Consider the following 56,107-nt stretch of genomic DNA (forward strand, 5'->3'; position numbering starts at 1 on the left):
GTCAGCGGCGCCCCGGCCGGCGTCACCGCCACCGTCACCCCCGGCAGCGTCACCGCCGGCACCGGCGCCACCCTCAACATCGCCACCACCTCGGCGGTGGCGCCCGGGATTTACCAGCTGACGGTCACCGGCAGCGCGGCCTCCGGCAGTCACACCGGCGTCTTCACCCTGAACGTCACGGGCACCCAGCCCGGCAACGACTTCTCGGTCGCGGTGAACCCGAACTCCGGTACCGTGGCCGCCGGTTCGTCCACGTCCGCGGCCATCGCCACGGCGGTGACGGCGGGCTCGGCGCAGAACCTCAACCTGTCGGTCAGCGGCGCCCCGGCCGGCGTCACCGCCACCGTCACCCCCGGCAGCGTCACCGCCGGCACCGGCGCCACCCTCAACATCGCCACCACCTCGGCCGCCACGGCGGGCAGCTACCCGCTCACCGTGACCGCCACCGGGCCGTCCGGCACCCACACCGCCACGTACGCACTGACCGTCACCGGGACGACCCCGCCGCCCACCGGCCTGGTCAACGGCGGCCTGGAGACCGGCAGCCTCGCCCCGTGGACCTGCCAGAGCGGCGGCGCCGTGGTCTCCACCCCGGTCCACTCCGGGTCCTACGCGCTCCAGGCGGCGGCGACCGCCGGCCAGACCGGCGAGTGCTCGCAGACCGTCACGCTGAAGGCCAACACCAGCTACACGCTGAGTGGTTGGGTGCAGGGCAACTACGCGTACCTCGGCGTCAGCGGTGACGCCACCGCCAGCTCCTGGACCAACGCCTCCGGCTGGACCAAGCTGACCGTCCCCTTCACCACCGGCGCCTCCGGCACCGTCACCGTGTACCTGCACGGCTGGTACGGCCAGGGCAACGTCTTCGGCGACGACTTCTCGATCGCCTGAGCTGCGCTTGACGGCTGATGGCTGACGGCTGACGGTCAACAGGAAACGGATAACAGATAACAGCTGACAGATTTCATTATCTGTCAGCTGTTATCTGTTTGTTGTTCGCTGTTCGCTGTTCGCTGTTCGCTGTTCGCTGTTCGCTGTTCGTCGCCGGCTGGCGGCCGTCCGCCGTCAGCTCCCCGCCACCACCTCGGCCTCCGCCGCCTTCGTCCGCCCGGGCCGGCACAGCGTCACGTACGCCGCCATCGCCAGCACTCCGCTCGCCAGGACGACCACCGCCAGCAGCACCGCCGACGGCCGGCCGCCGAGACTGCTCAGCGGCGCGACCACCGCCCCGCACAGGAAGTTGCCGGTGCCGAGCAGCGCCGACGCCGTCCCGGCCGCCCGCGGCTCGACCAGACTGAGCGCCTGCGCGGCCGTGTTCGGCAGGACCACACCCATGCTGCCCATCATCACGAACAACGGCGGGCAGAACCCGACCAGCCCGAAGTCCCAGACCGCCGTCAGCAACACCAGCGCCACCCCGGCGACCACCGCCGTCGCCAGCCCGGCCAGCATCAGCCCCCGCGGAGCGAAGCGGCGCGCCAGTACCCGTCCGTTCAACTGCGTCATGACGACGATGGCCAGCGAGTTCGCCCCGAAGAGCAGGCTGTAGGTCTGCGGCGAGACCTGGTACACGTGCTGAAGCACCGTGGACGACCCGCTGATGTAGCCGAACAGCGCGCCGAAGGCGAAGGCGCTGGTCAGCGCCAGCCCGAGGAACGGCAGGTTGCGCAGCAACCGCCCCATCGTGCGCAGCGCCGCGCCCACCCCGCCGGTGCCCCGGGCCTGCGTCGGCAGCGTCTCGCGCAGCGCCCCGAAGGCGGCCAGGGTCAGGAGCAGCCCGAGCGCGGTCAGCGCGCCGAAGGTGCCGCGCCACGAGGTGAACCGCATCAGTTGCGCGCCGACGATCGGGGCGAGGATCGGCGCCAGCCCGGATATCAGCGCGATGGAGGCCAGGAACCGCAGCATCGCGACGCCCTGGAAGCGGTCCCGGGCGACGGCCCGGCCGATGACCAGCCCGGCGGATCCGGCCGCGCCCTGGATGAAGCGGGCGATGATCAGCACCGTCAGGCTCGGCGCGATCACGCACACCACGCTGGCCAGGGTGTAGAGGACGAGCCCCGCGAGCAGCGGCGGGCGGCGGCCGTAGCGGTCGCTGAGCGGTCCGAAGAGCAACTGCCCGGCCGCGACCCCGAACATGGAGAAGGTGAGGGTGAGCTGGACAGCGGCCGGTTCGGCGACCAGGTCGTCGGCGATCTCGGGCAGCCCTGGCAGGTAGAGGTCGGTGGTGAGCGGGCCGAGCGCCACGAGGCCGCCCAGGACGGCGATGGTGGCCCGGCCGGGGCGGGACTGGCCGGTGGTGGGGGCGGCGGAGGGAGCGGTCGACGTGTCGCCGGCAGGGCCGACGGTCGGGCCGGGCATGGGGCTCCTCACGGAACGGGGGACGGGACGGGGGCGGGACGGGTTTGTCCACGCCCCGTCCTATCGCAGCCCAGGCCGTTTCCGACAGCGGGGGTCCTCCCTCTGGTCCACCGTCGGCCACCCCGGCGGCACTCGCGCACGACGACGGCCCGCCCGCACCTGTCGGTGCCCGGCGGGCCGATCGGAGCCTGGCGGCGTACTCGGAGCCTCACGGCGTGCGCGGTGCACGACACCCGGCTCGGTGCACGGCACCCGGCTCAGTACACGACACCCGGCTCAGTGCTTGGTGGGCCGCTCCGAGCGCAGGGCCGCCTGCACCGCCGCGCCGTCCTGCCACGCGTAGAGCTGGTTGCCGGTGAGCGTCACGTTGTAGTGCCCGCAGGTGCCACTGGCCTTGGCCGCGACGCCCTCGGGGAACCAGCCGGCCTTGAGCGACAGCGGCACCGAGTGCGCGGACTTGCCGGGCAGGCCGGTGCTGCAGCCGACGGGCAGCCGTCCTTCCGGAAGGGTGGCGCGCAGCAGGCGGTCGTCGCCGGTGGTGGACATCAGGTACTTCACCGAGGAGGCGTTGTCGGGCAGCCAGGTCGGCATCGAACGGCGCTCGGCCTTGGCCTGGCTGCCGGTGTCGTAGGTGGCCTGCTCCTGGTGGCGTCCGTCGTACCAATCGGACACCCTCGGGCCGATTGCCACGGCGGCCACGGCGACGGCCATGCCGGTGCCCGCGACTCCCAGTGCGACCTTGCTCACGATGCCCTTCATGCCCGCCTGTCCTCTCCGTCTCCGGTTCCGGTCCGGTCGGCGAGGTCTGCCGTCCGGGTGTATCCATCGTGGCCCGTGCCGCGCCTCCGGAGCGTCACCACGAGGTCGCGATCTTGTCTCCATCCCACGGGGTACCGTCTCCACCTTCAGAGGTATGTCCAGCGACCCGGTCTCGGGGTTACACGGTGGGGCGCCCAGGCTGGCACACCGTCTTCAAGTGCCGCCCGGGCCTCGATCGAGCGTCACTCAAGCCGGTCTCCGGCGCAGCCCGGCCTGCTGCACCCGGATGCATCAGCGCGCCCCTGAGTCGTCGTCGGGCCCGGTGCCGGCAACGGTGCCGGCCGCTGGTCGGATCACTGGTCGGAACGCTGGTCGGAACGCTGGTCGGAACGCTGGTCGGAGCACCGGCCGGACCGCCGATCAGAGCACCGGTCAGATCGGTACCGACACCGCCTCCGGCACCGGCCGGGCGACCGGGAAGGGCCGGCCGTCGAGGGTCCAGTGCGGGTCGATGGGGCGCAGCAGCGAGGCGTACACCTGGGCGGCGACGTCCGGGTGGCGGATCTCCCCGGTGGGCGGGCCGGCCGGGATGCCGTGCCCGGCGCAGGCGACCCAGGCCGTGCGCTCCTCGACGGTGCGGCCGCCGTGGCCGCCGGCGTCGACGTGGCCGTGGTCGGTGACGACGATGACGGTCCACTGCTCGTCGGCGTGGTCGGCACGGCCGCGGACGGCGTCGAGCAGTCGGCCGAGGCGTTCGTCGGCGGTGCGCATGGCCGCCCGGTACTCGTCGCCGCAGCCGAGGAAGTGGGCGGTCTCGTCGACGGCGCCGAGGTAGACGAAGGAGGCTTCCGGGTCGGCGGTGCCCAGGACGTGGACGGCCTCGCGGGTGACCTCCTCGTCGACGGCCTCCCAGGCTTCGGGGGTGTCCTCGGTCGGGGCGATGTACGAGAGCCGGCCGGGGGCGCGGAACAGCGGGCCGCCGGACTCGTTGATCATCAGCGGGTCCCAGCCGGCCGCGACGAAGGTGCGGCGGCGGTCGCCGCGGGCGAGCCGGGTGGCGAAGTCGGGGAACACGTCGAGCCGGTTGCCGCCGAGGTGGTTGCCCCAGACACCGTGCTTGGCGGGCTCGACGCCGGTGACGATGGTGGCCCAGCACGGCCCGGACATGGTGGGCGTGGTGTCCGCGACGGTCACCGGCACCAGGAACCCGGCCTCGGCGAGTTCCTGGAGGCGCGGCATCGGCACGTGCTCCAGGTAGTCGTGGCGGACGCCGTCGATCCCGACGACGAGCACCCGGGGGCGGGGCCACTGGGCAGCGGACATGGCGGGGTTCCTTTCGGTCGTACACATCCGGCCGCGCCCGCCGAGGGCGCCGCCGACCGCGCCATGCTCCACCTCCCGCCGTACCGCCCGGCGTCCACCCGCCGAACGCGGGGTGTCCGCCGGGTGTCAGGCGGCCGTACGGACGAATCGGCGGTCGGCCTGGGCGAGTTGGGAGACCGGTCCGGCGGCGCGCAGCACGACGTCCAGGACGCGGTCCGGGTCGGCTGCGTAGCAGTGCGCGAACCACGGCAGGTTCGCCTCGACGACGGCCCAGTGCTCGGCCGGGTCGTACGGGTCCGCGATCGGGCCGACGTCCAGGGCGACGGCGCTGGGCAGGGTGTCGCCGACTGCCGCGAGCAGGCGCCGGGCGAAGGCGCCGGCCTCGGCGGTCAGCGGTGCCGGGTCGAGCCGGCCGAAGCGGGCGTAGCGGCTGCCGGTGAGCACCTCGCCGTCGCGGACGAACAGCCGGTACTCGGCGGCGAAGGTCACCGGCTCGCTGACCAGGACGGGCGTGTCGGGGCCGATCCGGTCGCCGGTGCGCGGCAGGCGGGTGCCGTCCGGGTAGACCGCGGGCGGGAGCGACTTGTCGGCGGGTGGCTTGACGAATGCCGGGCGGCGCAGCGTCCACGCCTCGGCGAGGGTGGTGAGCTCGATCCGGCGCCGGGTGAACTCCTCGGGCAGGCGGGTGAGCCAGTCGTCGTCGGGTTCGAGCAGGGCGAGGCCGAGCGGTCCGGCGATCCGGGCCGCGGAGAGCGGGCCGCCGTACCAGTGGACGGGCCGCCCCGCGAGGCGCTCGACCGTGGCCGGGCCGTCCAGGACGGCGGTGTCGAGGCCGCGCCGGGCGGCGGCCTGGGTGAGCAGCGCGGTGGTGCTGGTCCGCTGGGCGGAGCTGAGCAGCACGTGGTCCGTGCGCACCTCGCGCGCCGTCACTGCCGGGTGGGGCACGGTTGCGGGCGCCCCACCCGGGCCTTCCTCACCCGGGCGCGCACCAACCGGGCCCGGCGCGGCGGGGCGGACCTCACCCGGGCCCGGCGCGGCGGCGCGCCTCACGGCGGGGCCCGGCGCGGCGGGGCGCGTCACGACTGGGGGCGGAACTCGTGGACGACCTCGATGCGGCCGACGATGTTCCGGTTGAGCTCCGGCAACTCCTCGGCCGGGATCCAGAGTTCGAGGATCGTACGGCCGCCCGCCTGCCGCACCGGATAGCGGGCGAGGAAGGCGGTGTCGACCTCGAAGCGGGTGACGTAGCCGACGCCGGAGGCGGGGACGTTCCAGTCGCGGGCGATGCGGATCGCGTAGTCCTCGTTGAGGACGGGGTAGAAGATCGGCTGCTCGGGCAGCCGGGGCGGCCAGGCGCGCCGGCCGGACGCCTCGACCAGGGCCAGCTCCTCGGGGCCGGTGGGGCGCCAGAGGGTGGTGGTCGGGGCGGTGCCGGGCGTGGTGGGCTTGCTGTTCACGGTGGGCACGGTAGCCGGGCCGCGACGGTCCCGGCCACCGGAATTCCCGAGGTGGACGGCCCGTCAGTGGTAGGCGGACTCGCCCGTGATGGCCTCGCCCAGGATCAGGGTGTGGATCTCGCTGGTGCCCTCGTAGGTGAGCACCGACTCCAGGTTGTTGGCGTGCCGCAGCACCGGGTACTCGGTGGTGATGCCGTTGGCCCCGAGGACGGTCCGGGCGCTGCGGGCGATCTCCAGCGCCGTGCGGACGTTGTTGAGCTTGCCGAAACTGATGTGCGGCGGGCGGGCCGCGCCCTCCTCCTTGAGCCGGCCGATCCGCAGGGCGACCAGGTAGGCCTTCTCCACCTCCAGCATCATCTCGACGAGCTTGTGCTGGGTGAGCTGGAATCCGGCGATCGGGCGGTCGAACTGGATCCGGCTCTTCGCGTAGTCGAGGGCGGCGGTGTAGCAGTCGCGGGCGGCGCCGACGGTGCCCCAGAGGATGCCGTAGCGGGCCTCGTTGAGGGAGGAGAGCGGTCCGCGCAGGCCGGTGACGCCCGGCAGGACGGCGTCGGCGGGCAGCACCACCTCGTCGAAGGCGAGTTCGCTCGTGACGGAGGCGCGCAGGGAGAGCTTGCCGTGCACGTCGGTGGCGGTCAGGCCGCGCGCTCCGCGCTCGACCAGGAAGCCGCGCACGCCCTCCTCGGTCTGCGCCCAGACGACGGCGACGTCGGCGATGCTGCCGTTGGTGATCCACATCTTGCTGCCGGAGAGCACCCAGTCGCCGCCCTTGCGCACCGCGCGGGTCCGCATGTTCGCCGGGTCGGAGCCGAAGTCCGGCTCGGTGAGGGCGAAGCAGCCGATCAGCTCACCCGCGGCCATGCCGGGCAGCCAGCGCTGCTTCTGCTCCTCGGAACCGAAGGCGTGGATCGAACGCATCGCGAGCGAGCCCTGCACCGAGACGAAGCTGCGCAGCCCGGAGTCGGCCGCCTCCAGCTCCATGCAGGCGACCCCGTACGCCACCGCGCCGGCGCCCGCGCAGCCGTAGCCGTCGAGGTGCATGCCGAGCACGCCGAGGGCGCCGAGTTCGGGGGCGAGTTCGCGGGCCGGGAAGGCGCCGCGTTCGAACCAGTCGCCGATGTGCGGGCGGATCCGCTCCTCGGTGAACCTCCGGACGGTGTCGCGGATCAGCCGCTCCTCGTCGGAGAGCAGGTCGCCGACGGCGAGCAGGTCGGACGGGTCGATCCGGGTCGGCTTCGTCATCGAAGCTCCTTGTAGTGTCGGCGGGATATCGACGGGATCCCGGTCTCGGCGCAGTACCGGCGAGTATGGCGCAACCACCCGGGCGGCGGGCGGGCGCGAGCGAGTGAGGAAGACGACATGGCGGGCGAGGCGTACGCGGTCGGTCAGGTGACGGCGGAGGAGCTGGACGGCGCGGCGGAGGAACTGGCCGGGCTGCTGGTGGACACCGTCCACGGTGGCGGGTCGCTCGGCTTCCTCGCGCCGCTGGGGCGGGCCGAGGCCGTCGCGTGGTGGCAGGCGCTCGCCCCGGAGGTCGCGGCGGAGCGGCTGCTGCTGTGGACGGTCCGGGCGCAGGCCGACGGGCGGCTCGCCGGGACGATCCAGCTGCGCCCGGCGGCGCCCGCGAACGGGCGGCACCGGGGTGAGGTCGCCAAGCTGATGGTGCATCCGGCGGACCGGGGGCAGCGGCTGGCCGGGCGACTGCTGGCGGTGCTGGAGGAGCGGGCGGCCGAGCTGGGGCTGCGGCTGCTGGTGCTGGACACCGAGACGGGCAGCCCGGCCGAACGGCTGTACGAGGCGGCCGGGTGGACCCGGGTCGGTTCGGTGCCGGACTACGCGACCGACCCCTCGGGGGTCGCGCACCCGACGACGATCTTCTTCAAGGCGCTGGGCGGCTGACGGGCGCGCCGCTCACCCCACCCCGCTCACCCCACCCCGCACAGCCGCAGCAGCGCCGTCGTCGCCGCGCCCGCGACCACCACCGCCGGAAACGGCGCCCGCCGCAGCGCGAGCACACCGGCGACCAGGACGCCGGCCGGACGGGCCCAACCGGCGAAGCCCTGGCCCTGGGTGAGGGCACCGGTGGCGACCAGCGCCACCAGCAGGACGGCCGCGGCGACGGCGAGCAGGTGCCGCACGCGCTCCGAGAGGGCGAGCCGGTGGCCGAGCAACGGCCCGGCAAGGCGGAAGGCGTACGTCCCGACGGCCAGCAGCAGCACGGCGTACAACGGCATCATCGGGCTTCCTCCCGCTCGATCACCGGGACGCCCGGTTCCTCGACCGACGCCCCATTCCGCGACGCCTGCGGCTCCCGCAACTGCAGCGAGTTCTGCGGCTCCCGCACCTCACGCCCCTCCCGCACCTCGCGACCCTCGCGACCGTCACGCCCCTCGCGCGTTCCGGGCCTCCCGGCGAACAACAGCCCGACGAGGGCGAGCAGGACGGGCAGCCCCGCCGGGACGAACGGCGTGGCCGCGACCGCGACGACGGCGCCGGCCACGGCGGCGGTACGGACCCGGCGGTCCGCGAGCGAGGGCAGCACGAGCGCGAGCAGCACGGCGGGGAAGGCCGCGTCGAGGCCCAGCGCGTCCGTGTCCCCGATCAGCCCTCCGGCCAGGGCCCCGAGCACCACCGAGACGTTCCACACCACGAACAACGCCAGTCCGCAGAGCCAGAACGCGGCCCGTCGCCGCCGCCCGTCGTCCTGTCGCAGGACGAACGCGGCGGTCTCGTCGGTGATCAGCTGCGCGCCGAACAGCCGCCGCCACCACGGGCCGTCGAGCACGTCGGCCACGGCGAAGCCGAAGGGCAGCAGCCGGGCGTTGAGCACCAGTCCGGTGGCGACGGCGGCGAGCGCACCGCCACCGGACAGCACCACACCGACCGCCGCGAACTGGGAGCCGCCCGCGAAGACCAGGACGGAGAGCGCGACCGGCACCCACAGGGGCAGGCCGCCGGAGGCGCTGATCGCGCCGAAGGAGGCGCCGACGAGTGCGTCGGCGAGGCAGACGAGAGCGATGTCCCGAAGGGTGGCATGCTCCAGTGTTCGGAGTAGCGAACGCATGTCCACCAGCGTGAACCCATCGCCCGTCGTTCGTCAAGGCGAACGATTGGACCGACAGGGCGAACGACGGGCAGGTGCGGACAGCCGCCCTCACGAGTGGCAGCATGAACGGCACCAGCCGCACGGGGGCCGGAGAAGGAACCAGGAGAGAGCGTGAGTGGCAAGCATGAGTGACCGGACCACCCCGAGCGCGGGTTCCGGCGCGGATCTGATCGGCCTGATCTCCGTCTCCATCCGGCGCGAGCGCGAACGCGGCGGGCTGTCGATGGCGGAGCTGGCCCGACGCGCGGGCATCGCCAAGTCGACGCTCTCCCAGCTGGAGTCGGGCGCGGGCAACCCGAGCGTGGAGACGCTCTGGGCCCTCGCCGTCGCGCTGAACGTGCCGTTCAGCCGCCTGGTCGACCCTCCGCGCCCGGCGGTCAAGGTGATCCGGGCCGGCGAGGGCCCGGTGACCCACTCCGAGCGCGCCGACTACGCGGCGACCGTGCTGTCCTCCTGCCCGCCGAACGCCCGGCGCGACATCTACCGGATCGAGGCGCAGCCGGGCGAGACCCGGGCCTCCGACCCGCACATGCCCGGCACCGTCGAGCACGTGCTGGTCGGCTCGGGCCGGGCGCTGGCCGGGCCGACGGAGGCCCCGGTCGAGCTGGGCCCGGGCGACTACGTGAGCTACCCGGGCGATGCCCCGCACGTCTTCCGCGCCCTGGCGCCGGACACCCTCGCGGTGATCGTCATGGAGCACATCTGACGATCCGTCAAATGTGCTCCACTACTTCAACAGCCCGTCCAGGAAGGGGTTTCCGAACACCCGGTGCGGGTCGTGCCGGTCCAGGACGGCGACCGCCTCGTCCCAGCCCGGCCCGCCACCATCGCGCAGGCTCGCGGGGATGACCCGACCGAGCAGGTCCGGGTCGGACCAGGCCGCGTCGGCGGTGTACGCCCAGCCCTTGGACCACTCGACCCGCAAGCCCGCCCGGGTGCCGTCGAAGGTGCGCAGCAGCCACTGCTCCAGGTCGCGGGCGAAGCGTTCCAGCCCCGGGGTGCCGGGGAAGGCCAGGACGTCGAGCCAGATCGCGGTGTCCCACTCCGGGCGGTCCGCCCGAGGACGCAGCGCGGACAGCAGCGGCGGCCGCGCGCCGGGGACGCCGGAGGAGGTCGGGTCGTCCACGCCGGTGACCCGGATCTCCACCGCGCCGTTCACCGGGAACTCCCCCCGGGCCTGGTAGTCGGCCAGCAACTTCCGGTAGTAGGCGGCGAATTCGCTGACCACCCACTGGAGGTCGGCACGCTTGGCGAGGACCGCGTAACCGTTGGCGGTGACCCGCAGGGTGGTGGGTCGGACGTACTGCAGCAGGCTGCGCGACGGGCCCCAGAGGTCGGAGCGCAGGCCACCGGCGAGCAGGTGGGTGATCAGGTCGCCGCTGAGCAGGTCGCGCAGCAGTCCGCCGGAGAGGAGGACGTCCGTGAGGTCACCGGTGAGCGCCACCTTGGCGATCAGGTACTGGAGTTGGCCGAACAGCGGGGCCGATCCCCAGGCGCCGGCGAGGATCTGGCCGGCGAGCCGGGCGACCGGTTCCGGAATGCTGTCCGAGAAGGGGTAGTTGTAGGGCTGGTCGACGGGCAGGGAGCCCAGCGGCTTGGCCGGGGCGACGCTCCAGGTCTTCAGCCAGGGGTACTCGGTGTAGGCGAACCAGATCGCCTCGACCCGGCCGTCGCGCTCGACGAAGTCGGCGAGGGTGCGCGGGCCGCCACCGCCGAGCAGGCCACCCAGGAGCCCGCCGCCCAGGATCCCACCGCCGCCTCCGGTGCCGGGGCGGGCGAACAGTTCACTGGCCGGGATGTCGAGACGGCTGACGCAGCGCAGCGGCCGGTCCGCGCCGGCCCGCAGCACGACCTCGGTGAGGAAGGCGCGGCCCAGGTGCACCAGGAAGGCGGCGCTGTCGGCCTCCGCGCGCTCGAAGGTGCGCAGCGTGTAGCGGCCGGTGGCCGGGTCGAGGACGACGGCGGTGAGCCGGACGACCTGGTTGCTGACCGAGCCGTAGCCGTGCCCCTCCGGCCGGAGTTCGTGGGCGGCGGGTACGGCGGTGCCGTGGCCGCCGATGGCGAGCACCCCGCCGACGGTGAGTTCGCCGGGTGCCGGGCACGCGGTCAGGCCGAGGCCCCGGCCGGCCAGGTGGGCGAGCAGGTCCTCCATGGTGGCGCCGGTCTGGACCCGGACGGTGGTCGGCGAGTCGGCGGTCATCGCGGTGAGGTGGCGGCTGGTGTCCACGAGCAGGACGCGGGCGCTGTCCGGGGTCCCGTTGGCGACGGTGAGCGGCGCCCAGGTGTGCCGGTAGCCGGTGGCGCGCAGGCGCCAGCCGTTGGCGTGCGCCCAGTCGGCGAGCGCCGGCACCTCCTCGGGCGTGCGGGGCGCGCAGGTCCACAGCTGGTCGGTGCGGATCTCGCCGGACCAGTTCTGGAAGACCCGCTGGTACAACTCGGTGCCGGCGGGCAGGCCGGGCGGCACCGGGGTGGCCGCCTCGGCGCTGTCCGGGCCGATGGTGCCGCGCAGCAGCCAGGCCGCGCCGCCCAGGGCGGCCGAGGCGCCGAGCATCTGCCGCCTGGTGAGGCCGCCGCCCCTGGCGTTTCCACGGCCCTTCCCGCGCCCGTTCCCCGCGTCCGCGTCCGTGTCCGCGTCCGGGGCCGTGTCCGCGTCCGGGGCCGTCCTCGGCTCCGTCCCCGACTCCGTCCCCGGGTCCGTCCCCCCGCGGTCTTCCGTGCCCCCGGTCATGCCCCGCCCTGTCGTCGTCATGAGTCCGCCCCCACTAGCCGGTCACCCGCGCCGAGCGGCGGTGATGCCGCGCAGCGATGATGCCGAGCAGCAGCAGTGATGCCGAGCAGCGGCGATCCGGGTGGGGCCGGTGTGAATCCGGCCTGGGCAGGAGCGTACGAAGTGGCGTACGGCAGTTTGAAGCACTCCACGCAGCTATTCATCCATTCGGGTGATCATGTTCCGGGCCGCGGCCACTCCGGGCGCAGCGCGGAGCGGTGCGTGCGTCCGCCCCGGGCGGCTCCGTCCCGGCTGCCACGCGAAACCCTTGTCCACCGCCCGGACCTGCGCATACGTTGATCTTTTCCACCTCGTGCCCGGAGACACCGCCATGCCCGCACCCCTGATCGCCGCCACCACCGCCACCGCCGCCCCCACTGCCACCGTCACCGTGGCCGTCGCCCAGCCCGCCTGCGCCGACGCCGGCCGCCCGGACACCGTGGCCGTGAACGTCGAACGGCACGCGCAGACCGTACGGGAGGCCGCCGCGCGCCTGGTGGTGTTCCCCGAGCTGTCCCTGACCGGTTACGACCTGGCCGCACCCGCGCTCGGCCCGGCCGATCCGCGCCTCGCCCCGCTGGTCGCCGCCTGCGCCGCGACCGGCACGACCGCCCTGGTCGGCGCGCCGGTCACCGAGCCCGACGGGGGCGAGTCCATCGCCACCCTGGCCGTCACCGGTGAAGGCGCCGCCGTCGTGTGCCGGAAGACGCGGCTGCACGGCGCCGAGCACGACCGGTTCACCCCCGGCCACGGGCCCGCCGTCCTGGAACTGGACGGCCTGCGGTTCGGCCTCGCGATCTGCGCCGACGCCGCCGATCCCGCGCACGCCGAGGAGACCGCCGCGCTCGGCATCGACGCCTACGTCGCCTCCACCCTGTACGGCGCGGGGCCCGCGCAGGCCGCCCGCCGGGACGGGCACCTCCGCGACCGCGCCGCCACCCACGGGGTGTGGGCCGTGCTGGCCACTTCCGCCGGGGCGAGCGGCGAGCAGCCGCAGACCTCGGGCGGCTCCGGCTTCTGGGCGCCGGGCGGCGCCCTGGTCGCCCAGGCCGGCACCGCGCCGGGCGAACTGGTCCGCGCCGAACTGCCCCGGCGGTAACGACGGGCGCGGCCGGGCTGTCCCGGCGGTAACGACCGGACGCGACGGTAACGACCGGGTGCGGCCGGGCGGACCCGGCGGCAACGACGGGCGCGGCCCGGCCGTAACCGTGGATGCGGCCGGGCCGGAACGGCGAGCGTGGCCGGGCTGCAACACCGGATGCGGCCGGGCGGAAATACCCGGGGCCCGCGCGCGGCTGTGGTGATCGGAGACCGCTCGGGGCCGGACCACCGGCCCGTTCAGGAGGTGCAGCGCGTGATGGGTGACGAGCAGGAGAACCAGCGGGAGTACCGCGTCGAGCACGACTCGATGGGCGAGGTCCGGGTGCCGGCCGCCGCGAAGTGGCAGGCGCAGACGCAGCGGGCGGTGGAGAACTTCCCGGTGTCCGGCCAGCGGCTGGAGCGCGCGCACATCGCCGCGCTGGCCGGGATCAAGGCCGCCGCGGCCCGGGTGAACGCCCGTCTCGGCGTCCTGGACGAGGACACGGCGGCGGCGATCGCGGCGGCGGCCGAGGAGGTCGCCGAAGGGCGGTGGGACGACGAGTTCCCGGTGGACGTGTTCCAGACCGGTTCGGGCACCTCGTCCAACATGAACGCCAACGAGGTGATCGCCACCCTGGCCGCCGAGCGGCTGGGCCGCCCGGTCCACCCGAACGACCACGTGAACGCCAGCCAGTCGTCCAACGACGTCTTCCCGTCCTCGATCCACATCGCCGCCACCGCCGCCGTCACGCACGACCTGATCCCGGCGCTGGAGCACCTGGCGGAGGCGCTGGAACGCAAGGCCGCCGAGTTCGCGCAGGTGGTCAAGTCGGGCCGGACGCACCTGATGGACGCCACGCCGGTCACCCTCGGCCAGGAGTTCGGCGGCTACGCCGCTCAGGTGCGGCACGGGCGGGAGCGGCTGCTGGCGACGCTCCCCCGGGTCGCCGAACTGCCCCTCGGTGGCACGGCGGTGGGCACCGGGATCAACACCCCGCCGGGGTTCCCGGCGGCGGTGATCGAGGAGGTCGCCCGCACCACCGGCCTGCCGCTGACCGAGGCCCGGGACCACTTCGAGGCGCAGGGCGCCCGCGACGCCCTGGTCGAGCTGAGCGGGCAACTGCGCACGGTGGCCGTCGGCTTCACGAAGATCGCGAACGACCTGCGGTGGATGGGCTCGGGCCCGCGCACCGGCCTCGGCGAGATCAACCTGCCGGACCTGCAACCCGGTTCGTCGATCATGCCGGGCAAGGTGAACCCGGTGCTCCCCGAGGTGGTGCTGATGGTCGCCGCCCAGGTGGTCGGCAACGACGCGACGGTCACCCTGGCCGGCGCGAGCGGCAACTTCGAGCTGAACGTGATGCTCCCGGTGCTCGCCCGCAACGTGCTGGAGTCGGTGAGGCTGCTCGCCAACAGCGCCCGGCTGCTCGCGGACCGGACGGTGGACGGCATCACCGCCAACGTCGAACGGGCCCGGGAGTACGCGGAGTCCTCCCCCTCGGTGGTCACCCCGCTGAACCGCTACCTCGGGTACGAGGAGGCGGCGAAGGTCGCCAAGCAGGCGCTGGCCGAACGGAAGACGATCCGACAGGTCGTGCTGGAGCACGGCTACGTGGAACAGGGCAAGCTCACCCGGGAACAGCTCGACGAGGCCCTGGACGTCCTGCGGATGACCCGCCCGTGACGGCCACCCACCCGCCCATGACGGCCAACGACCCACCCGTGACGGCCGCGGCTCCCTGACGACGTGCGCCGGGGCGCGGAGGACGGTTCGGCCCTCCACGCCCCGGGACGCGGACTGTCAGTGACGTCAGCTCTTGGCGCGGCCGGCCCGGCCGAGCCGCATCGCTGCTCCGTTCGCCGTGATCGTGGCCATCGAGATCGCCGCGAGACCGAGCAGGAACATCACGGCACCGACGATGACGCAGGTGACGATGTTCCTGCCCTGCGCGGCCGATCCGGAGACGAGCCAGGGAGAGACGATCGTCCACGCGCCGAGCACGGTGGCCGCCCAGGCCCTCGCGTGGGTGCGCTCGTAGGCCGACCCGTATCCCGCCATCAGCACGCAGTAGGCCAGGCCGACGATCAGGCAGGTCACGGTCAGCGTGTTGAAGGCGGTGAAGCCGACGATCCATGGCGATGCCGCCAGGAACAGGCCGGCCAGCACGGCCAGGGCCTCCGTGGCCTGGGCGCGCGGGGTCGAGGTGATCCGCTCGTAGTGCTCCCGGAGTTCGACGATGTCCGGGTGATGCTCCATGCCCATCGGAATCTGGGTAGACACCGATACCACCTCCTATGGTTCGGAACATGGAGGGCTCTTGCCCCGTACCCATTCTGGCGCTTCTCCGATGATTTGCGCCTTTTGGCCGCAAATGATCGATAACCATCCGATCACGCCGGTGACCTGCGTCTCACCACTCCGGACCCCCATTGCCTATGCAATTCGTTGCATAGCAGGATGCGGGACATGGCACTGGAGCACGCGATCCTCGTCTCACTGCTGGAGCAGCCGGGCTCGGGCTACGAACTGGCCCGGCGCTTCGACCGCTCCATCGGACGCTTCTGGACCGCCACCCACCAGCAGATCTACAAGGTGCTGCGACGGATGGAGGCCGACGGCTGGGTCGCCGCCGAGGAGGTCGCCCAGGACGGCCGGCCGGACAAGAAGGTCTACTCGGCGGCCGACGCCGGACGGGCCGTGCTCGCCGACTGGCTGCGCGAACCGGTCGAGCCGGAGTCCGTCCGACACGAGCTCGCGGTCAAGATCCGCGCCGCCGCCTTCGACGACCCGGCCGCGCTGATCTCCGAGGTCGAACGGCACCGCGAGAGCCACGCCGCCCTGCTCGCCCGCTACCTGCACGGCGAGCAGCGCGACTTCCCCGACCTCACCGCGCTCGACACCCGGCAGGAGCTCCAGCACGTGGTGCTGCGCGGCGGCATCGAGTACGAGCGGATGACCCTCGCCTGGCTCGACGACGTGCTCGCCACCCTGCACCGCCTCGCCGCGGGTGACGGGTGACGGGTCACAGATGACGGGTGACAGATAACAGAATCTGAACGCTGAAATCTGAAATCTGTCAGTTGTCATCTGTTCGCTGTTCGCTGTTCGCTGTCACCCGCCAGCCACCACCCACCAGCCCCCACCCGCCGCCTCCTCACCCTCGACCCCCGGGAGCCCGTGATGCTCTTCAACCCGCGTACGTACGACCCCGCGCAGTTCGACGAGCCGACCCGCCGGCTGCTGCGCGCGACCGTGGACTGGTTCGAGTCCCGCGGCAAGAAGGCGCTGATCGACACCTACGTCGACCGCACCTGGTACGCCGACTTCCTCGAATTCGCCGCCGAGGAGGGCCTGTTCGCGGAGTTCCTGACCCCGTCCGCGGCCGACCCGGGCAAGCGCTGGGACACCTCCCGGATCGCCGAGCTGAACGAGATCCTGGGCTTCTACGGCCTCGGCTACTGGTACACCTGGCAGGTCACCATCCTCGGCCTCGGGCCGGTCTGGCAGAGCAAGAACGAGGCCGTCCGGGCCCGCGCCGCCAAGCTCCTGACGGAGGGTCATGTCATGGCGTTCGGGCTCTCCGAGCGCACCCACGGCGCCGACATCTACTCCACCGACATGATCCTCACCCCGGACGGCGAGGGCGGTTTCACCGCGACCGGCTCCAAGTACTACATCGGCAACGGCAACGTGGCCGGCCTGGTCTCGGTGTTCGGCCGCCGCTCCGATGTCGAGGGCCCCGAGGGCTACGTCTTCTTCGCCGCCGACAGCCGCCACGACGCGTACCACCTGGTCAAGAACGTCGTGAATGCCCAGATGTACGTCAGCGAGTTCCGGCTGGAGGGCTATCCGGTGCGCGCCGAGGACGTGCTGCACACCGGGCAGGCCGCCTTCGACGCCGCGCTGAACACCGTCAACGTCGGCAAGTTCAACCTCTGCACGGCCTCGGTCGGCATCTGCGAGCACGCGATGTACGAGGCCGTCACGCACGCCCACAACCGGGTGCTGTACGGCCGGAAGGTCACCGACTTCCCCCACGTGCGGCGGGAGTTGACCGACGCGTACGCCCGCCTGGTGGCGATGAAGATGTTCAGCGCGCGGGCCGTGGACTACTTCCGCACCGCCTCCCCCGAGGACCGCCGCTACCTGCTGTTCAACCCGATGACCAAGATGAAGGTCACCACCGAGGGCGAGAAGGTCATCGACCTGATGTGGGACGTCATCGCGGCCAAGGGCTTCGAGGCGGACACCTACTTCGACAAGGCGGCGAAGGACATCCGCGGCCTGCCGAAGCTGGAGGGCACCGTCCACGTCAACCTGGCGCTGATCCTCAAGTTCATGGGCAACTACCTGTTCGCCCCGAGCGACTACGCCCCGGTGCCGACCCGGCTGGACGCCACCGATGACGCCTTCCTTTTCCGCCAGGGTGCGGCCCGCGGCCTCGGCGCGATCCGTTTCCACGACTGGCGCACCGCGTACGACCGCCACACCCAGCTGCCGAACGTCGCCCGCTTCCGCGAACAGGCCGACGGCTTCTGCGAGTTGCTCCTCAGCTACGCGCCGAGCAAGGAGCAGCAGGCGGACCTGGACTTCCTGCTGGAGATCGGCCAGCTGTTCGCGCTGATCGTCTACGGCCAGCTGGTGCTGGAGCAGGCGGAGCTGACCGGCCTGGACGAGGACGTCCTGGACCAGATCTTCGACGCGCTGGTCCGCGACTTCTCCGCGCACGCGACCGAGCTGCACGGCAAGGCCTCGACGACCCCGGAGCAGGCCGCCTGGGCGTTGGCGAACGTGCGCCGGCCGGTCGCCAACGCGGAGCGGGCCGCCGCCGTGTGGGCCCGGGTCGAGGAGCTGTCGGGCGCGTACGAGATGCGGCCGTAGCCGCCGCGCAGAACGAGGAACGAGCCCGGGGGTGCGGGCCGGGAATACGGGCCGCCCCCTCGGCCCCCCGGCCCGCACCCCAGGCCCGCGCCCTCGGTGCCCCGCCCGACGCCGCCCGGACGTACCGTGGAACACGGAGGGCGCGTCATGCACGGCACCGGGACCCACTTCACCGACCGGACCGACGCGGGCCGGCGGCTGGCCGCCCGCGTGGGCCACCTGTGCGGCGCCGACACCGTGGTGGTGGCCCTGCCCAGGGGCGGGGTTCCGGTGGCCGCCGAGGTGGCGGCCGCGCTCGGCGCTCCGCTGGACATCTGCGTGATCCGCAAGCTCGGCGTGCCCTACCAGCCCGAGCTGGGCATGGGGGCGATCGGCGAGGACGGCGTCCGGGTGCTGAACGAGCAGGTCATCCGGCTGGCCGGGGTCGGCGACGACCAGCTGGCCGCCGTGGAACGGCGCGAGCGCACCGAGTTGGAGCGCCGGGCCCGCCGCTACCGGGGCGGCCGCCCGCCCGCCGACCTGCGCGGCCGCACGGTGATCGTGGTGGACGACGGCGTCGCCACCGGCTCCACCGCCCGGGCCGCCTGCCGGATCGTCCGGGCCCGGGGCGCGGCCCGGGTGGTGCTCGCCGTCCCGGTGGCCCCGGCGGACTGGACGGAGCGCCTGTCCGAGGTCGCCGACGAGCTGGTCTGCGTCGGTACGCCGTCGCCGTTCTTCTCAATCGGCGAGTTCTACGGGGACTTCGCGCAGACCGGCGACGAGGAGGTCCTGCGGCTGCTCGCCGAGGCCGCGGGCGGGCGCGCGCCAGGGCCGGTGGGCGTGGACCGCGAGCTGGTCCTGCGCGCCGCCGGTGTGCGCCTCGCCGGCCGGCTGACCGTCCCCGCCGCACCGAGCGGCATCGTGCTCTTCGCGCACGGCAGCGGCAGCGGCCGGCGCAGCCCGCGCAACCGGCACGTCGCCCGGTACCTGAACCGCTCCGGGCTTGCCACGCTGCTGTTCGACCTGCTCACCGAGGCCGAGGAGCCGGACCGCCGCAAGGTGTTCGACGTCGGTCTGCTCGGTGACCGGCTGACCGCCGTCGCCGAGGAGCTGGGCCGGCTGGAGGAGGCCCGCGGCCTGCCGCTCGGCCTCTTCGGCGCCAGCACCGGCGCCGCGGCCGCGCTGCACACCGCCGCCGCCCTGCACACCGCCACCTCGCTCGGGCCCGCCGTCGGCGCGGTGGTCTCCCGCGGCGGGCGCCCCGACCTCGCCGGTCCCGACGTCCTGGGCCGGGTGAGCGCCCCGACGCTGCTCGTGGTCGGCGGCCTGGACACCACCGTGATCGACCTGAACCGGCGGGCCCGGACCCGGCTGCACTGCGTGAGCGAACTGGCGGTGGTGCCGGGTGCGGGCCATCTGTTCGAGGAGCCGGGCACGTTGGACCAGGTCGCCGAGCTCGCCGGGGCCTGGTTCCTGCGCCACCTCGCCCCGCCCGGGACCGTCCAGGAGCCGGTGTCGCGGACCCCGTGAACCGGCCCCGATCGGCAGCACATTTTGCGCAGCCGAATGCGGGATTTCCTGATCAGCTTGTACACATTGAACAGTGAAATCCCGACCTGTTGCCCAGCCACCCGGACAGGAGCAAGCTCTCCGCCAGCCGCACCGCCCACCCGTTCGCGGCGCGGCCGCCTCAAGCGGACGCCTCAGAGCCGAGGCCAAAAGTGGAGGAACGACCGATGACCCCGCAGTCCCACGCCCTTGAGCTGACCCCCGAGGAGCGCGAGGCCGGCCTCGACGCCGACCAGCTGCGCCGCCTCGTCGGCCTCGTCGAGCACGACCCGGCCACCGACCCGTTCCCCGTCACCGCGCAGGACGCGGTCGTCTTCGTGGTCGGCAACGCCACCCAGACGGCCCAGTTCTACCAGGCCGTGTTCGGCATGGAGCTGGTCGCCTACTCCGGCCCGGAGACCGGCCGTCGTGACCGCAAGGCCTTCGTGCTCCGCTCCGGCTCCTGCCGCTTCGTGATCAAGGGCGGGGTGCTGCCGGACAGCCCGCTGCTGGACCACCACCGCCGCCACGGCGACGGCGTCGTCGACCTGGCCCTGGAGGTCCCGGACGTCGACAAGTGCATCGCGCACGCCCGCGCCACCGGCGCGACCGTCCTGGAGGAGCCGAACGACGTCTCCGACGAGAACGGCACCGTGCGCCGCGCGGCCATCGCCACCTACGGCGAGACCCGCCACACCCTGATCGACCGCTCCCGCTACCACGGCCCCTACCTGCCGGGGTACATCACCGCGCAGAGCAAGGTCCAGCACCCGGAGGGCTCGCCCAAGCGCCTGTTCCAGGCCCTCGACCACGCCGTCGGCAACGTCGAGCTGGGCCGGATGGACGAGTGGGTTTCGTTCTACAACCGGGTCATGGGCTTCGTGAACATGGCCGAGTTCGTCGGCGACGACATCGCCACCGACTACTCCGCCCTGATGTCCAAGGTCGTCGCCAGCGGCAACCACCGGGTGAAGTTCCCGCTCAACGAGCCGGCCATCGCCAAGAAGCGGTCGCAGATCGACGAGTACCTGGAGTTCTACACCGGCCCCGGCTGCCAGCACATGGCGCTCGCCACCAATGACATCCTCACCACCGTCGACGTGCTGCGCTCGCGCGGCGTGGAGTTCCTCAACACCCCCGACTCGTACTACGACGACCCGGAGCTGCGCGCCCGGATCGGCAAGGTGCGGGTGGACATCAACGAGCTGAAGTCGCGCGGCATCCTGGTCGACCGCGACGAGGACGGCTACCTGCTGCAGATCTTCACCAAGCCGATCGGCGACCGCCCCACCGTCTTCTACGAGTTCATCGAGCGGCACGGTTCGCTGGGCTTCGGCAAGGGCAACTTCAAGGCGCTGTTCGAGGCGATCGAGCGCGAGCAGGACGCCCGCGGCAACCTGTGAGTGCTGGGGAGCCCTGAGCACGGGGAGTCCTGAACACGGGGGAACCCCGGGTGCTGAGCAGCTCTGAGTACTGAGAAGCTCTGAGCACCGGGGAACTCTGAGCACGGTCGGGCGTACCGTGAGGACGGTCGGCTGAGCACGGTCGAGGAGGAGCAGGGAGATGGCGTACTACCGGCAGCTGGGCAGCATCCCGCCCAAGCGGCACACCCAGCACCGCACACCCGAAGGCGGGCTGTACTACGAGGAGTTGATGGGCGAGGAGGGGTTCTCGTCGGACTCCTCGCTGCTCTACCACCGGGGCATCCCCTCGGCCGTCGTGAACGCGGTGCCGTGGGAGCTGCCGGACCAGTCCACGGTGCCCAACCACCCCCTGCTCCCCCGCCACCTCAAGCTGCACGAGCTGTTCGCGGACCAGGAATGGAAGTCCGCGGACGTCGTCGGCAGCCGCCGCCTGGTCCTCGGCAACGGCGACGTGCGGATCTCGTACGTCGCCGCCGGGGCCCCGAGCGAGCTGTACCGCAACGGGCTCGGTGACGAGTGCGTGTACGTGGAGTCCGGCTCCGGCACGGTCGAGACGGTCTTCGGCTCGATCGAGGTCGGCCAGGGCGACTACGTGATCATCCCGCGCGCCACCACCCACCGCTGGGTGCCGGCCGGGGACGAACCGCTGCGCGCGTACTGCATCGAGGCGAACAGCCACATCACCCCGGCCAAGCGCTACCTCTCCAAGTACGGGCAGCTGCTGGAGCACGCGCCGTACTGCGAGCGGGACTTCCGCGGCCCGGTCGGCCCGCTGGTCGTCGACGCCGACGGGGATGCCGCCGGGGACGCCTCCGGAGACGTCGACGTGCTGGTCAAGCACCGCGGCCCGAACGGTGTCTCGGGCACCCGCTACACCGTGCCGCACCACCCCTTCGACGTGGTCGGCTGGGACGGCTGCCTGTACCCGTACGCCTTCAACATCCGAGACTTCGAACCGATCACCGGCCGGGTCCACCAGCCGCCGCCGGCCCACCAGGTGTTCGAGGGCAACGGCTTCGTGATCTGCAACTTCGTTCCCCGCAAGGTGGATTACCACCCGCTGTCGATCCCGGTGCCGTACTACCACGCCAACGTGGACAGCGACGAGGTCATGTTCTACTGCGGCGGCGACTACGCGGCCCGCAAGGGCTCGGGCATCGGCCAGGGCTCGATCTCGCTGCACCCCGGCGGGCACACCCACGGGCCGCAGCCGGGCGCGTACGAGCGCAGCATCGGTGTGGAGTTCTTCGACGAACTCGCCGTCATGGTGGACACGTTCCGCCCGCTGGAGCTCGGCGAGGGCGGCCGGGCCGGCGAGGACGGCAACTACGCCTGGACCTGGGCCGGTCGGGGGCCCGGGCGATGAGCGCCGCCTCGTCCGCCGTGACCAACCGGACGGGCCCCGGGGCGATCCCCGAGCTGTTCCACGGGCTCTTCGACGACGCCGCGGTGTTCCCCCCGGGGAACCTGCCGGTCGCCGAGGCGGTGCCCGCGCACCGCGGGCACCGCGCGGCCTGGTACGCCGAGGCGGTCGGCCCGCTCCTGTGCGGGGCGGGCCGGCTGGGCGAGTTGGCCGCGGCGGCTTCGGGCGGCGCGCCGCTCAGGGTCGGGCTCGTACTGCCGGGGGGCAGTGCCGAGCTCGGCCCGGCGCTCGCCGCCGCCGCACCCTTCGAGGTGGCCGGCGTCGAACTCGCCGTCCGGGACGCCGCCGAGGCGGTCGCCGCCCTGGACCGGCTGCTGCCGCCGAACGTCCCGGCCGCCGTCGAGCTGCCGCGCGAACTCCTGCGCGGCGACGGCCTGGACGAGGTGCTGGACGTGCTCGTCGACAGCCCCTACCGGGCGAAGTTCCGCACCGGCGGGGTGGTGGCCGAGGCGTTCCCGGACGAGGAGGAGCTGGCCGCCTTCCTCACCGGCTGCGCCCTGCGCGGGCTGCCGTACAAGTGCACCGCCGGACTGCACAACGCCGTCCGGCACACCGACCCGGCCACCGGCTTCGAGCACCACGGTTTCCTCAACGTGCTGCTGGCCGCGCAGGAGACCGACCGGGCCGCAGCAGCGGCGGTACTGGCGGAGCGCGACGGCTCGGTGCTGGCCAAGGCCGCCCATGTACTGACCGATCGTCAGATCACGGTGATCCGGAACTCGTTCACCGCGTTCGGCACGTGCAGCATCGCCGAGCCCCTGGACGACCTGGCCGCGCTCGGCCTGCTGCCGTCCACGTCACAGCCCCAGGAGGACCGTTGAGCACCACCCCCCGCAGCTGGCTCGCCAGCGCCCAGGACTCGCCGTTCGGCGTGCACAACCTGCCGTACGGCGTGTTCACCGCCGCCGACCAGCCCGGCCGGCGCCGGATCGGCGTGCGCGTCGGGGACTTCGTGCTGGACGCCGCGGCGGCCGCCCGGGCCGCCGGGGCGCCGTCCGTGCTGCTGGCCGCGGACTCGCTCAACCCACTGCTGGCGGCAGGGCGTTCGACCTGGACGCAGGTCCGGGCCGACCTCACCCGATGGCTGACGGACGAGTCCTACCGCGAGGCGCTGTCGCCTGCGCTGCTGCCGGCGGGCGAGGTCCAGCTGCACCTGCCGTTCGAGGTCGCCGACTACGTCGACTTCTACGCCTCCGAGCACCACGCCACCAACCTGGGCCGGATCTTCCGCCCGGGCTCGGAGCCGCTCACCCCCAACTGGAAGCACCTGCCCATCGGTTACCACGGGCGGGCCGGCACGGTGGTCGTCTCCGGCACCCCGGTGGTGCGGCCCCACGGGCAGCGCAAGGCGCCCGCCGACCCGGCGCCGTCGTTCGGGCCGACCCGGCGGCTGGACATCGAGGCGGAGGTCGGCTTCGTCGTCGGCACCCCGTCCGAGCTGGGCCGACCGGTCGTCCTGGACGACTTCCGCGAGCACGTGTTCGGCGTCTGCCTGGTCAACGACTGGTCCGCACGCGACATCCAGGCCTGGGAGTACGTGCCGCTCGGCCCGTTCCTCGGCAAGTCCTTCACCACCTCCGTCTCCCCGTGGATCGTCCCGCTGGACGCCCTGCAGCACGCCCGGGTCGCGCCGCCCGAGCGCGACGTCGAGCCGCTGGCGTACCTGGACGACCGCGACGGCGAGCCGTGGGGACTGGACCTGGCGCTGGAAGTCCGGCTGAACGGGCACCTGGTGTCCCGGCCGCCGTTCGCCTCGATGTACTGGACGGCACAGCAGCAGCTCACCCACATGACGGTCAACGGTGCCTCGCTGCGCACCGGCGACCTGTTCGCCTCGGGCACCGTCAGCGGGCCGGAGCCGGAAACCCGCGGCGCGCTGATCGAGCTGACGTGGAACGGCGAGGAGCCGCTGAAGCTCCCGGACGGCACCACCCGGACGTTCCTGGAGGACGGCGACGAGGTCACCATCACCGCCACCGCGCCGGGGCCGGAGGGCGCCGTCATCGGGTTCGGCGAGGTGACGGGGCGGGTCCAGCCGTAGCGGGCCCGCAGCCGCCGGCCGACAACTGACGGCAAACAGATAACAGATAACAGACGACAGATAACAGCTGACAGATTTCATCATCTGTCAGCTGTCATCTGTTACCCCGCCCCCTCCCCGAACTCCCCCGCGCGCCGAACGCACCGCGCCTACAGGCCCGCTCCCCCGGTGGCGTCGATGACCCGGCCGGTGACCCAGCGGGCGTCGTCGGAGGCGAGGAAGGCGACGATGTCCGCGATGTCCTCCGGCTGCCCGACCCGGCCGAGGGCCGCGAGCGAGGCCGCATGGGCCTCCGCCTCCGCGTTGCCACGCAGCCAGCCGGCGTTGACGTCGGTGTCGACGACACCCGGCGCGACCGAGTTGGCGGTGATCCCGCGCGGGCCGAGCTGCTTGGCGAGGTTGAGGGTGAAGGTGTCGAGCGCCCCCTTGGTCGCGCCGTAGGCGATGATCTCCGGCATGGCGAGGCGGGCCGCGCCACTGGAGACGTTGATGATCCGGCCGCCGTCGCGCAGCCGGTGCAGGCCGTGCTGGACGACGAAGAACGGCGCGCGGACGTTGACGGCGAAGACCTCGTCGAAGCCCTCCTCGGTGAGCGCGGCGAGGTCGGCACTGCGCCCGATCCCGGCGTTGTTCACGATGATGTCGACGCCGCCGTCGGGCGCGTGCGCGCCGATCCCGGCATCGAACGCCTCCCACAGCGCGGCCGCGTCCCCGTGCCGGCCGAGTTCGGCGTGCAGCGCGAAGGCCCGGCCGCCGTCGGCACGGATGCCCGCGACGACCTCGCCCGCCGCCTCCTGATCGCGGGCGTAGCCGACGGCGACGGTGGCGCCGTCGCGGCCGAGCCTGCGGGCGATCGCCCGGCCGATCCCCCTGCTACCCCCGGTGACCAGCGCGGTCTTGCCCTTGAGTGCCTGCGTGCCCATGGCTGAGCCCCTTCCTGCTTCGCCCACCACATTTGTTGAGTGCTCACTCAAGAAAGAAGCTAACACACTTGTTGAGCGGGTGTTCTAAAATTCCGGCATGACCGAGAACCCGACGCGGCCCCGGCGCGGACGACCGCCGACCTTCGACCGGGACGAGGCGCTGACGGCGGCGACCCGGCTGTTCTGGGAGCGCGGCTACGAGGCCACCTCCGTCACCGACCTGACCACCGCCATGGGCATCCGGCCCGGCAGCCTCTACGCCGCGTTCGGCGACAAGCGCTCGCTCTTCGAGGAGGTCGTCCGCCACTACGGGCACTCCCCCGTCGGCGCGTTCGCGGGGGCCGCCCTGCGTGAGGAGACCAGCGCGTACGCGGCCTTCGCCCGGATCCTGCGGGAGGCGGCGGCCATCTACCCCGACCCCTCGCACCCGGCCGGCTGCCTGGTGATCAGCGCCGCCACCAACGTCTCCCCGCAGGACGCCGAGGTCCAGGCCCACCTGCGCGACCTGCGCAACCGCAACCTCCACGCCTTCGAGACCAGGCTGCGCACGGCCCAGGCGGACGGCGAACTCCCGCCCGACGCCGACCCGCACGCGCTGGCCGGCTACTTCGGCACGGTCATCCAGGGCATGTCGCAGCAGGCCCGGGACGGCGCCACCGCCGCCGACCTGGCCCGGACCGCCGAACTCGCCCTGCGCGCCTGGCCGTAGGGACCCGAACCGGGCCCAGCCGGCCGGTCCGCCGTGAGGACGGTCCGCCGGTCGGCCGTGAGGACGGCCCGCCGCCCGGTCGGGTGATCACGGCTCCGCGTCGCCCCGGTACGGTGGACGACAGGAGTCGTCAAGACCGAGGAACGACCGAACGACCGAACGACGGGAACGGACCCGATGAACGCAGAGGTGGCGGAGGTCCAGGTCTCCCTGGACGGCGGGGCCGGGCGGATCGTGCTGAACCGGCCGCGGGCGCTCAACTCGCTGACCCACGGCATGATCACCACCGTCCACGCGACGCTGACCGAGTGGGCCGCGGACGACCGGGTGCGCACCGTCGTCCTGACCGGCGCCGGCGAGCGCGGCCTCTGCGCCGGGGCCGACCTCCGCGCACTGCACGACGACGCCAAGGCCGGCGGAGCCGGCACCCGGGCCTTCTTCCGCGACGAGTACCGGCTGAACGCGCTGATCGCCCACTACCCGAAGCCGTACGTCGCGGTGATGGACGGCATCACCATGGGCGGCGGCATCGGCCTGTCCGCCCACGGCGCGCTCCGGATCGTCACCGAACGTTCCACCGTCGCGATGCCCGAGACCCGGATCGGGCTGGTCCCGGACGTCGGCGGCAGTCGGCTGCTCGCGCTCGCCCCGGGCGAGTTGGGCACCCACCTCGGACTCACCTCGGCCTCGATGGGCCCCGGTGACGCGCTGCTGTGCGGGTTCGCCGACCACTTCGTCCCCTCGACACGGATCTCGGCGCTGCTCGACGCCCTGGCCGAGAGCCCCGACCCCGCCGCCGCCGTCGCCTCGCACGCCGAGCCCGCGCCGGGGTCCGCACTCGCGGAGCAGCGCGGCTGGATCGACGCCTGCTACGCGGCCGACACCGTCGAGGAGATCGTCGAACGACTGCTGAACTCCGGCGTGGCGGAGGCGAAGGAGGCCGCGGAGCTGGTCCTCGGCAACTCCCCCACGGCCGTCACGGTGACCCTCGCCGCACTGCGCCGGGCCCGCACGCTCCCCTCCCTGGAGGCCGTGCTCGACCAGGAGTACCGCGTCTCCTGCGCCGCGCTGAGCGGGCCTGACCTGGTCGAGGGCATCCGCGCCCAGGTGATCGACAAGGACCGCACCCCGCGCTGGTCCCCGGCCGCGCTCGCCGAGGTCGGGGAGGCGGACGTCGCCCGCTTCCTCGCCCCGCGCGTGGGCGACGAGTTGGGCCTGGCCTGACCGGGCGCCGCCGCGGCCCCGCATCACCACGCGCCATGAACCACGCGCCATGAACCACGAGTGATGAACCACGCGTCATGAACCACGATCAAGGAGCCCGCATGACCCGCCCGATCCCGCTGCCGCCCGCCGGGGACGCCGACCCGCTGTCCCGGGTGCCGCTCGGCGAGCAGGTGCGCGGACTGCTGCTGGAGGGCCTGCTGAACGGGCGCTGGCAGCCCGGCGACCGGATCGTGGAACGGCGCCTGGCCGCCGAGTTGAACGTCAGCCAGGCGCCGGTGCGCGAGGCGCTGCGCTCACTGCAGTCGCTCGGGCTGCTCGACGCCGAGCCCAACCGGGGCGTGCGGGTGCGCGAGATCAGCCCGGCCGAACTGCGCGAGGTCTACCAGGTGCGGGCCGCCCTGGAGCGGCTGGCCGCCGAGGCGGCGGTCGTCCGCCTGGCCGGGGACACCGCTGCCCTGGAGCGGCACGCGGAACGGATGGCGGCGGCGGCCGGGGCGGGTGACGCGCTCGGGCAGGCCCGGCACGGCGTGGCCTTCCACCGCGAGATCGTGGCCGCCGCCGCCAACGGGGCACTGCTGCGAACCTGGGAGGGGCTGGGCGTGGAGGTGTGGACGGTGCTGTCGCTGCACCGGGTCCGCCCGGAGCTGCACGAGAACGCGGCCGACCACGCTCCGCTGATCGACGCCTTCCGGCGGCGGGATCCGGAGGTCGGGCGGCTGTTGGCGGAACACGTCCTGGAGTACGCCGACCGCTCCGCCTGAGCGGATCCGGGCGGGGTCCCGGTGCGGCATTATGGTTCGCACAAAGATGATCGATCATCGCTCACATTACCCTCCAGTAGCGGTTGACGCGCCGCCGGACCACTCCCTACCGTCCATAGAGACCTTCCATGGAGAGAAATGCTATTCCGCATCCCGGAATCGGCACTCTGAAGCACCGGCAAAGGGGAACCATCCGTGTCCCAGCTCGACCAGCTTCCCGACCACGACCCCGAAGAGGTCGCGGAGTGGCGCGCCTCCCTGGACGCCGCCCGCGACTTCGGCGGAGCGCACCGCGCCGCCCACCTGCTGCGCCGCCTCGTCGAACACGCCGAACTGCGCCGGCTCGACGTCCCACCGCTCCTGGACACCCCGTACGTCAACACCATCCCGACCGGCGCCGAGCCCGAGTTCCCCGGCGACGAGGCGATGGAGCGGCGGATCACCGCCTGGAACCGCTGGAACGCCGCCGCCATGGTGACCAGGGGCAACCACCGCGGCGGCCTCGGCGGGCACATGGCCACGTACGCGTCCGCCGCCTGGCTGTACGAGGTCGGCTTCCAGCACTTCTTCCGCGGCAAGGAGGCCGACGGCTCCGGCGACCAGCTGTACGTCCAGGGCCACGCCGCGCCCGGCGTCTACGCCCGCGCCTTCCTCGAAGGGCGCATCGGCGAGGCCCAGTTGGACCGCTTCCGGCAGGAGGCCGGCGGCGACGGCCTGCCCTCGTACCCGCACCCGCGCCGACTGCCGTGGTTCTGGGAGTTCCCGACCGTGTCCATGGGCCTCGGACCGCTGTCGGCCATCCACCAGGCCCGGTTCAACCGGTACTTGACCGCGCGCGGCATCAAGGACACCTCCGGCTCGCACGTCTGGGCGCTCCTCGGCGACGGGGAGATGGACGAGCCGGAGTCGACCGCCGCGCTCGCCCTCGCCGCCCGCGAGGGGCTGGACAACCTCACCTTCGTGGTCAACTGCAACCTCCAGCGCCTGGACGGACCGGTGCGCGGCAACGGCAAGATCGTCCAGGAGCTGGAGCGCCAGTTCCGCGCCGCCGGCTGGAACGTCGTCAAGTCGCTGTGGGGCGAAGCCTGGGACGACCTCCTGGCCCGCGACACCACGGGCGCGCTGGTGCGCCGGCTCGGCGCGGTGCCGGACGGACAGTTCCAGACCTACGCCGCCTCCGACGCCCGCTACGTCCGCGAGCACCTGTTCCAGGCCGCGCCCGAACTCCAGGCGATCGCCGAAATCGTGGACGACCAGCGACTGTTGGAGATCGTCGCGACCTCCCGGGCCGGACACGAACCGCGCAAGGTGTACGCCGCCTACCGGGCGGCGCTGGAGCATCGGGGCGCCCCCACGGTGGTGCTGGTGCAGACGGTCAAGGGCTGGACGCTCGGCCGCGGCTTCGAGGCCCGCAACGCCAACCACCAGATGAAGAAGCTCTCCGGGGCGGAGTTCCGGGCGATGCGCGACCTGCTCGAACTCCCCATTCCCGACAGCGCCCTGACCGGCGAGCTGGTCCCGTACGCGCACCCGGGCCCGGACTCCCCGGAGGCCCGCTACCTCCGGGAGCGGCGCGCCGCGCTGGGCGGCCCCGCGCCCGCCCGCCGGGTGCGCTTCACCCCGCTGCCCGAGCTGCCCGCGAAACCCTTCGAGACGCTACTCAAGGGCTCCGGCACGCAGGAGATCGCGACCACCATGGCGTTCGTCCGGCTGGTCAAGGACCTGATGCGGGACAAGGCCACCGGCCACCGCTGGGTGCCGATCGTCCCGGACGAAGCACGCACCTTCGGCATGGAGTCGCTCTTCCCGAGCGCCGGCATCTACTCGCCGCTGGGGCAGACCTACGACCCGGTCGACCGCGACCAGCTGCTCCACTACAAGGAGTCGGCGACCGGCCAGATCCTCAACGAGGGCATCACGGAGGCCGGTTCGATGGCCTCGCTGACCGCCGCCGCGACCGCGTACGCCACCCATGGCGAGCCGGTGATCCCGTTCTACATCTTCTACTCGATGTTCGGCTGGCAGCGCACCGCCGACCAGATGTGGGCTCTGGCCGACCAGTTGGGCCGAGGCTTCCTGATCGGCGCCACCGCCGGACGCACCACGATGACCGGCGAGGGCCTGCAACACGCCGACGGCCACTCGCAGTTGATCGCCTCCACCAACCCGGCGGCACTGTCCTACGACCCCGCCTTCGGGTACGAGGTCGCGGTGATCGTCCGCGAGGGCCTGCGCCGGATGTACGGCAGCAGCCCCCAACACCCGCACGGCGAGGACGTGTTCTACTACCTGACCGTCTACAACGAGGCGCTGCCACAGCCGCCGCTGCCGACCGGCACGGATGTCACCGACGTTACTGCCGTCGCTGACGTCACCGACGGCATCCTGCGCGGGCTGTACTGCTACCGCCCGGCGGAGCCCTCGCCGGGCGGCGACGCGCCGCGGCTCCAACTGCTCGCCTCGGGCACCGCCGTGCGCTGGGCGCTCGCCGCCCAGCAACTGCTCGGCGAGGACTGGGGCGTGGCGGCGGACGTCTGGTCGGCACCCTCCTGGACGGAGCTGCGCCGGGAGGCGCTGGACTGCGACGCGGCCAACCTGGTGCAGGCGGCGGCCGGTACGGGCGCGGCGGCGCGCGTCCCCTACGTGACGCGGGCACTGGCAGGGGCGCCCGGGCCGGTGCTGGCGGTCAGCGACTGGATGCGCGCGGTACCGGACCAGATCCGCCCGTGGGTGGAGCAGGACTGGACGTCGCTGGGCACGGACGGCTTCGGCCTCTCCGACAGCCGGGACGCGGCACGGCGGCACTTCGGCGTGGACGCCCAGTCGGTCGCGGTGGCGGCGCTGGCCGCGCTGGCGCGCCGGGGCGAGGTCAAGGCGGAGACCGTCCGGCAGGCGGCCGAGCGCTACGGGGTCCGCTTCTGACCCCTGACTCCCCGCGTCCGGAGCCCCGTGTCCGGAGCCCTGGGCCCCGGCTCCGCAGCGGGGAGCCGGGCCCGTGACGACCATCTCGCATACCAAGACTGGCGCGAGGCGGGGCGCGTCGTAGATCGTTGGATGGTCAGGGCGCGCCCGCGCGGCGCCGAGCAGCGGAATGGGAGTCAACGGCGATGACCGAGACCGAGACCTACGAGACGATCCTGGTCGAGCGCAAGGGCCGGGTGGGGCTGATCACGCTCAACCGGCCGAAGGCGCTCAACGCGCTGAACACCCAGCTGATGAACGAGGTGGTCGCGGCCGCGACCGCCTTCGACCGGGACCCGGAGATCGGCTGTCTGGTGATCACCGGCTCGGAGAAGGCGTTCGCGGCCGGCGCCGACATCAAGGAGATGCAGGGCAACCGGTTCCCGGACGTCTACCTGGACGACTGGCTGGGCCCCTGGGACCGGCTCGGCGCGCTGCGCAAGCCGGTCGTGGCGGCGGTGGCCGGGTTCGCGCTGGGCGGCGGCTGCGAGCTGGCGATGCTGTGCGACATCCTGCTGGCGGCGGACACTGCGAAGTTCGGGCAGCCGGAGATCAAGCTCGGTGTCATCCCGGGCATCGGCGGTTCGCAGCGGCTGACCCGGGCGGTCGGCAAGGCGAAGGCGATGGAACTGTGCCTGACCGGCCGGATGATGGGCGCCGAGGAGGCCGAGCGGGCCGGCCTGGTCTCCCGGATCGTCCCGGCGGACCAGCTGCTGGCCGAGGCCCTGACGGTGGCCGAGACCGTCGCGGCGATGTCCACCCCGGCGGCGGTCATGCTGAAGGAGAGCGTCAACCGCGCCTTCGAGACGACCCTCGCCGAGGGCGTCCGCTTCGAGCGTCGGCTGTTCCACGCGGCGTTCGCCACGGCGGACCAGAAGGAGGGCATGGCGGCGTTCGCGGAGAAGCGCCCGCCGTCCTTCACCAACCGGTGACCTGGCCGCTTACGGCTTACGGCTTACGGCTTACGGCTGACAGGTAACAGCTGACAAGTAACAGATAACAGCTAACAGATTTCGTCATCTGAAATCTGTTAGCTGTTATCTGTCAGGTGTTATGCGTCAGCCGCCGTCACACCTCGTCCACCAGCGCCGTGTTGAGCCGGGCGAGCCCGCTACGGGTGGCGGCGACCACGATCTGGTCGCCCGGGGTGAGGCGCCGGGTGCGGTCGGGAAAGTTCCACTGCAACTGCGCACTGCGGGCGAACCGGACGGCGATCACCCGGACGCCGCCCGGGTCCTCCAGGTCGTGCCGGTTCATGCCGATCAGCCCGCTGCCGTCCTCGACCGTCAACTCGGCGATCAGCAGCACGTGTCGGAACACCGACAGCATCCCGCGCACCTCGCGCCCCATCAGGGCGGCGGCGAAGGCGGGTGCGGCCAGGTACGAGACCGAACGCGAGGCCGCGTTGTCCAGCGTCGCGTAGAAGTGCCCGGCGAAGTTGTCGTCGAACAGCCGGACCACCACACGGACTTCGGGATTCCCGTGGCGCGCCTCCAGGGCCGCCTCCAGGTTGGTGGCGTCGTCGCCGCTGACCGCGACCAGCGCCCGGCTGTGCTTCAACCGGGCGCGACGCAACTGCTCCTCGAACGGGCCGTCGCCCAGGACCACCGGGATGCCGAGCGCCCGGGCGGCGGCGATGCCCCGGGCCTGCGGGTCACGCTCCATGCAGACCACCGGCACGCCCAGTTCGTGCAGTTGGGCCGCGACCCGGGTGCCGACGTTGCCGAGGCCGACGACGATCACGTGGTCCCGGGTGCCGGCCCCGGGGTTGCGGGGCTGCCCGCGCCGCCCGGAGCCGAGCACCTCGACCGCGATGGCGGTGGCGACCGGGGCGAAGGTGATCCCGCAGATGGTGATCACCACCTGCGCCACCCGCTGCCACAGTCCGCCCGTCCCGGTCCCGGCGGCGATGTCGGCGAGTTGGTCGGGCTGGGCGGCGCCCGCGAGGTCGAGCAGCGAGATGTAGAGGGTCCAGCCGAAGTTCCGGTTCAGGTACCAGAGCACGCCGAAGGCCATCAGCACCGCGGCGAGGGCGGTGAGCAGCACCAGCCGCATCCGGGCGCTGGTGAAGAAGCGCATCATGTCGAGCAGCCGCCAACGCGCCCGCCGCGCCCAGCTGATCGGTTCCCTGGGTTCGATGCGCAGCGCTTGGAGGGCGGCCACGCCGTCCGGCTCCTCCTCGGGCGCCGGCTCCGGTTCCGCTTCGCGGCGGACGCCACCGGGGCGGACCGGCCCGTCGTCGCCGAACTCGCTGGCGAGCCGGACGAAGTCGGCCGAGTCGCCGCGCTGTTCGGGCAGCAGGCGGATCTTGCTGAGGTCCTGGCGGTCGATGTGGTCGGCGACCACGCAGATCCGGTCGGAGGTGATGGCCTCGTCGAAGGCGATGTGCAGGAAGCGTCCGCCGATCTCGACCGAGTTGGGCCGCCCGAGCGCCGCCGCGGCGAAGGCGGGTGCGGCGGTGGCGGAACCGGAGAGCGCGGCACCGTTCCTGAGCAGCCGTTCGATGTTCTCACCGAGGCGCTGGTTGAACATCCGGAGCACGATCCGGAGGTCCGGGTTGTGGCCTTGGGCGCTGAGCGCGGCGTGGATGTTGTCCTGGTCGCTGCCCTCGACGAGGGCGAGGCCGCGGGCGGTGTCGATCGACACCTCGCGCAGCGCCTCGTCGGTGATGCTGGCGTACTCGACGACAGCGGCGACGCCGGGGAGTTGCTCGATCTGCGGCGCGTGGTCGCGGGTGCGATCGGCGACCAGGACGACGACCGGGACCTCGTAGTGCTCGACGAGTTCCAGGACCAGTCGGTGGGCCAGTGCGTTGCCCCCGCAGACGATGTAGTGCTGACTGACCGGCTCGACCGAACGGGTCCCCCACCCTTCAGAAGTCATACCGCCGGATGATATCGACGGCAGGTGGCCGGACGGTGTCGTTCCGGCGACCGGAAGGCCACCGGAGCCACTCCATCGAACATTCGTCTCCTCCGCACGCCCTCTCCCATCCCCCTTCCGTCCCCCTCCGCTTCCTCTCCCCCCTCCCTTGTCTCCGTCCCCCGAACGGCCGTACCCGACGCGCCGGTCGACGGTGGCCCGGCCAGGCTGGGGTTCGGCCCCTGCCCGTCCCCGGCCCCGAGGAGTACACCACCGTGGTTTCCCCGATCATCACCCCCGACGGTTCCCCGGTCCAGGGTCCGCTCGGCCAACTCGCCAAGGCCGCCTGGCAGGTCCTGCTGCTCGCCGGAATCGTCTCGCTGGCCCTCGGAATCGTCGTCTTCGTCTGGCCGAAGGAGACCCTGCTGGTGGTGGGCGTGCTGTTCGGCCTCTACCTGCTGGTCATCGGCATCGTGCAGCTGATCGCCGCGTTCGGCACCCACGCGACCACCGCACTGCGGGTGCTGGCCTTCATCAGCGGGGCGATCTGCGTCCTGCTGGGGCTGCTCTGCTTCCGAAGCGCGGCGCAGTCGCTGCTCCTGCTGGCGATCTGGATCGGCATCGGCTGGCTGTTCCGGGGCATCACCCAGCTCGCCGCCGCGGTCTCCGACCCGGCGATGCCGGCCCGTGGCTGGCAGGCCTTCGCAGGCGTGGCCAACACGGTGGCCGGTGTGCTGCTGCTGGTCTGGCCGGTCGGTTCGATCGCCGCGTTGGCCGTCCTGGCCGGCTGTTGGCTGGTGATCCTCGGACTGATCGAGATCGTGACGGCCCTCCAGATGCGCGGCCGGGCCAAGCAGATCCCGGCGGGGGTCTGACTCCACGGGCCTGACTCCACGGCCTGACTTCAAGGGTCTGGCTCCACGGGTCTCACTCCGCATCTCCAACCTCACGGGACAGAACAGCTAGCGCGTCGGCGCGTAGCCGATCCGGAACGTGGCGGCCTCCAGCCGTTCCGGTGTGAGCCGGACGTCCGTCAGCCGCTCGGCCAGCGCGAACGCGGCCTCGGTGTGCAGGTCGTGACCCTCCCCGTCGAGCTGGAAGCCGCAGGCCGTCAGCAGCGCGGGGACACCGGGGGCGTCGGCGTCCGAACCGTGCCGCTGGGTGGGGAACAGCGGCTCGAACTGGAGCCGGCAGCTGCCCTGCTCCCACCAGTTGAAGTGGTCCACCGCGACGGCGTTCCGGAAGTGCGAGACCAGCCGGGTGCCGTCGGCGAGGCGGCGGATGACGTCGGGCAGGCTGCCGAGATAGCCGAAGACCTCGACGACGACGGCCCACCCGTCGAGTTCGGTGACGGCGACGAGCAGCCGGTCGTCCTCCGGCTCGATCCGGGCCTCCGCCTCCTCGTCCTCCCCGTCGTCGAAGGTCTCCCAGGCGGCGACCACGGCGTCCAGGCCGGTGACCTCCCGACCGGGCAGGGCGCCGAAGCGGCGCAGCAGTTCGTCGGCGGTGATCCCCTCGACCAGCGTCAGGCAGTGGGCCGCCCCGGGGATGGGGTAGCGCTGCTCGAACCAGGTGTAGTCGGTGGCGTGTGCAGTCATGCGTCGATGCTGTCAGCTGCCTGTGACATCGCTGGCCGGGGCGGCGGTTGCGCGGCGTCCTCAGAGCCAGACCGGCGCGTCCGTCCCCCAGCGCCCCGGCGGGCGGGACCAGTCGGTGGGCGCGCCGGTGTAGGCGATGGGCGGCAGGGCGTGGCGCAGCCGTCCGTAGGCGGAGTCGGTCTCGGCGAGCCACCGGGCCGGGTCGTACGCCCCGGTGTCCGGAGCACCGTCCGCCGGAGCGCCGTCCGCCGGGGCAGCAGGGGCGGGCGCCTCGGGCGGGATGCCGTGCAGCAGCCACGAGGCCGTACCGGCGAGGGAGAACCGCAGGTGCCGGCCGCCGGGCCGGCCGGTGCGCTGCTCGGTGAGGGCGCGCAGGACGGCGGCGGCGACGAGGTAGCCGGTGCCGTGGTCGAGGGCCTGGGCGGGCAGTACGCCCGGGCGGCCGTCGGGGCCGGCCTCGTGGGCGGCGATGCCGACGCCGGCCTGGACGAGGCTGTCGAAGCCGCGCCGGCCGGCCCAGGGGCCGGTCCAGCCCCAGGCGCAGAGCTGCGCGACGATCAGGCCGGGGTGGCGGGCCGACAGTGCGTCGGGGGCGAGGCCGTGCGCGTCGAGGGCTCCGGGGCGGTAGCCGGTGACGAGGACGTCGGCGGTGGCGAGCAGGCCGTCGAAGACGGCGCGGTCGGCGGGATCGGTGAGGTCGAGGCGGGTGGAGCGCTTGCCGAAGCCGGTGTCGGCGTGGGCGTCGTCGGCCTCGGGGAGGTGGGGCGAGTCGACGCGCAGGACGTCGGCGCCCAGCAGGGCGAGGGTGCGGGTGGCGACCGGGCCGGCGATGACCCGGGTGAGGTCGAGGACGCGGATCCCGGCGGCGGGCCGCTCGGGGCCGGCGTCGCCGAGCGGGCGGACGGACGCGGTGCCGGTCACCCGGCTCTCCACCAGGGGGTGCGCGGTGGCACTCACCGGCGCGACGGCTACGGCGAGCGCCCCCGCTTCGAACGCCCGCTCCTGGAACTGCTCCGCCGGCAGTTCGCCCAGCAGCTTGGCGAGCATTTCGGGCCCGGCGTCGGCGGGCAGGTCGAGGGCGGCGAGCAGCCGGGTGCGGTGGTGCGGGTAGTTGGCGTGGGTGCGGACCCAGCCGTCGGCGGCGCGCCAGAAGCCGGAGTGCGGGGCGAAGCTGACGGGCGTGCGGCCGTCGACGGTCAGGTGGCGTTCGCTGACGAAGGCCGTGGCGACGGCGCCCTGGTCCACCCGGACGGCGGGGACCGGGCCGCCGGCGCGGTGGGCGGCGAGTTCGGCGGCGGCCAGCGAGCAGGCGGCCACGGTGGCCCGGGCGAGCCTGCGCACCGGCAGGCCGGAGGCCAGGACGTCGCCGGGGCCGTGGAAGGAGACCCGCCCCAGCAGCTCGGCCGATCCGCCGAGGGCGGCCCAGAGGTCGGCGGTGGGCCGGTCCGCAGGTTCCCCTCCGGCGGCGGGCTGTTCGGTGGACGCGGGCTGATCGCCAGACGCAGGCTGATCGGTGGACGCGGGCCGATCGGTGGACGCGGGCTGATCGGCGGGCCAGGTGCCGGGGAAGGTCGGACGCTCTGTCATGCCCGGCATTGTGCTCCCGTTCTCAGGCGCTCGCCGTGACGCCCGCCACCAGCATCAGCAGCACCGCCGAGACCAGGGTCATCCGGCGCGCCGCACGCGGGGTGCCGCCGAGCCGGCCGCCCAGGCGTCCGCTGGCGTGCGCGACCAGCCCGTACACGACGGCACAGGCCAGCACGTTGAGCGAGCCGAGGGCGAGCACCTGCCCGCCGACCGGCAGCGCGGCGCCCGGCTCGACGAACTGCGGCACCAGGGAGAGGTAGAGCAGCAGCCCCTTGGGGTTGAGCAGGGCGGTCAGCATGCTCTGGCGCAGCACGGTCGCGGTGGGCTGCGGCTTGGGCGCGGTGAGGGCCGTGGCGCCGCCGCCCTTGCGCAGCGCGAGCAGCATGGTGACGGCCAGCACCAGCAGGTACGCGGCGCCGGTGAGGCGCAGGACGGGCAGGGCGGCGGGGACGGCACGCAGCGCGGCGGCCAGGCCGGCGCTGGAGAGCAGGGTGTGGACGGCGTAGCCGGCGCAGACGCCGCCGACCGCGATGAAGGCGGCGCGCCGACCCTGGCCGAGGCCTCGGGCGGCGATGTAGAGCCAGTCGGGCCCCGGTGTGCAGACCAGCAGCAGGTCGACTCCGAGGAAGAGGAGGAGGGCGTGGGTGTCCATGGGTGGCGGTGACCTGTCGTGCTCGTTCGGGCGGGTCCCGGCCGTTGGTCCGGTGATCCTCGCGGCACCTGTCCGGTGCGTTCGGTCACTGAAGGTAGCCGGATAGCCCTGGCACGCGATGGCCACTTCCTGCTGGTCCGGCCCGCCTTTTGGCAGAATGTTGCGCCATGGACCGAATCGACCGCAGAATCCTCCGCGAGCTCCAGCAGGACGGCCGCCTGACCAACGCCGACCTGGCCGCCCGGGTGGACCTCACCCCCTCTCCCTGCCTGCGCCGGGTCCGACAACTGGAGCAGGACGGCGTGATCCGCGGCTACCGAGCGCTCCTGGACGGCACAGCGGTCGGACGCGGCTTCCAACCGTTCGTCACGATCACCATGCGTCACGAGGATCAGGTGACGGTCGCCGAGTTCGAACGCCGGGTGGCGGAGCTGCCGGAAGTGGTGGAGGCGCACCGCCTCTTCGGGGAACCCGACTACCTGCTGCGCATCGCGGTGGCCGACATCGCCGCGTACGAGCGCTTCATCACCGACGTGCTCTCGGGCCTGCCGGGGATCGCGCAGGTCAACTCGCATCTGACGATGAAGCAGGTGAAGGCCGACCGGGGGCTGCCGATCGGCGGGTAGGCTGCGAACGGGGGCCGCCGCGGCCGCCCGTACGGGGGACAGCGCGACAAGGGGAGCTCCATGCACGCGGTCCGCCGCCTCGATCTCGGGTACTTCGTCCGGCCTGCGTCCGAGGTGGGCGGCCCGGAGCCGCGGGTGGAGCCGGTCCTCGCGTACCTCGTCCGCCGCCCGGAGGGGCTGCTGCTGTTCGACACCGGGATCGGCGCAGGCGAGCCCGAGACCGAAGCACACTACCGCCCGGTCCGCCGCCCGCTGACGGAGGCGCTCGCGGCCGTCGGCGTCGCCTGCGCCGACATCGACCTGGTGGTCAACTGCCACCTCCACTTCGACCACTGCGGCGGCAATCCGCTGCTCGCCGGCACGCCCGTCCTCGTCCAGGCTGCCGAACTGGCCGCCGCCCGGCGCGGCGCGTACACCATCGACGCGCTGGTCGACTTCCCCGGCGCCGACTACCGCGAACTGGACGGCGAGACGGAGGTCTGGCCGGGCGTACGGGTGCTGCCCACGCCCGGGCACACCGGCGGCCACCAGTCACTGGTGGTCGAGCGGCCCGGCGGCGGCGCGGTGATGCTGGCCGGGCAGGCGTACGACTTCGCGTCCGAGTACGGCCAGGCGGTGCTCTCCCGGCGGGCGTCGCGCGAGGGCGTGGCCGCGCCGCTGCCCGGTTACCGGGCCTGGCTGGACCGGGTGGCGGAGTACGGGCCGCGCCGGATTCTGTTCGCGCACGACCACGCGGTCTGGGAACCGGTCGGATAGGGCCAACGGCCGGGCCAGGCACAGTTCAGGGGGTCCGGAGACTCGGAGGGCTCGGAGGGCTCGGAGGTTCGGAGGGCTCGGAGAGTTCAGAACGTGAAGCGCAGCGACCGGACCCGGTGGTCGAAGTTGGACGGCACGATGTCCGGCTCGCCGACCGACCGCACCTCGGGCAGCCGGGCGAACAGCTCGCGGAACAGCACCTTCATCTCCTGCCGGGCCAGGTGCGCCCCGATGCAGTAGTGCGGCCCTCCGCCGCCGAAGCCGAGGTGGGGGTTGGGCGTGCGGGTGATGTCGAACGCGTCCGGGTCGGGGAAGACCGTCTCGTCCCGGTTGGCCGAGCCGAAGAACAGGGCGACCTTCTCCCCCGCACGCAGCAGCGGGCCCCCGGGGCCGCCGAGCTCGTGGTCGACGGCGAGGGTCCGGCGGAAGTGGATGATCGGCGTGGCGTGGCGGATGATCTCGTCGACCGCACCGCCGAGCCCCCTGTCGAGGTCCGCGAGCAGCAGGGCGCGCTGCTCCGGGTGCGCGGTCAGCAGGTGCAGGCCGTGGGCGAGCGCGTTGCGGGTCGTCTCCACACCGGCGACCAGCAGCAGGGAGAAGAACGCGCCGAGTTCGCGTCCGGTGAGCCGGCGGCCGTCCACGTCGGCGGTGACCAGGGCGGAGATCAGGTCCTCGGTGGGCCGGCGGCGGCGCTCACGACCGATCGAGGCGACCATGCCCTGCATGCGGGCCAGCGCCAGCAGCCCGCGCCCGGGCATCCGGATCCGGCGGCGCAGCGGGCGGGCCACGCCGATGTTCTCGGAGGCGTGGTTGACCTGGTCCAGGATCATTCGGCGCGGATGTTCCGGGATCCCCATCATGGTGCAGATCACCTGGAAGGGGAGCTCGGCGGCCACGGAGGTGACGAAGTCCTCCGGCCGCCGCCGCTCGACGTCGTCGACCAGGCGGGTGGCGACGCGGCGGATGTCCTCCTCGACCTGGCCGAGCAGCCGGGGGGTGAAGGCTCGCGAGACGATCCTGCGCAGTTGGGCGTGCCGGGGGTCGTCGAGGTTGACCATCGAGTCGCCGAACACCAGCCGGACCCAGCGGGGCGGTTCCGGGGTGGTGACGCCGGGGCCGCTGAGGAACACCGCGGGGGTCCGGCTGGCCTCGACCACGTCGGCGTGGCGGACCAGCGCGTGGAAGCCCCGGCCGGTGGCGGGATCGCCGAAGAACACCGGCGCGGGGCGTCGGCGCAGTTCGGCGAAGGCGGCCGCGCGGGCGGGGGCGGGCAGCTGCCAGAAGCGGGGGTCGGCGAGGTCGGCGGCGGGGGCCGCCAAGCCGGTCGAGGTCTCCATGGCCGGGCCTCCTGCTTCGCGTTCGGCGTCCACCCGGCAGCCACTATCGGTACCGGGGTGTGCACATTTAGTGAGCAAGCGGGGGGTGATGTCAAACCGCGTCGATGGTCGTACGAACGGGTTGGTGCGGCGGCCGGGCCGGACTCTCGACACACGGAGGCACGGGGCCGGGCATGGTCTCACGGGGTGGAACCGGCCAATACCGGAGGGTGCGGTCCGGGCCGGGCGGGGCGGGTGCGACGATGAGTGCCATCGTGATGACCGACCGGATCCGCCTGCTGCGCGCCGTGGTCTTCGCCGCGCTGTGCGTGGCGCTGGCCGCCGCGGCGCACGTCGCCATGGCCGGAGCCGGGGTCTCACCACCGGTGCTGATCGGCGCGTTCGGGGCCGTCCTCGGTCTGACCTGGCTGCTCGCCGGCAAACGGCGCGGGCTCGGCGCGATCAGCGCCTGGATGGTCGCGGCCCAGAGCGCGCTGCACCTGCTGTTCGAACAGGCCGCGGCGCTCGGCCGGGGAGGCGGCGGTCTCGGCCGGCTCGCCACCACGGACTGGGCCGCGCTGCTGCTCTGCAACCCCGAGCGGATCCCCGGCGGGCTCTCCCCCGTCGAGCTGGCCCGGATGGCGGGCCTCGACCCGGACGTCCCGCCCGCCGCCAACGGCCTGCACACCATGGCGGGCATGCACCACGGGACGGCGGCGGGTGTGGTTTCCGCTCCGGTATCGGTATCCACGTCCGCGCCGGTCTCCGCGTCCGCTTCGGCTTCGGCTTCGACTTCGGCTGCGGCCGATGGGACGGCGCTGGACGCGGCCGGGATGGCGGGGATGCCCGGCATGCCGGGTACGTCGGGCCTCTCCGGAGCACCCGCCGCACACGGGATGCCCTCCGGGACGGCACACGGCATGGCACACGACATGGCGCACGGGATGTCCTTCGGGATGATCGCCGCCCACGCGCTCGCCGCGCTGGCCTGCGCGCTGCTGCTGTGGCGCGGTGACGCCGCGCTGGTCCGGCTCTTCGACCTGCTCGGCGCGCTCGGCACCGTGGTCGCGGGAGTGCTGGTGCTCCCGCTGCTGGCTCTGTTCGCGCGCCCCTTCGGCTACCGCCCGCCGGCTGCACCCCGGCCCACCGGCGGCCGGACCCGGCCATCCCGGTCGGTGCTGCTCACCCATGCCGTGGTCCGGCGCGGCCCGCCGGCGCTCGCCCGCGCCTGCTGACGCGCCCGCCGTCCCCACTCCTGCGCCTACCGCCCCCGGCAGCCCACCGCCGCCGGGGACCGTAGGGCCCACGGGGTTCGCTCGGCGGGCAGGTCGCCCTGCCGCTCGGCCGTGCTTTCGCCGCCGTGCCGCCAGGGCCCGGGCCCGCGCCTGCCCGCCGTCTCCTCCGTGGAGGCGCCGCGGGCCGCGCGGAAGTCCCATGGACGCCGGCGGCGCCGCCTCGGGTGGCGCCGCTCCCAGCCCTCCCCTCAGGACCTTCGCATGCCTGACTACGACGGCGCACCGGCTTGGACCGGCGCCACCGTCCTACCGCTCCACGGCCTCCGGCCCGTCCGGAGCCTGACCGCCCCCGAGCCCCCGCACGCCGAGTCCGTCCAGCAAACGGGCCGACCACTCGTCCGACGGACCGGCGGCGGCGCTCGCCCGGACGCGGCCGCGCAGTTGCTCGGCCCGCTCCAGCCACGCACGGCAACCGGCGCAGCGCGCGACGTGCCCGTCCAACCGGCCACCCGACAGTCCGGTCGGTTCGCCGTCGAGCCGGGCCGACAGGGCGGTACGGAACTGCGCGCATCTCATACGACCATGGTCCCGCACTGCCCTCACGGCGAGACCGGCCGGGTGGGAGGCCACCGTGGATGACGAGCAGCTCACCGCGCTCGCGCTGACCGCCCGCGCGGGCCGGGCCCCGGACGTCGAGGCCTTCGTCCGCGCCACCCAGCGGGACGTCTGGCGGTTCGTCGCCCACCTCACCGACGTCCAGTCCGCCGACGACCTCGCACAGGAGACCTTCCTGCGCGCGCTGCGCGGCCTGCCCGCGTTCGCCGGCCGCTCCTCGGCCCGCACCTGGCTGCTGTCGATCGCCCGGCGCACGGTGATCGACCGGTACCGGACGGCCGCCGCCCGACCGCGCTGCGCGGCGCTGCCGGACTGGCAGGAGGCGGCGGAGCGACAGGGAGCCGAACCGGCGGCCGGGTTCGAGGACGGCGTCGCGCTCGGGGACCTGCTCGACCGGGTGCCCGCCCAGCGGCGGGAGGCCTTCGTCCTCACCCAGATGGTCGGCCTGAGCTACGCCGAGGCGGCCGAGGTCGCCGGCTGCCCGATCGGCACCGTGCGCTCCCGCGTCGCCCGCGCCCGGGAGGAACTGATAGCCCGGCTCCGCGCGGCCGAGGGCGGGGAACTCGCAGCGGCCTGCTGAGCGGACGGACGGCAGGTGGCTGGCGCCGGGTAACAGATGACAACTAACAGATAACAGATTTCGAAATCTGTTATCTGTTAGTTGTTAGTTGTCGGTCGTCATCTGTCCGCCGCCCGCCACCCCCGCCTGTCCGTCCGTCTGTCCGTCTGTCCGTCCGTCTGTCCGTCTGTCCGTCTGTCCGTCTGTCCGTCCGAAAATTCCTTCACATGTTCGGAACTGGAGCCCCCGCGCCTCCGACTGCTGTACCGGACCCCGCCGCCGAGGCGGTGTCCGGGACAGCAGTCGGGCAACGGAGGGACTTCATGGCAGCGCAACAGCCGCTGACCGCCGCCACGTTGATGAACAGTCAGGCCGAACCGGCAGACCGGTGGATCCTGGTCGTGGCCGCCGGGCTGCTCTCGTTCGTCGCGATGCTCGACATGAACGTGGTCAACCTGGCCCTCACCGACATCTCGGCCAGCCTGCACGTGTCCGCCGGGGTCGCCCAGTGGGCCACCATCGGCTACCAACTCCCGCTGGTGGCACTCCTCTTGCCCGCCGGGCGCTGGCTGGACCAGGTGGGCACCCGCTCGGCGCTGCTGCTCGCCGTCAGCTGCTTCGCCGCGTGCAGCGTGCTGGCCTCCCTCGCCCCCTGGGCGGGCTGGCTGATCGCCGCCCGACTGCTCCAGGGCGCCTTCGGCGCGGTGCTGTTCGTCCTGATGCCGGTGTTGGCCGCCACCTCCGTCCGCCCCGAATCGCGCGGACGGGCGATGAGCATCCCGGCGACGCTCGGCCCGCTCGGCGCCGCCACCGGGCCGGTCATCGGCGGCCTGCTACTGGACCACTTCGGCTGGCGGGCGGTCTTCCTGATCAAGCTGCCGGTCTGCCTGGCCGCCGTGCTGATCGTGCGCCGGTTTGCCCCGCGGCGGGGCCGCCTGCGCCCGCCCGACCGGGCGTCGCTCGGCGACGCCGCCCTGATAGGCGCGGCCGTCGCCGCCGTGCTGCTCTCGCTGACCCTGGCCCCGGAGGCGCCGCTGTGGCTGCTGCTGGCGCTGCCCGCCGCCCCTCTGGTGCTGGTCTGGCTGCGCCGCCCCGGGGGCAGGCCGGTCGCCGAGGTGCTGCGGGCCGCCGGAACCGTCGGGGTCAACGCGTCGGTGCTGGCCCTCGCCGCCGGCTTCGCGGCCTGCCACTACCTGCTCGCCCAGCACCTGCGCGGTCCGGGCGGCGAGAGCGCCACCGCCACCGCGCTCACCATGCTGGCCTTCCCGCTCGGCATGGTGCTGGCCGGCCGGGTCGGCGGACGGCTGGCCGACCGCTGGGGCGCCCGCCCGACCGCGCTCGCCGGCGCCGCCGTCACCACCCTCGGCCTGGCGCTGCTCGTCCCGCTGGACACCGGCTGGTCCGCCGCCGACATCGCCTGGCGGCTCGCCCTGGCCGGTGTCGGGATGGGCCTCAACGGCGGCCCCACCCAGGCCCTGGTGATGACCGCCTCGCCCCCCGGGAAGCTCGCCACCGCAGGCTCCGCCGTCCAACTGGCCCGCAGCCTGGGCTTCGCCCTCGGCCCGGCCCTGGCCGGCGCCGCCGCGCTGGCCGGCGACCGCGCCACCACCGGCACCCGGACGGGCATCGCCCTGGCCGCCCTGGTCGCGGCGACGGCCGTGGCACTGCTCGCCCTGCACCGCCGCCCACGGACCTGAGCCTGCCGGACCGCGCCTCCCCAACTCCCAACGCCCGCATGCCCAGAGCCCGTACCCCAGAGCCCAAGCCCGAGAGCCCGCACCCCGCCATGCCCGCACCACCGGAGGAACACCGCAGATGACCGACACCGTCCACGATCCGGCGCCGGCCCACCCGGCGGACGAACCGCGCTGCCCGTACGGGTACGACCAACTCCCGGACCCCATACCGCTGTACGGCCCCGCGTACAAGAGCGACCCGTACCCGCTCTACCGGCGGATGCGCGAGGCCGGGCCGGTGCACCGGGTGGAGTTCCCGAGCGGCATCCACGCCTGGCTGGTCACCGGCTACCAGGCCGCCCACGAGACCCTCAACGACCCCCGGTTCGGCAAGAACCACGCGCTGGGCAACGAGAACTGGCGCAGGCTGGCGTCGATCATGCCCGAGCCGCAGCACTCCCAGTTGCAGGTCCACCTGCTGCACCAGGACCCGCCCAAGCACACCACGATGCGCCGGCTCGTCCTGGACGCCTTCGCGCCGCGCCGGGTGGAGTCGTTGCGCCCGCGCTTCCAGGAGCTGGCCGACGCGCTGGTCGACGAACTGCCCGAGACCGGCGGCGCCGACCTGGTGGCCGGCTTCGCGGCGCACTTCCCGTTCCGGGTGCTCGCCGAAGTGATCGGCTTGCCGGCCGAGTTGGCGGTGCGGTTCGACCGCGACTGGGGCAAGGTCGTGCAGCCCGTCGGCCCGCACGATCCGGGCCGCCCGGCGTACGAGGCGCGGCTGCGCGGCCTCCAGACGTACATCGCCGACGTGGTCGCCCACAAGCGCGCCGGGAACCCCTCCGATGGCCACGACCGGCACGACCCGGACACGGCCGGCGCCGACCTGCTGGGCCGGCTCGTCGCCGCCCACGACGCGGGCGAGTTGAGCCGCGAGGAGCTGGACTCCATGGTGTTCCAGCTGTTGGTCGCGGGCCAGGAGCCGGTCACCAACCAGATCACCACCATGCTGATCACGCTGCTGCGCCACCCCGACCAGCTCGCCCGGCTGCGCGACTCCCTCTCCGAGGGGCCCGCCCACGACCCCGGCCTGTTGGCCCGCGCGGTGGAGGAACTGCTGCGCCACGACGCCGCGTTCGAGCTCACCACCTGGCGGTTCCTCGCCGAGGACGGAGACCTGTTCGGGACCACCGTCCCGGCCGGCGACTCGGTGATCGTCTCGCTGTGCGCCGCCAACCGGGACGAGACGCGGTTCCCGGACGCGGACCGCCTCGACCTCGACCGCACGCCCAACGCCCATCTCGCCTTCGGCCACGGCATCCACTACTGCCCCGGCGCCGCCCTGGCCCGGGCCGAACTCCAGACCGCCGTCGCCACCCTGCTCACCCGGCTGCCCGGACTGCGCCCGTCCGAGGCTGCCGACGAGGACCTGGACTCCCTCGCCTGGATCCCCGCCGTCCTGGCGCGCGGGGTCAACCGGCTGCCCGTCGGCTACGACCGGCGCGCCTGAGCCGGGGCCCTCGGCCACCCTGCGAACACCCCGCGGCCGCGCCCGCCCGCCGACGTCCGCCCGACGTCGGCCCGGCGTCCGCTCCACGCCCGCACCACCTTCCACGGAGGACCACCATGCCGCCCGCCGGCACCGTTTCCACCCGCCACCACCACACCGCACCTGCGCCCACGCCCGCACCGGAGCCCGCGCCGGAGCCCGCGAACACCGGGGGCGGCACCGACCAGCAGGACGCCGCACGGCTCGCCGCCCGGATCCTCGGCCTGCTGCTGCCGCACCGCCGCGCCTCCGACCCGGGGCTGGACGCCAAGCCCGAGCATTTCCCATTCCAGCTGGCCCAGTTGACGGACTTCATCACCGCCGGCGACCCGATCCTCTTCACCCTGCCCGGCTTCCCCTGCAAGTCGCCGAACCCCGCGAAGGTGCTCAGCCACCTGCCCGACGAGGGCGAACGGCTGTCGCTCACCTTCCTCGACGGGCTCTGCGCGGAGATCGGCGGGTACTACGAGCCCGGCGCGCGGATCCTGATCTGCTCGGACGGGCACATCTTCGGCGACCTCGTCCACGTCCCCGACGACCACATCGACGAGTACTCCGACGAGTTGACGGCGATGATCGCCCGCGAGGAACTCGCCCACCTCGCCACCTTCGACCTGCGGGACGTCCTCGGCGACCTGCCGTACGACGACAAGCGCGCCCGGGTGCACGCCCAGTACGCGCCGAGCGTCGAGGAGTTGCGCGAGCAGGTGCTGACGGACGAGGAGACCCTGCGGCTCTACCGCGGCATCACCCGCTTCCTGACCGACGACACCGTCGGCTTCACCGGCACCCGCTCCGCCCTGCAGCGCGACTGCCGCCGCCGCGCGTACGGGGTGATCCAGCGCAGCCGCGCCTGGGGCGAGTTGATCGCCGAGCAGCACCCCCGGTCGGTCCGGCTGTCCATCCACCCGCAACCGGCGGGCGCACCGAAGTTCGGCATCCGGCTGCTGGAGGCCGCCGACGCCTGGATGACGCCCTGGCACTCCTCGGTACTCCACCGCGCCGACGGGGACTGGGAGTTGCTGCGCAGCGAGGACGCCGCGCAGCGCGGCCGGCTGGTCGAACTCGACGGCCGGCCGAGCCACTACGAGGCGCTCTGACGCGCAGGCTCCACCCCGGCGGCGTCCAACCCGGCGACCCCCGCCCCTCCAGCATCCGCCCCGGCCCCGGCACCCTCCACCGGAGCCGGGGCGGTCGGGACGGCCGGGGTCGGGGCGGCCGGCGTGCGGTGGTCGAAGGCGATCAACGGGTCACCGGTGAGCGGGTGTTCGACCACTGCCGCCCGGACGCCGAACACCTCGGCCAGCAGCTCCGCGGTCAGCACCTCGCGCGGCGCCCCGGAGGCCACCAGGGCGCCGCGGTGCAGGACGTGCAGCCGGTCGCAGACGGAGGCGGCCGCGTTGAGGTCGTGCAGCGCGACCAGGGTGGTGCGGCGCTGGTCCCGCAGCAGGGCGAGGAGTTCGACCTGGTGCCGGACGTCCAGGTGGTTGGTCGGCTCGTCCAGCACCAGGACGTCCGGCTGCTGGGCGAGCGCGCGGGCCAGCAGCACCCGTTGCCGTTCGCCCCCGGACAGTTGGGCGAAGCGGCGGTCGGCGGCGTCCGCCATGCCGACCCGTACCAGCGCGTCGGCGGTGATCCGGTGGTCCTCGGCGTCGTCGCCGGCGAACGACCGCTTGTAGGGGGTGCGGCCCATCGCGACCACTTCGCGGACGCTCAACTCGAAGTCCCCGCCCCGCTCCTGCGGCAGCGCGGCGATGTGCCGGGCGGACTGCGCGGGGCGCAGCCCGGCCAGGTCGCGCCCGGCCAGTAGCACCCGCCCGGCGCTCGGCCGCAGGTGCCGGTAGACGGTGCGCAGCAGGCTGGACTTGCCGCTGCCGTTGGGCCCGACCAGGCCGGCGATCTCCCCCTCCTCGGCGACCAGGTGGACGCCGGCCACCACCGCCCGCCCGGACAGGGTGACGCTCAGGTCCTCGACGGCGATCCTCACGTGCGCTCCAGTCGTCGGTCCAGCAGGTAGAGCAGGGTCGGGGCGCCGAGGACGGCGGTGACCACGCCGATCGGCAGTTCCTGGCCGTCCAGCGCGGTGCGGGCCACGGTGTCGACCACGACCAGCAGCAGCGCGCCGGTGAGCGCGGACAGCGGCAGCAGGCGCCGGTGGTCGCCGCCGACGAGCAGGCGGCAGACGTGCGGCACCATCAGTCCGACGAAGCCGATCGCGCCGGAGACCGCGACCAGCACGCCGGTCAGCACGCTGGTGACGACGAAGACCTCCCGGCGCAGCCGGGTGACGTCCACGCCGAGCCCGGCGGCCGTCTCGTCGCCCATGAGCATCGCGTTGAGCCCGCGGGCACGGGCCTGGAGCAGGGCCAGCCCGAGCACCACCGCGACGGCGGGGACGGCTAGTTGGACCCAGACCGCGCCGCCGAGACTACCCATCAGCCAGAACAGCACGCCACGGGTCTGCTGCTCGTCGCGGGTCTGCAGGACGAGGTAGCTGGTGATGCCGCCGAGGAACTGTGCGATGGCGATGCCCGCGAGGACCAGGCGCAGCGGGGAGAAGCCGCCGCCGCGCCGGGCCGCCAGCCATACCAGGGAGAACGCGGCGAGCGCGCCGGCGAAGGCCGCCAGGGAGACGGTGAGGCCGAGCGCGCTGCCGAAGGCGAGGTCGAGGCCGAGCGAGGTGCCGAGGACGATCGCCGCGACCGCCCCGAGGGAGGCGCCGGAGGAGATGCCGAGCAGGTAGGGGTCGGCGAGCGGGTTGCGGACCAGGGCCTGCACGGCCGTGCCGACCAGGCCGAGCCCGGCCCCGACCGTCGCCGCCAGCAGGGCGCGCGGGACGCGCAGCTGCCAGACGATGAGGTCGCGGGTGCCGGGTTCGGGGGCCCGCCCGGTGAGGTGGTGGGCGACCACCGACCAGACCTCGCCGGGCGGGATGTCCACCGCGCCGAACGACACGGCGGCGGTCAGCGCGAGCACCAGGGCGGCGGTCAGCGCGACGGCCAGCGGCCCGGCCCGCAGGGTGCGGGCCGGGCGGGGCTCCTCGCGCCGTTCGGCGGAGACGGCCGACATCACCGTCTACTGCCCGTTCTTGACGAGGTCGGGGTGGACGGTGGCGGCGATCTGCCGGACGGCGTCGGCGTTGCGCACGCCCGCGATGGTGGTGACCTCGGAGCCGAGCCGCACGAAGTGGCCCTCCTGGACGGCCTTCAGGCCCTGGGTCGCGGGGAAACCGCGCAGGAACGCCTCGGCGTCGTCGAAGGCCTTGCGAGTGGCCTCCTCGCTGCCCCGGTTGCGGACGGCGAGCTGGATCCAGTCCGGGTTCTTGGCGACGACGTCCTCCCAGGAGCCGGGCTTGAAGTCGGCGTCGCAGTCGGCGAACACGTTGCGGGCGCCGGCCTGGGTGATCACCGCGTTGGCGACCTGCCGGCCGCAGACCGCCACCGGCTGCTTGGTGCCGGCGTCGAAGTCGAAGACGAAGTAGCCGGGCCGCTGCGCCTGCGCGACGCCGGCGAGGGCGGTGCGCACCTCGCCGACCTGCTTCTCCATCCCGGTGACGAGTTCCTCCGCGCGGGCGGCCGTGCCGGTGACCGCGCCGAGGCGGCGGATGTCGTTCTCGACCCCGGACAGGTCGGTGCGCGGCGCCTTGGCGGCCTTGGGGGTGCCGGCGCAGGCGGTCGAGAGGAGGTAGACGTGCTGGATGCCGGCCGCCGCGAACTCCTCCTCGCTGGGCCCGGTGGCGCCGCCGCCCATCATCGGCATCGCGCCGAAGGTGTCGACGTAGAGGTCGGCGCCGGAGCCGAGCAGCTTCTCCTTGGGGATCGTCTTGTCGCCGAACACCGGCACCTTGGCGCCCTGTTCGGCCAGGGCCGGCGGGAGGGTGCCCTTGCCGGGAGGGAAGCCGGTGCCGATCACCCGGTCGCCCGCGCCGAGTTGGAGCAGTATCTCCAGGGCGGCGGCATTGCTGGTGACGATCTTGGCGGGGGCCTTGGCGATGGTGGTCTCCCGGTCCGCGCAGTCGGCCACCTTGACGGGGTAGCCGCCGGCCGGGGCGGTCTGGGCGGCGCCGGCCGCGCCGCGCTCTCCGCCTCCCCCGCCGCCGTTTCCGGCACCGCTTCCGGCGCCGCTTCCGCAGGCCGTGGCGAACAGGGCGACGGCGGCCGCGATTCCGCAGACAACGCGAGGGCGCATGACAATTCTCCTGGTGGGTGATCGTGCCAGGGCGTGTCTGACAATTCGCGGCGGATCAGCGCGCGGCGTTGGGCGCCCGGCTGGGCGCGCCGGCGAAGCGTCCTCGTACTGGGTCGTACTTGGACGTTTCGCCGGTGCGTCCAGGCGGGATGCCCGGCGTCGCGCGCCCGGCGGGAATTGTCAGACACGCCCTAGGGGCCCGTCGTGCGAACCCGGACCAGGTAGTCGGCCGGACCGTCCGGGGGGTTCCCGGGGATTTCCGCACCGCCCGGCACCCGTTCACCCGCCGTCCGCCCGCCCGCCCGCCATCCGCCACCCGTTCGCCGCCCGACCATCGCCCGTCCGATGCCCGTGCCGCCCGTTCGCCGCCCGACCATCGCCCGTCCGCCGTCCGTCGGCCGCCCGTCCGCGGACCCCCGGCGTAGGGTGGCCGGATGGCCGATCCCACCGTCCTGCGGGACGACCTCGACCTGCCCGTCCGGTTCGGCCCGCGCCCGCCGCGCCGGGTGGTGTCGCTGGTGCCGTCGCTGACCGAGGCGGTCGCCGCCACCGCCCCCGGGCTGCTGGTCGGCGCCACCGACTGGTGCAGCCATCCGGCCGACCTGGCGGTCACCAGGATCGGCGGCACCAAGAACCCGGACGTGCCCGGCATCCTCGCCCTCGCCCCGGACCTCGTCCTCGCCAACGACGAGGAGAACCGGCGCCCCGACCTGGACGCGCTGCGGGCGGCCGGCCTGCCGGTCTGGGTCACCGACATCCGCACCCTGGACGACGCGTTCCGCTCGCTCGACCGGCTGCTCACCGCCGCCTGCGCGCTCCCGCGCCCGGACTGGCTGGACCAGGCCGAGGCAGCGTGGGCCCCGGTCCGGCGCCCGCCGGACGGCCCGCGGGCGATCGTTCCGGTCTGGCGCCGCCCGTGGATGGTCCTGGGCCGCGACACCTTCGCCGGGGACCTGCTGCGCCGCCTCGGCCTCCGGCTCGTCCACGCCGGACACGCCGAGCGCTACCCGGCCGTTCCGCTGCCCGAACTGCTCGCCTTCCGACCCGAGTTGGTGGTCCTCCCGGACGAGCCGTACCGCTTCACGGCACAGGACGGCCCCGAGGCGTTCCCCGGCGTCCCGGCGGCGCTGGTCAGCGGACGCCACCTGACCTGGTACGGACCGTCCCTGGTGACGGCGCCGACGGTCCTCGCGCACGCGTTGGACCACCCGTTCACAGGGGGCATGAACATCACATCGTAGGATGACCGCCACTCACCGGGACCGCCGGTGACGAGTGGGGGGAACCACAGTGGCAGTGAGCGCATCCCGGAGAGCACTGGTCATGGTGTCGGCCGCAGCGGTCTCGACGGCCGTCCTGGCCGGCTGCGGCACCAAACACGCCGACAACCACCAGAACAGCGCGCCGGACACCACCGCGGTCGCCGCCACCGGGACGCCGACCGAGACACCGAGCGCGAGCCCGTCCGCGACCGCCACCCCTACGCCGACCGCCTCCCCGACGGCCAGCGCCTCCCACAGCCCGAACCCGTCCGCGAGCAAGTCCAGCAAGACCGCCCCGACCACCCCGGCCCCGACCGCCGCCAGCACCAAGCCCGGCGCCCCAAGCAGCCCGCCCGCCGCGCCCGCCACGCCGCCCCCGGTCGCCAAGCCCGCCGTCGTGGCCCCCGTGCCGGTCGCCAAGCCCGGACCGGTCGCTCCCCCGCCGCCGCCCGCGCCGCCGACCCCGCACGTCCCGCCGCTGCAGAGCAGCTGCCAGCCCAGCAAGCCCCAGCCCGACGAGCCCAAGGAGGCCGTCGGCGCGGCCCTCGCCACCGCCGCCGGCCAGGCCCGCACGCTCAACCTCAGCAGCGGCGGCACCGACAAGCTCCCGCCGCTGCCCGTCAACCTGGTCAAGGCGATCGCCTGGCAGGAGAGCGGCTGGCAGTCAGGCATCCTCGCCTGCGACGGCGGGATCGGCACCATGCAGATCATGCCGAACACGATCAGCTGGATGAACAGCAAGTTCGGCACCAACTCCGACGCGAAGACCCTCCCCGGGAACGTCCAGCTCGGCACCCAGCTGCTCGACTGGCTGGTCGCCTACTACGGCGACTCCTCCTTCGACGGCAAGTACGACCTCTCCCCCGACCCGGCCACCGGCAAGACGCCGCTGCTCGACCTCGTCATCTCCGCGTACAACGCCGGGGCGGGCAACGTGCACTACAACACCGTCACCGACCCGGCCACCGGCCAGGTCGTCGGCAACCTGGTCATCCCCAACCCGGGGTACGTGGCCAACGTCAAGGCGCTGATGACCGGCCAGCCGTGGACCAAGACGGGCTGACAAGCCCCCCGAACCCGCGCGGGACAGCGGAAGGGCCCGGAACGCGATCCCGCGTCCCGGGCCCTTCACCGATGTTCCCCGCTCGTACGTCAGCCCCGCGCGGCGGTGACGGCGGCGCCCAGCGCCTCCTTGATCCGCGGCCCGAGGCGGGCGAAGCCCAGCTCCTTCATCGCCGCCCGCAGCAGTTCCTCCTCCGTACGCTCCACACCGTCACCGTCCACCCACCGGACGACGGCGAGCAGCTCGTCGGCCGAGTAGGCGGTCACGGGCCGGCCGGGCGTGAAGTCCGGCTTCTCGGGCCGACCGGCGGCGACGGGCGCGGACTCGACGGCGGGCGCGGACTCGACGACCTCGACCTCGACGACCTCGACAACCTCGGCCACGGCCACCGGCTCCGCAACAACGGCGGGCGCCTCCTCGACGGCCTCGACCTCAGCCACCGGCTCCACGACGACGACGGCGGGCTCAACAACCGGCTCGGCCTCGACCACCGGCTGCACGTCCTCAATGGCCTCGGTCGCTTCGACCGACTCCACGACGACAGCGGCAGGCGCCTCCTCGACGACCTCAACCTCAGCCACCGGCTCGTCCGCCTCTGCCACGGGAGCCTCGACCTCAGCGACCTCAGCGACCTCAGCGACCGTCTCAGGCTCCGCAGCCGGCTCCACCTCAGCCACCGGCTCCACGACGACGGCGGCAGGCGCCTCCTCGATGGCCTCGACCTCAGCCACCGGCTGCACGTCCTCAATGGCCTCGGTCACTTCAACCGACTCCAGGACGACAGCGGCGGGCTCAGCGATCGGCTCGACCTCAGCCGCCGGCTCGTCCGCCTCTGCCACGGGAGCCACGACCGCGTCGGCCTCGGCGACCGTCTCGGGCTCCGCAGCCTCCTCGGTCGTCTCCGGCTCGACGACGGGCGCGTCCTCCAGGACCGGCGCCTCCTCCGCAAGCTCGACCTCGGCCTTGGCTTCGACAGCGGCTTCGACCTCGACCTCGACAGCGGAAACCTCGACGACGGCCTCGGGCTCCGTGGTTTCCGCGGCCTCCGCCAGAGCGGCGGTCGCGGCGGCCACCAGGTCATCGGCGGCCGGGGACGGCGCCGGGAGGGAGACCACGACAGCGGACGGGGCTTCCTCCGTCGCCTCTTCCTCGGCTGCCTCGGCCGTCTTGACCACGGCCGCAGCCTCAGCGTCGCCCGAGTCTGCTTCCGCGTCCGCGTCCGCGTCCGCGTCGGTCACCGTCTCCTCGACCGACGCCGGAGCCGGAGCCGAGGCCTCGACGGCGCTGCCCTCCCCCGCGAGCCCGTCGCGCTGGCCGCCGGCCAGGGCCTGGCGGGCGGCGAACGCGGCTTCGGCGGCGCGGCGGTCGGCCCGGGCGGCGGCGAGTTCGGTGAGCAGGTCGCCGAGGCCGGCCTCCTCAAGGGTGGTGCGCAGCCCGCGGATGGTGGGCAGGCGGTAGAGCGTGCCCTCGTCGGCGGCGAGCCGCTCGACGAGGTCGACGAGCTCGGCGAAGGCCAGCCCGTCGAGGTCGTGGTCGGGGAGCATCCGGGCGAGGCCGCGCAGTCCGGTGTTGATCGCCTCGAAGGCCTGGGCGGTGCGCTCGACCAGGGCGCCGTCGGCGGGGACGACCGGCAGGGTGCCGGCGGGGGCGAGGGCGGCCCAGGCGCGGCGCTCGACCTCGGCGGAGGCGAGTGCCTCGTGCAGGTCTTCGCGGCGGATGCGGCGGTCGGTGGCGAGGGCCGTGGCCTGCTTGCGCAGGGAGCGGGCGCGCAGCCAGGAGAGCTTGACGCCGTTCTCGCGGCGCCAGGTGCCGTCGGCGGTGGCGGCGGCGAGGGCGCCGAGGTCGGCGTCGTAGGCGGCGGTGGTGAGGGTGGCGGAGGTGCGGTGGACGCGCTGGAGCATCTCGACGAGGAGTGCGGCCTTGGCGACGGTGTCGGGTTCGTCGAGCCTGGCGTCGGCGGCGAGGACGGTGACGGCGTCCCAGGTCTGGCGGAGGTCGCGGCCGCGCAGTTCGGCGAGGGCGGTGGAGGCGGCCCGGGCGTCCTCGGGGGTGGCGACGGTGTCGACGGCCGCGTACCAGGCGTGGGTGTCGGCGGTGAGGGTGAAGGCCCCGAGTTCGGCGTAGCGGCCGAGGTCCTCGCGGAGGTCGGTCTCCGCCGTGGTGGCCTTGGCGTCCTGGGGGTCCTTGACGTCTGCGGCGTCGGCGACGTCCGCCGGGTCGGCTGCGTCGGCGTTGCGCGAGTGAAGCACTGTCATGTGAGGTCCGGTTCTGGGCGACGACGGCGGGGCTGGCGGCGAGGGGGCGGCGGACCGGTTGCGCGGGGTGCCCCGGGGGCGGGGCTGGGGGGCGCGCGGGCGGGCCGCCGGTTGTGGACGCCCAGAATACGGGTGCCCGTTCGAGCCTTGCACGCACCCACCGCCCGACGGGCGGGTGTCGTGTGCCATACCCCCCGCCTGGCCGCTACCCGGGAGGGCCGCACGGGTGGTGGGGCGTTGGGCCGGATGGGTACTGGGGCCCACGGCCGTCGGGCCGGGCGGGCGGGCTCTCCGGGCGGGCCCCGGGCCGCCGCGGCCGGTCCAGCGGGACGGTGCGGAGCCGTCGGCCGAGGGGTGGGCGGTATCCGGCGCGGCCGAGGGTGGTGAGGTCGACCGGCGCGAGGTACTCGTGGAGCGCGGTGCGGTGCCACCATGCGCCGGTTTCCCGCAGTTCGCGCCAACTGGTGAACCGGTAGAGGTAGAGGGTCGCCCGGACGTGGGTCGGCGGGGTGCCGGGAAAGGGGTTGTGGCGCAGCAGGCGAAGGGTCGCGGGGTCGCCGGCGAGCAGGCGGGCGATGAAGGGCAGGAACCAGGGGCGGGCGTAGGCGGGTGAGATGCCGGCGAACCACATCAGCCAGTCGAGCCGCAGGTGGTAGGGGGCGTACTGGCGCGGGAGACGGCGCACGTCGCCGGGTTTGCCCTTGAAGCCGTACTCGTGCCAGACGGTGTGCGGGGTGAGGGTCGGTTCGTCGGTGCCTTCGACGACGACTTCCTGGCGGATGCGGCTGATGCTGCCGAAGGCGCCGTAGGTGTTGACGAGGTGCAGCCGGTTGAAGGAGCGGTTCATGGCCTGGCGGCGGGAGACGAGGTTGCGGACCGGCCAGTAGCTCAGGACGGCGACGGCCGCGGTCAGGGCGATCACCAGCGCCTCGAACCAGACGGGCGTGGCGGGGTGGACGCGGGCGTGGACGGGCAGTCCGACGCGGGCCGGGTCGACGGCGGCGAGGGCGAGCGTGATGGTGAGCCAGTTGAGCCAGGCGAAGTTGCCCGAGGCGATCAGCCACAGCTGGGTGGCGACGACGGTGCAGGCGGCGTAGCTCGCGACCGGCTGCGGGAGGAGGAGGCCGACGGGGACGACGAGTTGGACGAAGTGGTTGGCGGCGACCTCGACGCGGTGCAGCGGGTCGGGCAGGTGGTGGAAGAACCAGCTGAGCGGTCCGGGCATGGGCTGGGTCTCGTGGTGGTAGCGCAGGCAGGTGAGGTCGCGCCAGCAGCGGTCGCCGCGCAGTTTGATCAGTCCGGCGCCGAACTCGACCCGGAAGGCCAGCCAGCGCATCAGCCAGAGCACCAGGGTGGGCGGGGCGGTGTCGGCGTTGCCGAGGAAGGCGGCGAGGAAGCCCGCTTCGAGCAGCAGCGACTCCCAGCCGAAGGAGTACCAGGTCTGTCCGACGTTGACGATCGAGAGGTAGAGCCCCCAGAGCACCGCCCACAGCAGGACGGACGCCCAGAGCGGGACGGCGTCACCGAGTCCGGCGGTCACGGCGGCGGCGAGCGCGGCGCCGCTCCAGGCGACGGCGGCG

The 56,107-nt window shown here is 73.5% G+C and carries 49 protein-coding genes (1 of these 49 cut by a window edge); 27 read left to right on the plus strand and 22 right to left on the minus strand.

Annotation, left to right across the window (positions count from 1 at the left end; translation table 11 throughout):
- Positions 1-891, plus strand: an 891-nt coding sequence (locus tag ACFWPI_RS04165; protein ID WP_380424569.1) for a carbohydrate binding domain-containing protein, incomplete at its 5' end; no start/stop codon positions are given.
- A 174-nt stretch (positions 892-1,065) separates the two neighbouring features.
- Here ACFWPI_RS04165 and ACFWPI_RS04170 read toward each other — a convergent pair.
- The 6 genes from ACFWPI_RS04170 to ACFWPI_RS04195 all read right to left on the minus strand — a co-directional run bounded on the left by ACFWPI_RS04170 (position 1,066) and on the right by ACFWPI_RS04195 (position 7,139).
- On the minus strand, positions 1,066-2,358 hold the full coding sequence (locus ACFWPI_RS04170; protein WP_363366938.1) for a multidrug effflux MFS transporter: 1,293 nt from the start codon (positions 2,356-2,358) through the stop codon (positions 1,066-1,068).
- A gap of 276 nt (positions 2,359-2,634) precedes the next feature.
- A complete protein-coding gene (locus ACFWPI_RS04175) occupies positions 2,635-3,117 on the minus strand; it encodes a hypothetical protein (protein WP_063349900.1) in 483 nt (160 codons plus the stop codon).
- Between the two features lie 432 nt (positions 3,118-3,549).
- The gene (locus ACFWPI_RS04180) at positions 3,550-4,440 is read right to left on the minus strand and encodes an alkaline phosphatase family protein (RefSeq protein ID WP_380369101.1); all 891 of its coding nucleotides are present in this window, start codon (positions 4,438-4,440) and stop codon (positions 3,550-3,552) included.
- Positions 4,441-4,566: 126 nt separating this feature from the next.
- Entirely contained in the window at positions 4,567-5,355 is a 789-nt protein-coding gene (locus tag ACFWPI_RS04185) for an ATP-grasp domain-containing protein (protein WP_363366934.1), read from the minus strand.
- A 161-nt stretch (positions 5,356-5,516) separates the two neighbouring features.
- A complete protein-coding gene (locus tag ACFWPI_RS04190) occupies positions 5,517-5,897 on the minus strand; it encodes a hypothetical protein (protein WP_380369097.1) in 381 nt (126 codons plus the stop codon).
- A gap of 63 nt (positions 5,898-5,960) precedes the next feature.
- Positions 5,961-7,139 (minus strand): acyl-CoA dehydrogenase family protein, encoded by a 1,179-nt coding sequence (locus ACFWPI_RS04195; RefSeq protein WP_380369094.1) that lies wholly within the window; start codon positions 7,137-7,139, stop codon positions 5,961-5,963.
- Between the two features lie 117 nt (positions 7,140-7,256).
- On the opposite strand from ACFWPI_RS04195, the gene ACFWPI_RS04200 reads away from it, so the two are divergent.
- A complete protein-coding gene (locus ACFWPI_RS04200; protein ID WP_380369091.1) occupies positions 7,257-7,796 on the plus strand; it encodes a GNAT family N-acetyltransferase in 540 nt (179 codons plus the stop codon).
- A 26-nt stretch (positions 7,797-7,822) separates the two neighbouring features.
- On the opposite strand, the gene ACFWPI_RS04205 is transcribed toward ACFWPI_RS04200, so the two are convergent.
- Together ACFWPI_RS04205 and ACFWPI_RS04210 are read right to left on the minus strand one after the other, a co-directional pair.
- On the minus strand, positions 7,823-8,131 hold the full coding sequence (locus ACFWPI_RS04205) for an AzlD domain-containing protein (protein ID WP_063349896.1): 309 nt from the start codon (positions 8,129-8,131) through the stop codon (positions 7,823-7,825).
- Positions 8,131-8,961: an AzlC family ABC transporter permease gene (locus tag ACFWPI_RS04210; RefSeq protein ID WP_380369088.1), complete on the minus strand. Its 831-nt coding sequence runs from the start codon at positions 8,959-8,961 to the stop codon at positions 8,131-8,133. The genes ACFWPI_RS04205 and ACFWPI_RS04210 overlap by 1 nt, the downstream gene beginning before the upstream one ends.
- A 166-nt stretch (positions 8,962-9,127) precedes the next feature.
- Between ACFWPI_RS04210 and ACFWPI_RS04215 the strand changes: the two genes are divergently transcribed.
- Positions 9,128-9,709 carry a helix-turn-helix domain-containing protein gene (locus ACFWPI_RS04215; RefSeq protein ID WP_363367331.1) on the plus strand — a complete coding sequence of 194 codons (582 nt, stop codon included), beginning with the start codon at positions 9,128-9,130 and terminating at the stop codon, positions 9,707-9,709.
- A 21-nt stretch (positions 9,710-9,730) separates the two neighbouring features.
- Here the strand turns inward: ACFWPI_RS04215 and ACFWPI_RS04220 are convergent, their stop codons facing one another.
- A complete protein-coding gene (locus ACFWPI_RS04220) occupies positions 9,731-11,554 on the minus strand; it encodes a cholesterol oxidase substrate-binding domain-containing protein (protein WP_380369085.1) in 1,824 nt (607 codons plus the stop codon).
- Positions 11,555-12,101: 547 nt separating this feature from the next.
- On the opposite strand from ACFWPI_RS04220, the gene ACFWPI_RS04225 reads away from it, so the two are divergent.
- Positions 12,102-12,869, plus strand: coding sequence for a carbon-nitrogen hydrolase family protein (locus ACFWPI_RS04225; RefSeq protein ID WP_380369082.1), 768 nt, complete (start codon positions 12,102-12,104; stop codon positions 12,867-12,869).
- Positions 12,870-13,127: 258 nt separating this feature from the next.
- Positions 13,128-14,534, plus strand: a complete 1,407-nt coding sequence (locus tag ACFWPI_RS04230) for an aspartate ammonia-lyase (protein ID WP_063349891.1) — start codon at positions 13,128-13,130, stop codon at positions 14,532-14,534.
- A gap of 126 nt (positions 14,535-14,660) precedes the next feature.
- On the opposite strand, the gene ACFWPI_RS04235 is transcribed toward ACFWPI_RS04230, so the two are convergent.
- Positions 14,661-15,131 carry an SPW repeat protein gene (locus ACFWPI_RS04235; RefSeq protein WP_380369078.1) on the minus strand — a complete coding sequence of 157 codons (471 nt, stop codon included), beginning with the start codon at positions 15,129-15,131 and terminating at the stop codon, positions 14,661-14,663.
- A gap of 186 nt (positions 15,132-15,317) precedes the next feature.
- Between ACFWPI_RS04235 and ACFWPI_RS04240 the strand changes: the two genes are divergently transcribed.
- The 7 genes from ACFWPI_RS04240 (at position 15,318) to fahA (ending at position 24,147) form a co-directional block, all read left to right on the plus strand.
- On the plus strand, positions 15,318-15,869 hold the full coding sequence (locus ACFWPI_RS04240; protein ID WP_380369075.1) for a PadR family transcriptional regulator: 552 nt from the start codon (positions 15,318-15,320) through the stop codon (positions 15,867-15,869).
- 162 nt (positions 15,870-16,031) lie between these two features.
- A complete protein-coding gene (locus ACFWPI_RS04245; protein ID WP_380369072.1) occupies positions 16,032-17,732 on the plus strand; it encodes an acyl-CoA dehydrogenase family protein in 1,701 nt (566 codons plus the stop codon).
- 147 nt (positions 17,733-17,879) lie between these two features.
- Positions 17,880-19,241, plus strand: a complete 1,362-nt coding sequence (locus ACFWPI_RS04250; protein WP_380369070.1) for a phosphoribosyltransferase family protein — start codon at positions 17,880-17,882, stop codon at positions 19,239-19,241.
- Positions 19,242-19,447: 206 nt separating this feature from the next.
- On the plus strand, positions 19,448-20,662 hold the full coding sequence (gene hppD / locus ACFWPI_RS04255; protein ID WP_063349886.1) for a 4-hydroxyphenylpyruvate dioxygenase: 1,215 nt from the start codon (positions 19,448-19,450) through the stop codon (positions 20,660-20,662).
- Between the two features lie 160 nt (positions 20,663-20,822).
- Complete coding sequence (locus ACFWPI_RS04260; protein ID WP_063349885.1) at positions 20,823-22,049, plus strand: homogentisate 1,2-dioxygenase; 1,227 nt, start codon at positions 20,823-20,825, stop codon at positions 22,047-22,049.
- On the plus strand, positions 22,046-22,927 hold the full coding sequence (locus tag ACFWPI_RS04265; RefSeq protein WP_380369065.1) for a hypothetical protein: 882 nt from the start codon (positions 22,046-22,048) through the stop codon (positions 22,925-22,927). The genes ACFWPI_RS04260 and ACFWPI_RS04265 overlap by 4 nt, the downstream gene beginning before the upstream one ends.
- Complete coding sequence (fahA, locus tag ACFWPI_RS04270) at positions 22,924-24,147, plus strand: fumarylacetoacetase (RefSeq protein ID WP_063349883.1); 1,224 nt, start codon at positions 22,924-22,926, stop codon at positions 24,145-24,147. The genes ACFWPI_RS04265 and fahA overlap by 4 nt, the downstream gene beginning before the upstream one ends.
- A gap of 149 nt (positions 24,148-24,296) precedes the next feature.
- Here fahA and ACFWPI_RS04275 read toward each other — a convergent pair whose 3' ends face one another.
- On the minus strand, positions 24,297-25,070 hold the full coding sequence (locus ACFWPI_RS04275; RefSeq protein ID WP_380369061.1) for an SDR family oxidoreductase: 774 nt from the start codon (positions 25,068-25,070) through the stop codon (positions 24,297-24,299).
- Positions 25,071-25,167: 97 nt separating this feature from the next.
- On the opposite strand from ACFWPI_RS04275, the gene ACFWPI_RS04280 reads away from it, so the two are divergent.
- From ACFWPI_RS04280 to ACFWPI_RS04300, 5 genes are all read left to right on the plus strand, one after another.
- A complete protein-coding gene (locus ACFWPI_RS04280) occupies positions 25,168-25,779 on the plus strand; it encodes a TetR/AcrR family transcriptional regulator (RefSeq protein WP_380369059.1) in 612 nt (203 codons plus the stop codon).
- 177 nt (positions 25,780-25,956) lie between these two features.
- Entirely contained in the window at positions 25,957-27,003 is a 1,047-nt protein-coding gene (locus ACFWPI_RS04285; RefSeq protein WP_380369056.1) for an enoyl-CoA hydratase/isomerase family protein, read from the plus strand.
- Between the two features lie 101 nt (positions 27,004-27,104).
- A complete protein-coding gene (locus ACFWPI_RS04290; protein WP_380369053.1) occupies positions 27,105-27,767 on the plus strand; it encodes a GntR family transcriptional regulator in 663 nt (220 codons plus the stop codon).
- Positions 27,768-27,962: 195 nt separating this feature from the next.
- Positions 27,963-30,689: a pyruvate dehydrogenase (acetyl-transferring), homodimeric type gene (gene aceE / locus ACFWPI_RS04295; RefSeq protein ID WP_380369050.1), complete on the plus strand. Its 2,727-nt coding sequence runs from the start codon at positions 27,963-27,965 to the stop codon at positions 30,687-30,689.
- 185 nt (positions 30,690-30,874) lie between these two features.
- Entirely contained in the window at positions 30,875-31,660 is a 786-nt protein-coding gene (locus tag ACFWPI_RS04300; RefSeq protein WP_063349877.1) for an enoyl-CoA hydratase, read from the plus strand.
- A 136-nt stretch (positions 31,661-31,796) separates the two neighbouring features.
- Here the strand turns inward: ACFWPI_RS04300 and ACFWPI_RS04305 are convergent, their stop codons facing one another.
- The gene (locus ACFWPI_RS04305) at positions 31,797-33,611 is read right to left on the minus strand and encodes an NAD-binding protein (protein ID WP_380369046.1); all 1,815 of its coding nucleotides are present in this window, start codon (positions 33,609-33,611) and stop codon (positions 31,797-31,799) included.
- A gap of 254 nt (positions 33,612-33,865) precedes the next feature.
- On the opposite strand from ACFWPI_RS04305, the gene ACFWPI_RS04310 reads away from it, so the two are divergent.
- Positions 33,866-34,465, plus strand: coding sequence for an HdeD family acid-resistance protein (locus ACFWPI_RS04310; RefSeq protein WP_063349875.1), 600 nt, complete (start codon positions 33,866-33,868; stop codon positions 34,463-34,465).
- An 87-nt stretch (positions 34,466-34,552) separates the two neighbouring features.
- Here the strand turns inward: ACFWPI_RS04310 and ACFWPI_RS04315 are convergent, their stop codons facing one another.
- From ACFWPI_RS04315 to ACFWPI_RS04325, 3 genes are read right to left on the minus strand one after another with little or no spacing between them, the layout of a single operon-like run.
- Complete coding sequence (locus tag ACFWPI_RS04315) at positions 34,553-35,188, minus strand: DUF6461 domain-containing protein (RefSeq protein WP_063349874.1); 636 nt, start codon at positions 35,186-35,188, stop codon at positions 34,553-34,555.
- Positions 35,189-35,248: 60 nt separating this feature from the next.
- Positions 35,249-36,775, minus strand: a complete 1,527-nt coding sequence (locus tag ACFWPI_RS04320) for a CoA transferase (RefSeq protein WP_380369043.1) — start codon at positions 36,773-36,775, stop codon at positions 35,249-35,251.
- Between the two features lie 22 nt (positions 36,776-36,797).
- The gene (locus ACFWPI_RS04325; protein WP_380369040.1) at positions 36,798-37,427 is read right to left on the minus strand and encodes a LysE family translocator; all 630 of its coding nucleotides are present in this window, start codon (positions 37,425-37,427) and stop codon (positions 36,798-36,800) included.
- A gap of 167 nt (positions 37,428-37,594) precedes the next feature.
- Here ACFWPI_RS04325 and ACFWPI_RS04330 point away from each other — a divergent pair, with 167 nt between their 5' ends.
- Both ACFWPI_RS04330 and ACFWPI_RS04335 read left to right on the plus strand, forming a co-directional pair.
- The gene (locus ACFWPI_RS04330) at positions 37,595-38,053 is read left to right on the plus strand and encodes an Lrp/AsnC family transcriptional regulator (RefSeq protein WP_063349872.1); all 459 of its coding nucleotides are present in this window, start codon (positions 37,595-37,597) and stop codon (positions 38,051-38,053) included.
- A 60-nt stretch (positions 38,054-38,113) separates the two neighbouring features.
- Positions 38,114-38,809, plus strand: a complete 696-nt coding sequence (locus tag ACFWPI_RS04335; protein ID WP_380369036.1) for an N-acyl homoserine lactonase family protein — start codon at positions 38,114-38,116, stop codon at positions 38,807-38,809.
- 86 nt (positions 38,810-38,895) lie between these two features.
- Here the strand turns inward: ACFWPI_RS04335 and ACFWPI_RS04340 are convergent, their stop codons facing one another.
- Entirely contained in the window at positions 38,896-40,146 is a 1,251-nt protein-coding gene (locus ACFWPI_RS04340; protein WP_380369033.1) for a cytochrome P450, read from the minus strand.
- Between the two features lie 242 nt (positions 40,147-40,388).
- Here ACFWPI_RS04340 and ACFWPI_RS04345 point away from each other — a divergent pair, with 242 nt between their 5' ends.
- Entirely contained in the window at positions 40,389-41,360 is a 972-nt protein-coding gene (locus ACFWPI_RS04345) for a hypothetical protein (RefSeq protein ID WP_380369030.1), read from the plus strand.
- Positions 41,361-41,666: 306 nt separating this feature from the next.
- Here the strand turns inward: ACFWPI_RS04345 and ACFWPI_RS04350 are convergent, their stop codons facing one another.
- Positions 41,667-41,936: a zf-HC2 domain-containing protein gene (locus tag ACFWPI_RS04350; RefSeq protein WP_380369027.1), complete on the minus strand. Its 270-nt coding sequence runs from the start codon at positions 41,934-41,936 to the stop codon at positions 41,667-41,669.
- Between the two features lie 55 nt (positions 41,937-41,991).
- Between ACFWPI_RS04350 and ACFWPI_RS04355 the strand changes: the two genes are divergently transcribed.
- The 4 genes from ACFWPI_RS04355 to ACFWPI_RS04370 all read left to right on the plus strand — a co-directional run bounded on the left by ACFWPI_RS04355 (position 41,992) and on the right by ACFWPI_RS04370 (position 46,859).
- Positions 41,992-42,555, plus strand: a complete 564-nt coding sequence (locus ACFWPI_RS04355; RefSeq protein ID WP_079135986.1) for a sigma-70 family RNA polymerase sigma factor — start codon at positions 41,992-41,994, stop codon at positions 42,553-42,555.
- Between the two features lie 302 nt (positions 42,556-42,857).
- Positions 42,858-44,231, plus strand: a complete 1,374-nt coding sequence (locus ACFWPI_RS04360; RefSeq protein ID WP_380369023.1) for an MFS transporter — start codon at positions 42,858-42,860, stop codon at positions 44,229-44,231.
- Positions 44,232-44,349: 118 nt separating this feature from the next.
- On the plus strand, positions 44,350-45,720 hold the full coding sequence (locus ACFWPI_RS04365; RefSeq protein ID WP_380369021.1) for a cytochrome P450: 1,371 nt from the start codon (positions 44,350-44,352) through the stop codon (positions 45,718-45,720).
- Positions 45,721-45,836: 116 nt separating this feature from the next.
- Complete coding sequence (locus ACFWPI_RS04370) at positions 45,837-46,859, plus strand: L-tyrosine/L-tryptophan isonitrile synthase family protein (protein ID WP_380369018.1); 1,023 nt, start codon at positions 45,837-45,839, stop codon at positions 46,857-46,859.
- Here the strand turns inward: ACFWPI_RS04370 and ACFWPI_RS04375 are convergent.
- From ACFWPI_RS04375 to ACFWPI_RS04385, 3 genes are read right to left on the minus strand one after another with little or no spacing between them, the layout of a single operon-like run.
- Complete coding sequence (locus ACFWPI_RS04375) at positions 46,844-47,746, minus strand: ABC transporter ATP-binding protein (protein ID WP_380369016.1); 903 nt, start codon at positions 47,744-47,746, stop codon at positions 46,844-46,846. The genes ACFWPI_RS04370 and ACFWPI_RS04375 overlap by 16 nt on opposite strands.
- Entirely contained in the window at positions 47,743-48,828 is a 1,086-nt protein-coding gene (locus ACFWPI_RS04380; protein WP_380369014.1) for a FecCD family ABC transporter permease, read from the minus strand. The genes ACFWPI_RS04375 and ACFWPI_RS04380 overlap by 4 nt, the downstream gene beginning before the upstream one ends.
- Before the next feature lie 6 nt (positions 48,829-48,834).
- Positions 48,835-49,947: an ABC transporter substrate-binding protein gene (locus tag ACFWPI_RS04385; RefSeq protein ID WP_380369011.1), complete on the minus strand. Its 1,113-nt coding sequence runs from the start codon at positions 49,945-49,947 to the stop codon at positions 48,835-48,837.
- Between the two features lie 434 nt (positions 49,948-50,381).
- Here ACFWPI_RS04385 and ACFWPI_RS04390 point away from each other — a divergent pair, with 434 nt between their 5' ends.
- Positions 50,382-51,188, plus strand: coding sequence for a helical backbone metal receptor (locus ACFWPI_RS04390; RefSeq protein WP_380369008.1), 807 nt, complete (start codon positions 50,382-50,384; stop codon positions 51,186-51,188).
- An 82-nt stretch (positions 51,189-51,270) separates the two neighbouring features.
- On the plus strand, positions 51,271-52,272 hold the full coding sequence (locus ACFWPI_RS04395) for a transglycosylase SLT domain-containing protein (RefSeq protein WP_380369005.1): 1,002 nt from the start codon (positions 51,271-51,273) through the stop codon (positions 52,270-52,272).
- A gap of 89 nt (positions 52,273-52,361) precedes the next feature.
- Here ACFWPI_RS04395 and ACFWPI_RS04400 read toward each other — a convergent pair whose 3' ends face one another.
- Together ACFWPI_RS04400 and ACFWPI_RS04405 are read right to left on the minus strand one after the other, a co-directional pair.
- Positions 52,362-54,527 carry a hypothetical protein gene (locus ACFWPI_RS04400; RefSeq protein WP_380369002.1) on the minus strand — a complete coding sequence of 722 codons (2,166 nt, stop codon included), beginning with the start codon at positions 54,525-54,527 and terminating at the stop codon, positions 52,362-52,364.
- A 205-nt stretch (positions 54,528-54,732) separates the two neighbouring features.
- Positions 54,733-56,107 carry the 3' portion of a lipase maturation factor family protein gene (locus ACFWPI_RS04405; protein WP_380369126.1) on the minus strand. 215 nt of this gene lie beyond the right edge of the window, so the window shows 1,375 of its 1,590 coding nt (coding positions 216-1,590); the start codon falls outside the window, past its right edge — the gene reads right to left on this strand; the stop codon is at positions 54,733-54,735.

It is taken from the genome of Kitasatospora sp. NPDC058492, from assembly GCF_042720685.1.
Lineage (GTDB): Bacteria > Actinomycetota > Actinomycetes > Streptomycetales > Streptomycetaceae > Kitasatospora.

Bases quoted from the DNA above. Each gene is read 5' to 3' on its own strand.
- ACFWPI_RS04315 (WP_063349874.1), bottom strand. From the start codon at position 35,188: ATGACTGCACACGCCACCGACTACACCTGGTTCGAGCAGCGCTACCCC.
- ACFWPI_RS04325 (WP_380369040.1), bottom strand. From the start codon at position 37,427: ATGGACACCCACGCCCTCCTCCTCTTCCTCGGAGTCGACCTGCTGCTG.
- ACFWPI_RS04370 (WP_380369018.1), top strand. From the start codon at position 45,837: ATGCCGCCCGCCGGCACCGTTTCCACCCGCCACCACCACACCGCACCT.
- ACFWPI_RS04265 (WP_380369065.1), top strand. From the start codon at position 22,046: ATGAGCGCCGCCTCGTCCGCCGTGACCAACCGGACGGGCCCCGGGGCG.
- ACFWPI_RS04205 (WP_063349896.1), bottom strand. From the start codon at position 8,131: ATGCCGTTGTACGCCGTGCTGCTGCTGGCCGTCGGGACGTACGCCTTC.
- ACFWPI_RS04305 (WP_380369046.1), bottom strand. From the start codon at position 33,611: ATGACTTCTGAAGGGTGGGGGACCCGTTCGGTCGAGCCGGTCAGTCAG.
- hppD (WP_063349886.1), top strand. From the start codon at position 19,448: ATGACCCCGCAGTCCCACGCCCTTGAGCTGACCCCCGAGGAGCGCGAG.
- ACFWPI_RS04360 (WP_380369023.1), top strand. From the start codon at position 42,858: ATGGCAGCGCAACAGCCGCTGACCGCCGCCACGTTGATGAACAGTCAG.
- ACFWPI_RS04390 (WP_380369008.1), top strand. From the start codon at position 50,382: ATGGCCGATCCCACCGTCCTGCGGGACGACCTCGACCTGCCCGTCCGG.
- ACFWPI_RS04345 (WP_380369030.1), top strand. From the start codon at position 40,389: ATGAGTGCCATCGTGATGACCGACCGGATCCGCCTGCTGCGCGCCGTG.
- ACFWPI_RS04280 (WP_380369059.1), top strand. From the start codon at position 25,168: ATGACCGAGAACCCGACGCGGCCCCGGCGCGGACGACCGCCGACCTTC.
- ACFWPI_RS04300 (WP_063349877.1), top strand. From the start codon at position 30,875: ATGACCGAGACCGAGACCTACGAGACGATCCTGGTCGAGCGCAAGGGC.
- ACFWPI_RS04365 (WP_380369021.1), top strand. From the start codon at position 44,350: ATGACCGACACCGTCCACGATCCGGCGCCGGCCCACCCGGCGGACGAA.
- ACFWPI_RS04170 (WP_363366938.1), bottom strand. From the start codon at position 2,358: ATGCCCGGCCCGACCGTCGGCCCTGCCGGCGACACGTCGACCGCTCCC.
- ACFWPI_RS04380 (WP_380369014.1), bottom strand. From the start codon at position 48,828: ATGTCGGCCGTCTCCGCCGAACGGCGCGAGGAGCCCCGCCCGGCCCGC.
- ACFWPI_RS04245 (WP_380369072.1), top strand. From the start codon at position 16,032: ATGCTCTTCAACCCGCGTACGTACGACCCCGCGCAGTTCGACGAGCCG.
- ACFWPI_RS04350 (WP_380369027.1), bottom strand. From the start codon at position 41,936: ATGAGATGCGCGCAGTTCCGTACCGCCCTGTCGGCCCGGCTCGACGGC.
- ACFWPI_RS04180 (WP_380369101.1), bottom strand. From the start codon at position 4,440: ATGTCCGCTGCCCAGTGGCCCCGCCCCCGGGTGCTCGTCGTCGGGATC.
- ACFWPI_RS04395 (WP_380369005.1), top strand. From the start codon at position 51,271: ATGGTGTCGGCCGCAGCGGTCTCGACGGCCGTCCTGGCCGGCTGCGGC.
- ACFWPI_RS04215 (WP_363367331.1), top strand. From the start codon at position 9,128: ATGAGTGACCGGACCACCCCGAGCGCGGGTTCCGGCGCGGATCTGATC.
- ACFWPI_RS04260 (WP_063349885.1), top strand. From the start codon at position 20,823: ATGGCGTACTACCGGCAGCTGGGCAGCATCCCGCCCAAGCGGCACACC.
- ACFWPI_RS04230 (WP_063349891.1), top strand. From the start codon at position 13,128: ATGGGTGACGAGCAGGAGAACCAGCGGGAGTACCGCGTCGAGCACGAC.
- ACFWPI_RS04225 (WP_380369082.1), top strand. From the start codon at position 12,102: ATGCCCGCACCCCTGATCGCCGCCACCACCGCCACCGCCGCCCCCACT.
- ACFWPI_RS04250 (WP_380369070.1), top strand. From the start codon at position 17,880: ATGCACGGCACCGGGACCCACTTCACCGACCGGACCGACGCGGGCCGG.
- ACFWPI_RS04385 (WP_380369011.1), bottom strand. From the start codon at position 49,947: ATGCGCCCTCGCGTTGTCTGCGGAATCGCGGCCGCCGTCGCCCTGTTC.
- ACFWPI_RS04400 (WP_380369002.1), bottom strand. From the start codon at position 54,527: ATGACAGTGCTTCACTCGCGCAACGCCGACGCAGCCGACCCGGCGGAC.
- ACFWPI_RS04275 (WP_380369061.1), bottom strand. From the start codon at position 25,070: ATGGGCACGCAGGCACTCAAGGGCAAGACCGCGCTGGTCACCGGGGGT.
- ACFWPI_RS04210 (WP_380369088.1), bottom strand. From the start codon at position 8,961: ATGCGTTCGCTACTCCGAACACTGGAGCATGCCACCCTTCGGGACATC.
- ACFWPI_RS04335 (WP_380369036.1), top strand. From the start codon at position 38,114: ATGCACGCGGTCCGCCGCCTCGATCTCGGGTACTTCGTCCGGCCTGCG.
- ACFWPI_RS04340 (WP_380369033.1), bottom strand. From the start codon at position 40,146: ATGGAGACCTCGACCGGCTTGGCGGCCCCCGCCGCCGACCTCGCCGAC.
- ACFWPI_RS04175 (WP_063349900.1), bottom strand. From the start codon at position 3,117: ATGAAGGGCATCGTGAGCAAGGTCGCACTGGGAGTCGCGGGCACCGGC.
- ACFWPI_RS04290 (WP_380369053.1), top strand. From the start codon at position 27,105: ATGACCCGCCCGATCCCGCTGCCGCCCGCCGGGGACGCCGACCCGCTG.
- ACFWPI_RS04330 (WP_063349872.1), top strand. From the start codon at position 37,595: ATGGACCGAATCGACCGCAGAATCCTCCGCGAGCTCCAGCAGGACGGC.
- ACFWPI_RS04220 (WP_380369085.1), bottom strand. From the start codon at position 11,554: ATGCTCGGCGCCTCGGCCGCCCTGGGCGGCGCGGCCTGGCTGCTGCGC.
- ACFWPI_RS04195 (WP_380369094.1), bottom strand. From the start codon at position 7,139: ATGACGAAGCCGACCCGGATCGACCCGTCCGACCTGCTCGCCGTCGGC.
- ACFWPI_RS04200 (WP_380369091.1), top strand. From the start codon at position 7,257: ATGGCGGGCGAGGCGTACGCGGTCGGTCAGGTGACGGCGGAGGAGCTG.
- ACFWPI_RS04320 (WP_380369043.1), bottom strand. From the start codon at position 36,775: ATGACAGAGCGTCCGACCTTCCCCGGCACCTGGCCCGCCGATCAGCCC.
- ACFWPI_RS04240 (WP_380369075.1), top strand. From the start codon at position 15,318: ATGGCACTGGAGCACGCGATCCTCGTCTCACTGCTGGAGCAGCCGGGC.
- ACFWPI_RS04285 (WP_380369056.1), top strand. From the start codon at position 25,957: ATGAACGCAGAGGTGGCGGAGGTCCAGGTCTCCCTGGACGGCGGGGCC.